At 37.9% G+C, this 57,671-nt stretch carries 54 protein-coding genes and 1 other RNA gene (1 of these 55 only partly in view); 6 read left to right on the forward strand and 49 right to left on the reverse strand.

The features are described from left to right. Window positions 1–1,169, forward strand: partial view of a 3-phosphoshikimate 1-carboxyvinyltransferase gene (aroA, locus tag T375_RS02950; protein ID WP_044934606.1) — the 3' portion only. The gene continues 106 nt to the left of window position 1, outside the view; 1,169 of the gene's 1,275 nt are visible here — the last part of the coding sequence; its start codon lies beyond the left edge, outside the window; it ends in the stop codon at window positions 1,167–1,169. An 18-nt stretch (window positions 1,170–1,187) separates the two neighbouring features. Here the strand turns inward: aroA and T375_RS02955 are convergent, their stop codons facing one another. The 16 genes from T375_RS02955 to T375_RS03030 all read right to left on the reverse strand — a co-directional run bounded on the left by T375_RS02955 (window position 1,188) and on the right by T375_RS03030 (window position 18,068). Next, window positions 1,188–3,269 (reverse strand): hypothetical protein, encoded by a 2,082-nt coding sequence (locus T375_RS02955; protein ID WP_155952405.1) that lies wholly within the window; start codon window positions 3,267–3,269, stop codon window positions 1,188–1,190. A gap of 124 nt (window positions 3,270–3,393) precedes the next feature. Next, window positions 3,394–4,173, reverse strand: coding sequence for a ZIP family metal transporter (locus tag T375_RS02960; protein WP_044934611.1), 780 nt, complete (start codon window positions 4,171–4,173; stop codon window positions 3,394–3,396). 92 nt (window positions 4,174–4,265) lie between these two features. After that, window positions 4,266–5,924 (reverse strand): methyl-accepting chemotaxis protein, encoded by a 1,659-nt coding sequence (locus tag T375_RS02965; RefSeq protein ID WP_044934614.1) that lies wholly within the window; start codon window positions 5,922–5,924, stop codon window positions 4,266–4,268. Between the two features lie 189 nt (window positions 5,925–6,113). After that, window positions 6,114–6,623 (reverse strand): SEC-C metal-binding domain-containing protein, encoded by a 510-nt coding sequence (locus T375_RS02970; protein ID WP_044934617.1) that lies wholly within the window; start codon window positions 6,621–6,623, stop codon window positions 6,114–6,116. 109 nt (window positions 6,624–6,732) lie between these two features. Beyond that, on the reverse strand, window positions 6,733–7,806 hold the full coding sequence (locus T375_RS02975) for a C40 family peptidase (RefSeq protein ID WP_044934620.1): 1,074 nt from the start codon (window positions 7,804–7,806) through the stop codon (window positions 6,733–6,735). Between the two features lie 90 nt (window positions 7,807–7,896). Further along, a complete protein-coding gene (locus T375_RS02980) occupies window positions 7,897–8,814 on the reverse strand; it encodes a bifunctional riboflavin kinase/FAD synthetase (protein WP_044934623.1) in 918 nt (305 codons plus the stop codon). Between the two features lie 3 nt (window positions 8,815–8,817). Next, complete coding sequence (gene truB / locus T375_RS02985) at window positions 8,818–9,732, reverse strand: tRNA pseudouridine(55) synthase TruB (protein WP_044934625.1); 915 nt, start codon at window positions 9,730–9,732, stop codon at window positions 8,818–8,820. Further along, window positions 9,733–10,710, reverse strand: a complete 978-nt coding sequence (locus tag T375_RS02990; protein WP_044934628.1) for a DHH family phosphoesterase — start codon at window positions 10,708–10,710, stop codon at window positions 9,733–9,735. 25 nt (window positions 10,711–10,735) lie between these two features. After that, entirely contained in the window at window positions 10,736–11,122 is a 387-nt protein-coding gene (gene rbfA, locus T375_RS02995; protein ID WP_033154189.1) for a 30S ribosome-binding factor RbfA, read from the reverse strand. Then, a complete protein-coding gene (infB, locus tag T375_RS03000) occupies window positions 11,122–13,749 on the reverse strand; it encodes a translation initiation factor IF-2 (RefSeq protein ID WP_081821941.1) in 2,628 nt (875 codons plus the stop codon). The genes rbfA and infB overlap by 1 nt, the downstream gene beginning before the upstream one ends. Window positions 13,750–13,764: 15 nt before the next feature. Then, window positions 13,765–14,070 (reverse strand): L7Ae/L30e/S12e/Gadd45 family ribosomal protein, encoded by a 306-nt coding sequence (locus tag T375_RS03005; RefSeq protein WP_102048062.1) that lies wholly within the window; start codon window positions 14,068–14,070, stop codon window positions 13,765–13,767. Further along, complete coding sequence (rnpM, locus tag T375_RS03010) at window positions 14,060–14,326, reverse strand: RNase P modulator RnpM (RefSeq protein ID WP_044934631.1); 267 nt, start codon at window positions 14,324–14,326, stop codon at window positions 14,060–14,062. The genes T375_RS03005 and rnpM overlap by 11 nt, the downstream gene beginning before the upstream one ends. After that, window positions 14,326–15,507 carry a transcription termination factor NusA gene (nusA, locus tag T375_RS03015; protein WP_044934634.1) on the reverse strand — a complete coding sequence of 394 codons (1,182 nt, stop codon included), beginning with the start codon at window positions 15,505–15,507 and terminating at the stop codon, window positions 14,326–14,328. Before nusA ends, rnpM begins: the two co-directional genes overlap by 1 nt. A gap of 18 nt (window positions 15,508–15,525) precedes the next feature. Beyond that, complete coding sequence (gene rimP / locus T375_RS03020) at window positions 15,526–15,996, reverse strand: ribosome maturation factor RimP (RefSeq protein ID WP_033154192.1); 471 nt, start codon at window positions 15,994–15,996, stop codon at window positions 15,526–15,528. A 155-nt stretch (window positions 15,997–16,151) separates the two neighbouring features. Then, a complete protein-coding gene (locus T375_RS03025; protein WP_044934637.1) occupies window positions 16,152–17,330 on the reverse strand; it encodes a phosphoribosylaminoimidazolecarboxamide formyltransferase in 1,179 nt (392 codons plus the stop codon). Between the two features lie 24 nt (window positions 17,331–17,354). Beyond that, the gene (locus T375_RS03030) at window positions 17,355–18,068 is read right to left on the reverse strand and encodes an IMP cyclohydrolase (protein ID WP_044934640.1); all 714 of its coding nucleotides are present in this window, start codon (window positions 18,066–18,068) and stop codon (window positions 17,355–17,357) included. A 149-nt stretch (window positions 18,069–18,217) separates the two neighbouring features. On the opposite strand from T375_RS03030, the gene T375_RS13095 reads away from it, so the two are divergent. Beyond that, complete coding sequence (locus tag T375_RS13095; protein WP_049960263.1) at window positions 18,218–19,711, forward strand: GGDEF domain-containing protein; 1,494 nt, start codon at window positions 18,218–18,220, stop codon at window positions 19,709–19,711. A gap of 44 nt (window positions 19,712–19,755) precedes the next feature. Here the strand turns inward: T375_RS13095 and T375_RS03040 are convergent, their stop codons facing one another. The 10 genes from T375_RS03040 to T375_RS03085 form a co-directional block, all read right to left on the reverse strand. After that, a complete protein-coding gene (locus tag T375_RS03040; protein ID WP_044934643.1) occupies window positions 19,756–20,532 on the reverse strand; it encodes a hypothetical protein in 777 nt (258 codons plus the stop codon). A 129-nt stretch (window positions 20,533–20,661) separates the two neighbouring features. Further along, window positions 20,662–21,420: an imidazole glycerol phosphate synthase subunit HisF gene (hisF, locus tag T375_RS03045; RefSeq protein WP_044934646.1), complete on the reverse strand. Its 759-nt coding sequence runs from the start codon at window positions 21,418–21,420 to the stop codon at window positions 20,662–20,664. 37 nt (window positions 21,421–21,457) lie between these two features. Then, on the reverse strand, window positions 21,458–22,063 hold the full coding sequence (gene hisH, locus T375_RS03050) for an imidazole glycerol phosphate synthase subunit HisH (protein WP_044934650.1): 606 nt from the start codon (window positions 22,061–22,063) through the stop codon (window positions 21,458–21,460). After that, window positions 22,060–23,979 (reverse strand): hypothetical protein, encoded by a 1,920-nt coding sequence (locus tag T375_RS03055; protein ID WP_044934653.1) that lies wholly within the window; start codon window positions 23,977–23,979, stop codon window positions 22,060–22,062. The genes hisH and T375_RS03055 overlap by 4 nt, the downstream gene beginning before the upstream one ends. 64 nt (window positions 23,980–24,043) lie before the next feature. After that, complete coding sequence (locus T375_RS03060) at window positions 24,044–24,967, reverse strand: chemotaxis protein (protein WP_044934656.1); 924 nt, start codon at window positions 24,965–24,967, stop codon at window positions 24,044–24,046. Window positions 24,968–25,001: 34 nt separating this feature from the next. Continuing rightward, entirely contained in the window at window positions 25,002–25,760 is a 759-nt protein-coding gene (locus tag T375_RS03065) for a hypothetical protein (protein ID WP_044934659.1), read from the reverse strand. Between the two features lie 84 nt (window positions 25,761–25,844). Continuing rightward, the gene (locus T375_RS03070; protein ID WP_155952407.1) at window positions 25,845–27,356 is read right to left on the reverse strand and encodes a sensor histidine kinase; all 1,512 of its coding nucleotides are present in this window, start codon (window positions 27,354–27,356) and stop codon (window positions 25,845–25,847) included. Further along, on the reverse strand, window positions 27,334–28,023 hold the full coding sequence (locus tag T375_RS03075; RefSeq protein ID WP_033154202.1) for a response regulator transcription factor: 690 nt from the start codon (window positions 28,021–28,023) through the stop codon (window positions 27,334–27,336). The genes T375_RS03070 and T375_RS03075 overlap by 23 nt, the downstream gene beginning before the upstream one ends. 28 nt (window positions 28,024–28,051) lie before the next feature. Further along, window positions 28,052–28,666, reverse strand: coding sequence for a hypothetical protein (locus tag T375_RS03080; RefSeq protein WP_044934665.1), 615 nt, complete (start codon window positions 28,664–28,666; stop codon window positions 28,052–28,054). A 67-nt stretch (window positions 28,667–28,733) separates the two neighbouring features. Next, window positions 28,734–29,969: an MFS transporter gene (locus tag T375_RS03085; RefSeq protein WP_044934668.1), complete on the reverse strand. Its 1,236-nt coding sequence runs from the start codon at window positions 29,967–29,969 to the stop codon at window positions 28,734–28,736. 106 nt (window positions 29,970–30,075) lie between these two features. Here T375_RS03085 and T375_RS03090 point away from each other — a divergent pair, with 106 nt between their 5' ends. Next, window positions 30,076–31,158, forward strand: coding sequence for an endonuclease/exonuclease/phosphatase family protein (locus T375_RS03090; protein WP_044934671.1), 1,083 nt, complete (start codon window positions 30,076–30,078; stop codon window positions 31,156–31,158). Window positions 31,159–31,160: 2 nt separating this feature from the next. On the opposite strand, the gene T375_RS03095 is transcribed toward T375_RS03090, so the two are convergent. The 4 genes from T375_RS03095 to T375_RS03110 are packed head-to-tail and all read right to left on the reverse strand — an operon-like array spanning window position 31,161 to window position 37,998. After that, window positions 31,161–32,372: an AAA family ATPase gene (locus T375_RS03095; RefSeq protein ID WP_044934674.1), complete on the reverse strand. Its 1,212-nt coding sequence runs from the start codon at window positions 32,370–32,372 to the stop codon at window positions 31,161–31,163. Window positions 32,373–32,396: 24 nt separating this feature from the next. Then, on the reverse strand, window positions 32,397–33,227 hold the full coding sequence (locus T375_RS03100; RefSeq protein ID WP_049960265.1) for a hypothetical protein: 831 nt from the start codon (window positions 33,225–33,227) through the stop codon (window positions 32,397–32,399). A gap of 7 nt (window positions 33,228–33,234) precedes the next feature. Further along, window positions 33,235–34,470 carry a DUF5716 family protein gene (locus tag T375_RS03105; protein WP_033154207.1) on the reverse strand — a complete coding sequence of 412 codons (1,236 nt, stop codon included), beginning with the start codon at window positions 34,468–34,470 and terminating at the stop codon, window positions 33,235–33,237. Between the two features lie 18 nt (window positions 34,471–34,488). Beyond that, window positions 34,489–37,998: a DUF5717 family protein gene (locus tag T375_RS03110; RefSeq protein ID WP_044934677.1), complete on the reverse strand. Its 3,510-nt coding sequence runs from the start codon at window positions 37,996–37,998 to the stop codon at window positions 34,489–34,491. 163 nt (window positions 37,999–38,161) lie between these two features. On the opposite strand from T375_RS03110, the gene T375_RS03115 reads away from it, so the two are divergent. Then, a complete protein-coding gene (locus tag T375_RS03115; protein ID WP_044934680.1) occupies window positions 38,162–39,250 on the forward strand; it encodes a pyridoxal phosphate-dependent aminotransferase in 1,089 nt (362 codons plus the stop codon). On the opposite strand, the gene T375_RS03120 is transcribed toward T375_RS03115, so the two are convergent. Both T375_RS03120 and T375_RS03125 read right to left on the reverse strand, forming a co-directional pair. After that, window positions 39,239–40,243: a glycoside hydrolase family 25 protein gene (locus T375_RS03120; protein ID WP_049960266.1), complete on the reverse strand. Its 1,005-nt coding sequence runs from the start codon at window positions 40,241–40,243 to the stop codon at window positions 39,239–39,241. The two genes, T375_RS03115 and T375_RS03120, sit on opposite strands and share 12 nt — an antisense overlap. Window positions 40,244–40,245: 2 nt before the next feature. Next, window positions 40,246–40,767, reverse strand: coding sequence for a GNAT family N-acetyltransferase (locus T375_RS03125; RefSeq protein WP_044934683.1), 522 nt, complete (start codon window positions 40,765–40,767; stop codon window positions 40,246–40,248). 130 nt (window positions 40,768–40,897) lie between these two features. Here T375_RS03125 and T375_RS03130 point away from each other — a divergent pair, with 130 nt between their 5' ends. Beyond that, a complete protein-coding gene (locus T375_RS03130; RefSeq protein WP_044934685.1) occupies window positions 40,898–41,545 on the forward strand; it encodes an HAD family hydrolase in 648 nt (215 codons plus the stop codon). Between the two features lie 11 nt (window positions 41,546–41,556). Here T375_RS03130 and T375_RS03135 read toward each other — a convergent pair whose 3' ends face one another. The 6 genes from T375_RS03135 to secG all read right to left on the reverse strand — a co-directional run bounded on the left by T375_RS03135 (window position 41,557) and on the right by secG (window position 46,740). After that, window positions 41,557–42,687: a D-alanyl-D-alanine carboxypeptidase family protein gene (locus T375_RS03135; RefSeq protein ID WP_049960267.1), complete on the reverse strand. Its 1,131-nt coding sequence runs from the start codon at window positions 42,685–42,687 to the stop codon at window positions 41,557–41,559. A gap of 123 nt (window positions 42,688–42,810) precedes the next feature. Continuing rightward, window positions 42,811–43,152, reverse strand: a transfer-messenger RNA (tmRNA) gene (gene ssrA, locus T375_RS13405). A 10-nt stretch (window positions 43,153–43,162) separates the two neighbouring features. Then, complete coding sequence (locus tag T375_RS03140) at window positions 43,163–43,705, reverse strand: Maf family protein (protein ID WP_044934687.1); 543 nt, start codon at window positions 43,703–43,705, stop codon at window positions 43,163–43,165. Further along, entirely contained in the window at window positions 43,705–44,172 is a 468-nt protein-coding gene (smpB, locus tag T375_RS03145; protein WP_044934689.1) for an SsrA-binding protein SmpB, read from the reverse strand. Before smpB ends, T375_RS03140 begins: the two co-directional genes overlap by 1 nt. Window positions 44,173–44,187: 15 nt before the next feature. After that, window positions 44,188–46,443 (reverse strand): ribonuclease R, encoded by a 2,256-nt coding sequence (gene rnr, locus T375_RS03150; RefSeq protein WP_044934691.1) that lies wholly within the window; start codon window positions 46,441–46,443, stop codon window positions 44,188–44,190. Between the two features lie 54 nt (window positions 46,444–46,497). Next, window positions 46,498–46,740: a preprotein translocase subunit SecG gene (gene secG / locus T375_RS03155; protein ID WP_033154215.1), complete on the reverse strand. Its 243-nt coding sequence runs from the start codon at window positions 46,738–46,740 to the stop codon at window positions 46,498–46,500. Between the two features lie 167 nt (window positions 46,741–46,907). On the opposite strand from secG, the gene T375_RS03160 reads away from it, so the two are divergent. Further along, window positions 46,908–47,762 (forward strand): putative ABC transporter permease, encoded by an 855-nt coding sequence (locus tag T375_RS03160; protein WP_049960268.1) that lies wholly within the window; start codon window positions 46,908–46,910, stop codon window positions 47,760–47,762. A gap of 46 nt (window positions 47,763–47,808) precedes the next feature. Here T375_RS03160 and yajC read toward each other — a convergent pair whose 3' ends face one another. From yajC to mtaB, 11 genes are all read right to left on the reverse strand, one after another. Then, a complete protein-coding gene (yajC, locus tag T375_RS03165) occupies window positions 47,809–48,159 on the reverse strand; it encodes a preprotein translocase subunit YajC (protein ID WP_044934693.1) in 351 nt (116 codons plus the stop codon). A gap of 109 nt (window positions 48,160–48,268) precedes the next feature. Continuing rightward, window positions 48,269–49,405 (reverse strand): tRNA guanosine(34) transglycosylase Tgt, encoded by a 1,137-nt coding sequence (tgt, locus tag T375_RS03170; protein ID WP_044934695.1) that lies wholly within the window; start codon window positions 49,403–49,405, stop codon window positions 48,269–48,271. Beyond that, window positions 49,402–50,496, reverse strand: a complete 1,095-nt coding sequence (gene aroC / locus T375_RS03175) for a chorismate synthase (protein WP_044934697.1) — start codon at window positions 50,494–50,496, stop codon at window positions 49,402–49,404. Before aroC ends, tgt begins: the two co-directional genes overlap by 4 nt. A 60-nt stretch (window positions 50,497–50,556) precedes the next feature. Then, window positions 50,557–51,612, reverse strand: coding sequence for a lactonase family protein (locus T375_RS03180; protein WP_044934699.1), 1,056 nt, complete (start codon window positions 51,610–51,612; stop codon window positions 50,557–50,559). Between the two features lie 21 nt (window positions 51,613–51,633). Then, entirely contained in the window at window positions 51,634–52,860 is a 1,227-nt protein-coding gene (locus tag T375_RS03185) for a peptidase U32 family protein (RefSeq protein WP_044934700.1), read from the reverse strand. After that, the gene (locus T375_RS03190) at window positions 52,857–53,504 is read right to left on the reverse strand and encodes an O-methyltransferase (protein ID WP_044934702.1); all 648 of its coding nucleotides are present in this window, start codon (window positions 53,502–53,504) and stop codon (window positions 52,857–52,859) included. The genes T375_RS03185 and T375_RS03190 overlap by 4 nt, the downstream gene beginning before the upstream one ends. Before the next feature lies 1 nt (window position 53,505). Further along, window positions 53,506–55,182, reverse strand: a complete 1,677-nt coding sequence (locus T375_RS03195; protein WP_044934705.1) for a ribonuclease J — start codon at window positions 55,180–55,182, stop codon at window positions 53,506–53,508. A 25-nt stretch (window positions 55,183–55,207) separates the two neighbouring features. Next, a complete protein-coding gene (locus T375_RS03200; RefSeq protein WP_044934707.1) occupies window positions 55,208–55,471 on the reverse strand; it encodes a DUF1292 domain-containing protein in 264 nt (87 codons plus the stop codon). An 8-nt stretch (window positions 55,472–55,479) separates the two neighbouring features. Beyond that, window positions 55,480–55,911 carry a Holliday junction resolvase RuvX gene (gene ruvX, locus T375_RS03205; RefSeq protein ID WP_044934709.1) on the reverse strand — a complete coding sequence of 144 codons (432 nt, stop codon included), beginning with the start codon at window positions 55,909–55,911 and terminating at the stop codon, window positions 55,480–55,482. Beyond that, window positions 55,911–56,177, reverse strand: a complete 267-nt coding sequence (locus tag T375_RS03210; RefSeq protein WP_044934710.1) for an IreB family regulatory phosphoprotein — start codon at window positions 56,175–56,177, stop codon at window positions 55,911–55,913. The genes ruvX and T375_RS03210 overlap by 1 nt, the downstream gene beginning before the upstream one ends. A 68-nt stretch (window positions 56,178–56,245) precedes the next feature. Further along, complete coding sequence (gene mtaB / locus T375_RS03215) at window positions 56,246–57,568, reverse strand: tRNA (N(6)-L-threonylcarbamoyladenosine(37)-C(2))-methylthiotransferase MtaB (RefSeq protein ID WP_044934713.1); 1,323 nt, start codon at window positions 57,566–57,568, stop codon at window positions 56,246–56,248. Window positions 57,569–57,671 lie beyond the last annotated feature (103 nt).

Here is a 57,671-nt window from a genome sequence, read left to right on the forward strand (position 1 = left end):
CTGAGCTTACAGGATTCTTGGATGGCGCAGACTGCCGTAGCACAATCAGTTGCTTTAAGGCTATGGGCATTGATATCACTCAAGAACATGATCATGTAGTTATTCATGGAAAGGGTCTAGAAGGACTATCTGCACCTTCAAAAATGCTTGATGTAGGAAACAGCGGAACTACCACCAGATTGATTTCAGGAATTCTTGCAGGACAAAAATTTATTAGTTCTTTAAATGGTGATGAATCTATACAGAAGCGGCCTATGGGACGCATCATAACCCCGCTTACAAGTATGGGTGCTCATATCAAATCAATCAAAGATAATGGTTGTGCTCCTCTAGAAATAGGAGGCGCTCCTCTTCATGCAATCCACTATGACTCACCTGTTGCCAGCGCCCAGGTAAAATCCTGCGTGCTTTTGGCTGGATTGTATGCAGACGGTGTTACTTCAGTAACTGAGCCAGTTATCTCTCGAAATCACACAGAATTGATGCTAAAAGGATTCGGTGCCGATATCAAATCAGAAGGATTGACAGCATCAATAGTTGGCAGACCAAGACTAATTGGCCAAAAGATTACTGTTCCTGGGGATATCTCTTCCGCAGCTTATTTCATTGTTGCAGGTTTAATTTGCCCTAACGCAGATTTACTTATCAAAAACGTAAATACGAATCCAACTCGAGCAGGCATTATTCAGGTTGCAAAGAATATGGGCGGAAACATTGAATTATTAAATGAGCGCATAGTTTCAGGAGAACCAGTTGCTGATATTCATGTAAGTTCAAGTGATTTACATGGTTGCGAAGTATCCGGTGAAATCATACCTACTCTTATTGATGAACTTCCTGTTATTGCTGTTATGGCGGCATGTGCAAAGGGTACCACTGTTATAAAGGATGCAGCTGAGCTTAAAGTAAAAGAAAGTGACCGTATTGCTACAGTCACCGAAAATCTTAAAAATATGGGTGCTGATATTACGCCTACTGATGACGGTATGATTATTATGGGTGGAGAATCCTTACATGGCACTACCATAAAAACATACAAAGATCATCGTATCGCCATGTCCTTTGCAATAGCAGGCTTAGTTGCTAATGGTGAGACTTCATTTGATGATGAAGGATGCTGTGTAATCTCATATCCAGATTTCTTTGAAACATTAAAAGCACTATCGTAAATGCGATAGTGCTTATTTTTAATCAACATTTCTTTTCATCCATAGCTCTAGAATATTGCCATCTAAGTCCATGTAATTTGTCAGTTCACTTCCGTCCGTTTTTTTAATAATGACTTCTGTTTTATCACTATTTATGCCAACATAACTATAATCATATGTTTCAGTACTGCCTTTTAAATGAATTAAATCGAATTGATTCTCAGTCCTTATTCCAATAAAAGTATAAGGATCTGCAGTTCTTATAATATCTTCGTAATCATAGTCAGTAACTACATTACCATCCAAATCAATAATGCTATATTTATCATCTTTTTCCAATACGATAAATTCAATTATATTATTTTCATCGGCACATGCATAACAATCATAGTGAGAATCTAAGGTAAGTATAGGCGTGCTATCCCTATAGAAGCAAATTAAACTACTATCAGAATCATCCTCTTTATTTATTTTATAAAATACTTTTAAATCTCCAGTGCCTTCTGCCTTTCTATAGAAATATAAATCATCAAAGAACTTTCCATCATACGTCATTAAAGAATCACTCTCATAATTATTTTTATAACTGAAACTTACAATCTCTTCGTCATCAAAAAAACAAACTTCATTGATATTGCCACCAACTAAAGATTGACCCTTACTATCAATTAAATCAAGCCCAGTACTGTTATAATTAATAACCAACGATATTTTAAAGTTTTGTTCACCTGATACATAACTAAAAACTGGCAAAGTGACAACATCGTCATCATCAGATATAAATCCAAACTTATCATTTAAATAAGAATGATAACAAGCTACACCATTAGCGAAATATGTATAATCACCTGATAAAAGAAATCCACCTATCTCGTTTGTGAATGGCATAAATATAAAATGATGTCTATTCTTATCATTACTGTTAGATTTGTCCAATAATAAATATAACAGATACTGTCGCTCTGAAGTCTTAGCATTAACGATATATGGAACCTTTTTTATCTTTTCTCCAGAAGTATTTACGAAATGATCATTATAATCGTATGCTATCCCCTCAGAATCAAAGGCTAAAGGCTCATCATATATAGCCCCTGTATCTACTCCTGTTTTAAGATTAATAAGACCATATTTTTCTTTATAAAAGCAAGACCAGCTTGGCATTCTATTACAAACATTATATTGAACAATCTCTACATCATCATCAAAAGGATAGTCATAATAATTTCTGAACCAAACCTCACTTACAGTCTTTTTTTCTGTAAGCACATTTCCATTATCATCTAAAATATCCATATCCCCTTCAATATAAGTGAATCTCATAAATACAAATAACAGTGCTACCAAAAGGCATACACAGTAGCTTATTCTCTTATCTATATGAATATGAAGATTTGGGAACTTAATATACTTTTTAGGCTTAGTTTTAGATTCTTCATGTATTTCAGCATCAATTTTGTCCAGTTCGTCAAAATGAAGAAGCTCTATAGTTGGTATATTTTTTCTGTCAAATACTGGGCCTTGGTAATTAAAACATTTATTAAACAGATAAAACGAAATATATATTTCAAATACAATTTTAGTAATAAAAAGAATGCATATGACAGCCACTAATAGTGTTTTCTTTATTGGAAATTCTGAAATAAAAGCTACAACTATAAGTCCATTTATAACAATCCATTTTCTATTATATTTCTGAATCTTATCGGATAATCTTGTGTCGATCCTATCATATGCATAACCTGTAGCATCCTTAATCAACAATCCGAATATGCGATATTCTAAAGCGAATTTTAAAATTATAAGAATACCTATGTAAAGTACGCCAATATGGTTCATTCCAGGTGAAAAGAAACTAATAAATAGTTCAATTATATCAAGATAAAGAATAACACGAAGCCACTTTGTCTCATTCAAAAAAGCTTTAGATTCTTTAAATGTGTTGTACAAAGCAATATCTATCAATATTTTTGCAATATATAGCAAATAATCAAATTGCGAAAATAATGGAAATGAATAAAAACCTAATAAATGAATTAAAAGATTGATAAGACTAAAACCCGCAAAAACATATAGCCCCGTACTGATTCTAGAGAATTTAATTTTGTCCATAACTTTTTTCATAACATCCTTCATATACTATTCTACCCATAAATAAGGCTGACAATAATTGTCAGCTTTATTCTTTATAGTAGTATATTACTATTTATTAAATTCGCAGTCAATACTATTTTAAAATTACAAATCATCAACCTAGAGCAACATCAAGAACCATCATCAGAACAAAACCGATAGAAAAAGCAATAGTTCCCAGGTTCGAATGTTTTCCTTCAGACATTTCAGGAATCAACTCTTCTACAACTACATACATCATTGCTCCAGCAGCAAATGAAAGAAAATATGGCATTAACGGAACAACTAATCCTGCCGCTATAATTGTAATAAATGCAGCTATAGGTTCCACTATACCTGACAAAACACCCCATAAAAATGTTTTATGCTTAGGCATACCTTCAGATAAAAGAGGCATCGATACAATTGCTCCTTCAGGAAAGTTCTGTATCGCTATACCTATAGCAAGCGCCAAAGCTCCAGTTGCAGTAATTCCAACTTGGCCTGATTTAACTCCTGCAAAAACAACACCAACAGCCATGCCTTCTGGAATATTATGAAGAGTTACTGCTAATATTAATTTTGTGGTCCTTTGCAATCTACTACGAGGACCTTCGTCCTGCTTATCCATATGCATATGAGGTGTAACGCAATCCAGAAAAAGCAAAAAGCCTGTACCAATAAGAAAACCTATAGCAGCAGGTAAAAAAGATAGCTTGCCTAGATACTCACTACTCTCAAGCGCTGGGGAAAGTAAACTCCAAAATGAAGCAGCAACCATTACTCCAGCTGCAAAGCCTGTAAGAATCTTTTGTAATCTATCAGAAATCTCATCTTTTAGTATAAATACCATTCCAGCACCAAGGCTTGTTCCAACGAACGGTATTAAAATTCCAAGTATTATATTTATATTCATATTAGCACCAAAAGCCCCTCCCTATTCAAACTATAAATAGATTAACATAAGGGAGGGGAATCTTATCAAAAAAATAATGTTGTTGAGAAATTTTATTGGAAGAATGCCATTTCTTCCTCAAGAGTATGTGCAACCTTATTTAAGCTGGCAGCTTTAGTAGTAAGAGCCTCCATTGTATCTGCTAATTCTGTCATAGAAGCTCTTGTTTCTTCTGAGCTTGCTGCATTCTCTTCTGAAATCGAAGAAAGTGAAGAAATAGTATCTGAAATCAGATTACTTGCTTCTTCTGTTTTGTGTACGCTAGATACGATGTCTTTAGTTAAAGTAATAGACTTATTAATATCTTCTATCAAGCTATCAACCTGTTCAATAGTTCTATGAATAGTATGACGTTGAGTAGTCATAGTCTCCTGAACCTGTCCAGCCTCTTCCATTGTCTTATTAGAATCAGATGAAAGTCCCTTCATAGCCTCTTGGATATTTTGAGCTGCCTCCGCAGATTGATCAGCTAATTGTCTTATTTCATCAGCAACGACGGCAAAGCCTTTACCAGCCTCACCTGCACGAGCAGCCTCGATACTTGCATTTAATGAAAGCAAGTTTGTCTGGGCTGCGATTGCATCAATAATAGATACTGCTTCACTAATTGTTGTTACAGCTGTGTTAGTGTTACCGATGAGTTCTACAATGCCATCAATTGCAGTAATACTTTCCCTGGTAGTCATTCTAAGCTCTGTAAGCTTATCCTGGCTGGCCTTTGAATTCTCCTGCATTGAATCAGCAAGGCTTTGCATCTCCACTGCATTGGCTGTAATCATCTCTACGGCATCATTAATACTATTTACAGATTCCACTGCGTCCTGCAGCGATTGAGCCTGGTTTTCAGCACCTGTTGCAACCTGACCAACAGCTATACTAACGCTTTCTGTAGTATCTGTAATAGTCTTTACTGTATTAGATAAATAGCTAGCAGATTCATCCACTTCATCAGAAGATATTCTTGCGTTTCCGATAACAGATCTAATTCTAGCGGCCATGTCAAATAAAGCAGATGACATTTCGCCTAATTCATCATTTCTATTTTTAACCTTATCGCTAAGAACAATCTCCAAATCACCAGTTGCCATCTGACGAACAGCCTTAACATTTTCATCAATAGCTTCTATGATTTTTACAGTATATATAATTGCAAGTACGGTAAATAAAATAACAATTGCAAGTGCTAAGGTAACAGTCCATGCAACTCGCTTGCTAATATAATGGGTAATTTCTATCTTTTTCAAGCCAACGAATGCCATACCATATACATTACCTGACTCATCTACTAATGGCTGATATGCAACATAGTATGGTTCGTTATCAATCATTACATTCTGAGCTTGATAACTTTGCTTGCCATTTAAAACTGTAGCAATAACAGCGTCCCCTGCCTTCGTGCCAACAACCCCAGGAATACTTGAACGTACTCTAGTGTCTCCAAGGAAGAACGTGTAATCATATCCTGTTTCAGCAGACATCTCTTCTTCTAATGTAGATGACTCATCTACTTCAACGCCATCATAAGTGTAGTCAAGGACCTGTGCATATGAAGTACAAGTAGCCATTACACCCGTTTCGACCTCGTATTCCATACCACGTCTTAAGTTGGCACACCCAACAATAGTAGCAGCTGTACCAACACAGGCTAGTGATACTACAACCAAGCCAATTAGCATAATCCTCAACGACGCCCTTTTGCTTTTCTTATCCATATTCGACCTCCGTTTTTTCTCCCTTCTGGTCGATTGAACAGTATTACTTTCCTTAGCGAGTAAACCGACTATTTGGATTATATCTAAAATGTGAGTATATTCTGTGTATATTCTGTTAATTCTGACAAATGTGCGACATTTTGAAAATAAAAAAGCACATCCAATTACGGATGTGCTAAATGTCATGAATTATTTCTTGTTCATGCAGCAGTGCTTATATTTCTTTCCTGAACCGCATGGACATGGATCATTACGTCCAACCTTTTTCTCTGAACGGATGATTGTGTGCATGTTCTTAGCTTCCTTTGTAAGAGCCTTTCTCTTGTCCTCATCAAAGATCTGCTCCCACTGTGGAAGGCCATAAAGCCAATCAGCCTTTGCATCAATCATGTTCTTGAAAAGCTTTTCCTTATCGAACTTAAGAGAAACTACTGTATCCTCATCCATTGTATCGATAGGGTTTGGTGTAACGAGGGATTCATTGATGCCATCTAAGAAACCAACCATAGGCATAACATCAATTTTATATTTCTCAGCAAGCTCCTTCACAGTACCCTTTACTTCTGTATCAGGATCGTCAAGTAACTGCTCGTAAATGCCTTTCTCTAAAAGAAAATAATTCTGCCAAAATCTCTGTAAATCAGCCTGAGACTGATTCTGATTGTAGGCAACCTTCTGCCAATTTTCTAGTAAACTCATATTATATTCCTCTCCAATTTGTAATCTAATCCGTGGCTAGCCACGCCTAAAATTATACCATACACAATAATAAAAGGCTAGATACTATGCTGTATCTAGCCTATGAATACTAATCATAAATTACACGAACACATTTGATAGGTGTACGGTATGTATAGTTGGAAATCTTGATTCCATCACGCTTGTTAGAAGCATGAACAATCTGTCCACCACCAATATAAATGGCAACATGATTAATGTAGCTTCCCTTGCCGTAGAAAATTAAATCTCCTGGCTTTAACTCAGATGTAGAAATGGTTGTTCCTTCATTAGCCTGAGCCCTAGATGAGTGTGATAGATAAACACCATACTGAGCCATGATTTGCATTGTAAATCCAGAACAATCAACACCATTTGTAAGGGATGTACCACCCCAAACATATGGGTTTCCGACAAACTGAAGGGCATAATCACAGATAGCTGTACGAACGTCAGAAACGCCCTCACCATATCTAGCTTCTGTAAGTGTCATAGCAGTCTTAAGAGAAAGATCTACATCAACATATTCTGCTGATACATAACCTTCATCACCATCAACGTCTACTTTAATCCAGTCATCATCCTGAGTGTTATCAAGGATGGCTACTTCTTCACCATCAGCAAGCTGATAGATAATCTCACAATCAGTGTTAGGCTCCACACGGACACGAAGACCACCAGTATTTGATGTAGCAACGTATTCTGCAAGCTCTGCAGCCTTTTCCCAGGCCTCATCGCCAGTCAATAGATACTCAGATAAAACATATCCTTCTACCTCGCCTGACTTGATATAGCTCCAATCGCCCTCAGTGCTAACAATTTCGCAGGCAGCATTTGCTGGAAACTTACCAACAAGCTTTCCTTCTGTATCTGCTGACTCACGAATGTTTAAGTTTCCTTCTGAAACATTACAAATACCGATATTAGTGTATCCGTAAATATCACCGAGTGATTTTGCTGTAGCAACAGCATCTGAATCTGTAACTGAAAGTGACTCTAAAGAAGCTAAATCAACAGCTCCTGCGGTCATAACACCAGCAATAGCTGTGCTAGAAGCATCTGTGTCAGAAGCAACATCTATATTATTTTTAGAATCAATACAATAATCAAAAATTAGTGCCGCGGCACAAACTAATGAGAAAGCTGAAATAATACGCTTTTTCATAGTACCTCCAAAGTAAAACTTTTAACGCAACATGCAAATTATAGCAACCAAAACGATAAATGTCAATATTTCGTAACATTTTTGCAATAATTATCTGTTGAAGTATGCCTTTGCTGTAGCTTTATCCTTATTCATTTGATTTTTAAGCTCTTCTACTGAGCCAAATTTCTGCTCTGGTCTGATGAATGTATGGAAAGCAACTCTCACATATTTACCATATAAATCTCCGTTATAATCAAGAATATGTGTTTCGATTCCTACTATTTTTTCATCTTGAACAGAAGGTTTTGTTCCAACATTGGTAACCCCGTGATATATTCTTCCATCGAAATCAATGGAAGTTGCATAAACACCGAATTTAGGCACCAGCTTTATCTTTTCAGGCATGATATTGATTGTAGGAATGCCGATTTTAGTGCCTAAATGAGCACCATGAACAACCTCTCCCCAGACGAAATAGTCATACCCAAGCATATCATTAACTATATCAATATGTCCTTCCTTAAGCTCCTCTCGGATATATGTACTACTGATATCTCGATTATTCTTTTGAATTTTGTCATAAACTTTCAGCTCAAAATCAAAATCCTTAGAAAGCTTTTTAAGAAGCTCAACATTACCAGCACCTTTGTAACCAAAAGTGAAATCTGCGCCAACAACCATATATTTCATATTGAGATTGTCGACTAATAACTTTATAAAGCATTCTGGAGCAGTTTCCATAAGCTTTGAATCAAATGGGCATTCAACCAAATAATCCAGGCCATTATTTTCTAGCATGAATACTCTCTCTTTATTAGTAATAAGAGAAGGCGTTTTATCATCTGAAACTATGGCTCTAGGAGTATTTGTAAAAGTCACAAGACATGAACTAAGCCCATCCTTCGATTTGCTGATAATATCAGAAGTCAAAAGATGATGCCCCTTATGAATACCATCAAACTTGCCTACGGTTATTGCCGTAGGAGTTGTAATTTTAGCGTCAAATAATGAATGTAAATATTCCATAGTTTATTCTGTTCCTTCAAGAAAGAACTTCTCCAGTGTAAAAATAGAATCCTTGTAGTTATATACTCCCAAAAACCTATTATCAGGCAAGTAAATCCTATATTTATTATCCTCTTCAAAAGAGCTTACAGCTTCCGCAAATACGTGAGTATCCGGAATTGGTGCGCCATTTATTGCATGCTTAATAGCATCCTCAGTGGGAACAACAAATACTGTACCCATTCCCTCAAAGGCATGATCTATAGGCATCATAATGCCGTCTATATTGCCTGCCTTTACAATTCGCTCGATTTCATCCAAAGTGTGGGCATCACTAATGTCAAACATGCTCACCTTTGTACGAACAAGAGACTTCATGGCGCAGCCACAGCCTAATAGTTCACCTACATCATGACATATGGATCTGATATAGGTCCCCTTACCACAATGAACTCGTATTGTAACTAATGGCAATTTCATAGAAATAACATCTATGCTGAAAACCTTTACTGGACGAGGCTTTCGTTCTACTTCCTTGCCAGCTCTAGCAAGCTCATAAAGCTTTTTGCCATTAACCTTTAATGCAGAATACATAGGAGGAACCTGCATGATATCACCAATAAAGGAATCCAATGCATTTTTAACCTGTTCCTCTGTCACATCTACAGATTTGCGATTTAGAATACGACCGCTCATATCGTAGGTATCAGTCTCAATACCAAGCTGCATTACGCACTCGTAGACCTTATCTTTATCTGTAAGCATATCGCAAAGCTTCGTAGCTTTGCCAACACAAACCGGAAGCACACCTGTCGCATCTGGATCAAGAGTACCTGTATGCCCGATTTTTTTTATTTTTAATATACCACGAAGCCTGGCAACCACATCAAATGAAGTATACCCGGCTTCTTTATAGACATTGATTATGCCACTATTCATTTAATATAATCCTAACTCTTTAAGCTGTTTTTCAACCATAGAAACGATATTATCGATAACATCCCATGGTTTGTCGGTATCTACTGAAAAACCAGCAGCTTTCTTGTGGCCACCGCCTCCGTAAACACCTGTTATAACTGTTAAATCTACATCTCCAGTTGCTCTAGTGCTGCCCTTGAAATCTCCATCAGCAAGCTCATATAAAAATACAGCAACCTCAACGCCTGTTGTATCACGAAGCTGTTGAACAATGCCCTCTAAATGCTTACTTTCAGCACCAAATTCTGCCATATCCTCCGCTGTAATAACAGCAGCAATTACCTTGCCATCAAGATATGTTTTACATCCCAGTAAAGCTTTGCCAAGCATACGATTTTGTACCATAGTCTTAGCAAAATATGTGTCAGTGCAAATCTTAGGATAATCGATGCCCTTAGTCATAAGGAAACCCGCAGCGGCCATAGTAGCCTCTGTAGTACAAGAATATTGAAAAACACCTGTATCATGGATAATTCCTAAATAAAGGCATTCTGCAATGTCCTTTGTAATTTTCTCCTTGCCAATTTGGTTGTAGACTAATTCGCATGTAGAACTGTCATCTGGAATAATGTAGCTAAATTCCGAAAATCCATTATTGCTGAAATGATGATCGATACATACTGTATGCTTTGCATTCTCAAAGAAATTAAAAGCATCTCCAAGTCGTGAGCCCTCTGAACAATCAAGAGCTATATATAAATCGAAAACAGTGTCCTCTGAAACAGTATGTATATCCTGAATCTTATCAGCGTTCTTCAAAAATTTGAAAGTATTTGGGATGGGATCAAGATAAACATGAGCTTCCACATTTGGATAGTAAGTAACAATATAGTTGTACATAGCAAGGCATGAACCTACGCAATCTCCGTCAGGTCTGATGTGTCCACTAATACCTACTGTTTTTGCATTTGTCAAAAGCTCATGTAAATTATCTATCATATTCCCGTCTCCAATTTAATGTATTTTAGTTTTCTTCGCCGTTCTGCTCTCTTTCATGAAGAGGAGCATTGACTTCATCAATAAGCTTGCTCATCTTTGCAGCATATGCAATAGACTGATCACTAACAAAAGTAATCTCTGGAGTGTTTCTAAGATTTACTCTGTGAGCAAGCTCTCTGCGGATGAATCCAGCAGAGCTCTTAAGACCCTCGAGAGTCTTTCTAGCTGCTTCATCATCCCCAAGAACTGAAATATAAGCCTTGCATGTCTTAAGGTCAGGAGCAACCTCAACAGATACAACAGATGTAACTGGTGAAATGCGAGGATCCTTTACCTCAAGACGAATAATATTGCTAAGCTCACGCATAACTTCTTCGTTTATACGTGTATTTTTAACTGAATTTTTTCTCATTATCTAGGTACCTCTACCATGATGTAAGCCTCGATAATATCCATCTCCTGAACATCGTTGAAGTCTTCAATTACGAGACCACACTCAAAGTTTGACTTAACTTCCTTAACGTCATCCTTAAATCTCTTAAGAGAACCAAGCTTACCTTCGTGAATAAGCTCACCCTCACGAGTTACGCGGACCATACAGTCTCTCTGGAAGTAACCATCTGTAACATATGAACCAGCAATGTTACCAACGCCAGAAGCCTTGAAGATCTGACGAACTTCAGCATGACCGATAACCTTCTCCTCGTAAATAGGATCAAGCATACCCTTCATAGCAGACTCTACATCGTTGATAGCATCGTAAATAACCTTGTAAAGACGAAGATCTACGCCTTCTCTATCAGCTGTAGCCTTTGCCTGAGGGTCGATACGTACGTTAAATCCAATGATGATTGCATTTGAAGCAGATGCAAGAACTACATCGGATTCGTTGATTGTACCAACACCACCGTGGATTGTCTTAACAACAACCTCTTCGTTTGAAAGCTTCTCAAGTGACTGCTTAACAGCCTCAACAGAACCCTGAACGTCAGCCTTAACAATGATATCAAGTTCCTTAAGATTTCCTGACTCAATCTCACTAAAGAGTGCATCAAGAGACATCTTTGACTTAGTCTGCTCAACAAGCTTGTTCTTGTGCTCTGCAACGAATGTATCTGCAAATGCATGAGCTTCCTTTTCAGAATCAAATGCCATTAATACCTCGCCTGCATTTGGAACCTCAGAAAGACCAAGAATCTCTACAGGAACAGATGGACCTGCGCTCTTTACACGAGCACCAGTGTCATCAAGCATTGCACGAACCTTACCATGACAGCTACCGCAGGCAACAGGATCACCAACGTGAAGTGTACCCTTCTGAACAAGTACAGTTGCAACTGCACCACGTCCCTTATCAAGCTGTGCCTCGATAACAAGACCACGAGCCTTACGATTTGGGTTTGCCTTAAGCTCAAGTACTTCTGCTGTAAGAAGAATCATTTCAAGAAGGTTGTCGATACCTTCCTTTGTATGAGCTGAAACTGGACAGAATACTGTGCTTCCACCCCAATCCTCTGGGATAAGCTGATACTCTGAAAGTTCCTGCTTAACTCTATCAATATTTGCATTAGGCTTATCAATCTTGTTGATTGCAACAATGATTTCGATTCCAGCAGCCTTTGCATGGTTAATAGCCTCTACTGTCTGTGGCATAACACCATCATCAGCAGCAACTACAAGGATAGCGATATCTGTTGAGTTTGCACCACGCATACGCATAGCAGTAAATGCCTCGTGTCCTGGTGTATCAAGGAATGTGATATCCTGTCCATTAATAGATACTGTATAAGCACCGATGTGCTGTGTGATACCACCAGCCTCACGGTCTGTAACCTTTGTATCACGAATTGCATCAAGAAGTGATGTTTTACCGTGATCTACGTGACCCATTACACAAACAACAGGTGGACGTGATGGGAAGTTTGATGTATCTTCTTCCTCTTCCTTAAGAAGCTCAGCGATAACATCTACCTTTTCCTCTTCCTCACAGATACAGTTGAATTCAAGAGCGATTTCCTCTGCCTTTTCGAAGTCAACTTCCTGGTTAACTGTAACCATTGTACCCTTCATGAAAAGAGTCTTAACAACTGCAGATGCCTGAACCTTCATCTTGTCAGCAAGATCCTTGATAGTAATTCTTTCAGGAATTGTGATTGTAAGAACTTCGTCCATGTTACGCTCTGGAGCCTTAGGAGCATTGTTCTTTTTCTTCTTTCCACCATTCTTTTCAAGATTGATGAAACGTTCCTGCTTCTTACCGCCTAAGTTGTTCTCTCTATCGTTGTTCTTCTTTTTCTTATCATCGCGACGACCGCCCTTTGAATTTGAAGAAGGTGCCATATCAGGAGCAGATGCCTGCTGAGATGGACGATTGTTTCTTCCTGCTGATGGTCTGTCGTTGTTGCGATCATTGTTACGATCGTTGTTTCTATCGTTTCTGTTTCCAGGTCTGTTATTATCGCGTCTATCATTGCGATTGTCGTTACGATTATCGTTTCTGTCTCTTCTATCGTTACGCTCTGGACGCTCTGAACGCTCTGGGCGCTCATTTCTATCCTGCTTCTTTGCTGGACGTGTGTTTTCCTGTCCATCAGCTGGCTTCTTCTTTGATACAAACTCTGTATCAGTAGACTGTGCAGATGCACGCTGAGATGGACGAACTCCATCAGCAAATGAACGTGGTCTGATTGGTCCTCTAGGCTGCTGAGCCTGCTTCTCGCGATTGTTATCACGATTATCATTTCTCTCGCCTCTAGAAGAATTGTCAGAGCTACGACGTCTTCTGTCATCGCTACCGCGAGTAACAACGAAAACATTCTTTTTCTTCTTTACAGGATTTCCGTCTTTATCTACAGGACGTGGCTTCTTAGCCTTTGGAGCTTCAGACTTTGAGAAATTCTTGCGAATTTTATCAGCCATATCGTCCTCCACACCACTCATTGCTTTTGCTTCTATTCCATTAGAGCCAAGGAAAGCAATAATATCTTTGCTTTCTTTTCCAAGCTCTTTGGCTAATTCATGTACTTTAATTTTTGCCATCTAATATCCTCCTCATCAAGCTTTATCTATCTTATCAAGGATGCTTAAGGATAGATTTTCATCGCACACTACGATTGATGCCCGATATTCTTTTCCAATTGCATGACCTAAAGATTCTTTAGTTCCGTATTCTATGTATTTAACATCATAGAACTCACACGAATTTGAAAATGATTTCTTAGTGTTATCTGAAGCATCACCAGCAACTATACAAAGAAAACCACTGCCTTCTTTAATGGCTTGCTCGCAAGCGAATTCACCACTAACAAGAGCGCCAGCTTTCATTGCTATGCTAATCATATTAAGTGCTTTATCTGTCATTTTCTAACTCCGTATATAAAATATTAAATACCTCTTCATTGACTGCCTGTCTAAGAGATCTGTTTAAAGATTTTTTCTTTAAAGCATTATCTAGGCAGGATTTGTTTTTGCAGATATATGCTCCACGACCTTGCGCCTTATAGCTTGTATCAAGCTGGACGCCCTGTGCCGATTTAACCAATCGAAATAACTGATTCTTTGGAAGCATCTGTCCGCATGAAACACATTTTCTAAGAGGTAGTTCTTTGACTTCCATTACTCTTCCTCAGACTCTGCAGCGTCAGACTCTGCTTCAGCATCCTCAGCGTACTCGTCCTCGTCATAGTACTCATCCTCATCATAGTACTCGTCATCATCATCGTAATCTTCTTCGTAATCAAGGAAATCACCAGCTTCTTTAGCCTGTGTTTCGCTCTTGATATCAATCTTGAAGCCTGTAAGACGAGCAGCAAGACGTGCGTTCTGTCCTTCCTTACCAATAGCAAGTGAAAGCTGATAATCAGGAACAACTACGCGTGCGCTCTTTTCATCAGCGTCAGCAACAACTGCAACAACCTTTGCTGGTGAGAGTGCATTTTCAATAAGGTATGCAGGGTTCTCATCCCACTCTACGATATCGATTTTCTCGCCACGAAGCTCATTAACGATTGCGTTTACACGTGCACCGTTCTGACCTACGCATGCTCCAACTGGATCTACATCCTCGTCGTTTGACCAAACAGCAATCTTTGTACGGCTACCAGCCTCACGAGAGATTGACTTGATTTCTACGATACCATCGCGAACCTCTGAAACTTCCTCTTCGAAAAGCTTCTTAACAAGCTCTGGGTGTGTACGAGATACAAGAATACGTGGTCCCTTGTTTGATGTCTTAACTTCTACGATATAAACCTTGATACGGTCCTGTGGCTTGTAGAACTCGCCCTTAACCTGCTCAGACTCTGCAAGGAATCCCTCAAGCTTACCAAGGTTAACATGGATATTGCTTCCTGAGAAACGAGTAACAACACCTGTAACAACCTTGTGCTGAAGCTCATAGTACTCCTCGTAAAGAACCTTACGTTCTTCCTCGCGGATTTTCTGTGTGATTGTGTTCTTAGCTGCTGTAGCTGCGATACGGCCAAAATCCTTTGACTTAACCTCGATGTGAAGAACATCACCAATCTGATGCTTACCATTGATGTTCTGAGCATCAGCAAGTGAAATCTCCTCAACAGGATCCATAACCTCATCAACTACTGTCTTTGCAAGAAATACATGATATGCGCCAGTCTCTCTGTCGATTTCAACTGTAGCATTATCTGCCTTTCCATAATTGTTCTTACATGCAATAAGAAGTGAATTCTCGATTGTCTCGATTAACACGTCCATGCTGATATTTTTCTCTTTTGCGAGATCTGTAAGAGCATCCCAAAAATCATTTGTATTAGCTGCCATTATTTCCTCCTATTTCTACTAGAAATCTATTGATAATTTGATTTGTGCAACGTCTGATCTATTAAACACCTCTGTGCCATCTTCAAATTCGATTGTAAAAGTATCCTTATCGAAGGCCTTAAGTGTTCCAGTAAATTCCTTAGCACCATTAACCGGCTTGTATGTCTTAATATCAACATCAAGTCCAATAGCTTTTTCAAAATGCTTATCTTTCTTTAAAACTCTGCCAAGACCTGGTGAACTAACTTCGAAGATATATCCTTCGTCTCCACCAATCTGTGGCTCTGCGTCAAGTAAATCGTTCATGCGACGGCTTACATCTACGCAATCATCAATTGTGATACCACCTTCCTTGTCGATGTAGGCTCTAAGATAATAATCTGTGCCCTCTTTAACGTATTCAACGTCATAGAGCTCAAAGCCCATCTCATCAAGAATAGGAGTTATCAATTCTTCCGTACGTTTTTCGTAATCGGTGTGTTTTGACATAAATGTCCTCCTTATTCAGTTGTGCATGTTAAAAGTGAACAAACATAGTAAAAGAGAGAGCAAAAACGCTCTCTCTTTCAGTCGCTCTCTTCAATAACAATAATTATTATATCAGAATTATTTGATTTTTCAAGCTTTTTAGGGAAAAACCCATATTAATGATGGAATAGACGAAGTCCAGTAAATGACATAACCATTCCGTACTTGTTACATGTCTCGATAACATTGTCATCACGAACAGAGCCGCCTGGCTGAGCTACGTACTTAACGCCTGACTTGTGTGCACGCTCAATGTTGTCGCCAAATGGGAAGAATGCATCACTACCAAGTGCTACATCAGACATCTTATCAAGCCATGCACGCTTTTCAGCTCTTGTAAACTCGCTTGGTCTTGTCTTGAAAGTCTTCTCCCATACATCATCTCCGATTACATCCTCGAATTCATCTCCAATGTAAAGGTCGATTGCATTATCTCTATCAGCTCTCTTGATTCCATCAACAAAATCAAGGTTAAGAACCTTTGGAGACTGACGAAGCCACCAGTTATCAGCCTTCTGTCCTGCAAGACGAGTACAGTGAATACGTGACTGCTGGCCAGCACCAATGCCGATTGCCTGACCATCCTTTACGTAGCAAACAGAATTAGACTGTGTGTACTTAAGAGTAATCATTGCAATGGCAAGATCAATCTTAGCCTGCTCTGTAAGTTCCTTATTGTCTGTAACAATATTTGCAAAGAAGTTGTCGTCGATAACAAGCTCATTTCTTCCCTGCTCAAATGTAATACCAAATACTTCCTTACGCTCAAGCTGCTTTGGAACATAGTTTGGATCAATTTTGATTACTGCATAGTTGCCGTTTTTCTTAGCTTTAAGAATCTCGAGAGCTTCTGGCTCGAAACCAGGTGCAATGACACCATCAGAAACCTCTCGCTTAATAAGCTTTGCTGTAGCAACATCGCAAACATCAGAAAGTGAAATAAAATCTCCAAATGAAGACATTCTGTCTGCACCTCTTGCTCTAGCATAAGCATTTGCAAGTGGAGTAAATTCCATATCTAAATCGTCACACCAGTAAATTTTGCGCTCTACATCTGAAAGAGGAAGACCCACAGCAGCGCCTGCTGGTGAAACATGCTTGAATGATGTAGCAGCTGCAAGACCAGTAGCCTTCTTAAGCTCGGAAACTAACTGCCAACCATTAAAGGCATCTAAAAAATTAATATAACCAGGCTTACCAGAAAGAACCTCAATTGGAAGATCCCCATCTTCCATATAAATACGTGAAGGCTTCTGATTAGGGTTACAACCATACTTTAATTCCAATTCTTTCATTACAAAATCCTCCAAAATACAAAATTATTTATTCTTGTTTACGATACGAGTTTCTACGGCACCACTAGCGATATCGATGTAGCGTACAAAAAGTGAAACCTTGTTATCTTCATTAAGGTTCTCCCAAATAAGTGATGTAAACTCATCGATGTTTCCCTTTATTTCAATTGGTGTTGGCTCTCCCTCATATGAAGGAAGTGGATTGCCATCATTCATATATGTGTGAATAAATCGGCCTGAACCAGCCTTAGGATTAGAATAATCAAAAGTATATCTGTTACATGAATCGCTATCGCCCATGTTTGATTTAAGAATTGACATTAAATAATTGAATTCACCATTTTCAATGTGAATAAGACCTGAAATACGAGGTGTGAAATTAGGGCCGTCTGGCTCAAACTCACGAAGGCGAAGTGCTTGTTCAAATGTTTTGCCTTTCTTCATCTCATCGTAAATAGTGTCTGTCTGATCTCCGTTTGTAACAATGGTATCATTTCCGAGCACTCGCACTGGTGCATAGATAATAAGTGAAGGGTCTGTAAGCTTTGAAGGATCGAAAGCCTGTGTGCGGATGCCCTCACCGTCCTCTACGAATACTCTGTTTCTGGAATTTTCAGAACGCCCCATAATAAAATAAGCAGAGACAGCCTTGGTTCCGTCTTCTGAACGGCCAATGACAATGCCTCTGCCTGGATACGTGGTTTCTGATAATTCTCTTGCTAAAGATTTTACTACCATGGGTTCCTCCTTTAATACAATTTCCGCAAAAATTATAACCGAACAACAGCCCAAAGTCCACCATATTTTATTTGTAAATTCTATTTTTATTCACAACTTTTTCAAACAAATAGATTAAGCTTTATATACATGATTATGAGGAGTATGTAATGAAGAATATAACAAGTTATGAAGACTTTTCTCAAAAGAATTATAGGAAAATAAACGACTATATAAATAGATGTCTATGGATTGGAATATCTATAGGCCCTCTTATGGCCATCCCTATTGCACTGGGCATAATTCATAGCATAGATTATTTTGATTGTTTGTATTTATCTGGAATTATTCTACTGATTTCTGCGATACATCGATTTGCCATGTACAAATTTCCAGATTCTAAAAATACAGCAATTTTTGCATTGGTTTCACTAGATATTTTTTTATTTTTCTTGAATTATTCTCATTTCGCAATAAAGCTTACCTGGTTTTTGGTACCTTTATTAAGCATATTATATGTAAATAAGACAATATATCTGTTTTCATCACTATTTAATTATATGATGATGATCCTTGCAGCATATGAAACCGCCCCTTTCTATGCAGCTAGAAAGGTTGGAGACATAAGTCCAAAAGTGGAATTCAGAGGCATCATGACTGGATACACCATGGAAGCAATACTTCTATTTATAGTCGGATACGTAATACTCGAAGTATCTATCAACTATATAAAGCAGCTGATGGAGAAATTCCTGGAAATACGTGATCACGAAAAAGATATGCACGAGCAAATGAAAACCCTACGTTCAATGGCCGAAATTTATAATAACGTTAATCTGATTAACTTTATTAATTCCACGGAAATGTCTCTACGTGATGAAAACAAAATTGAACATAAAATAGAAATGCCAAATCAAAATCACACCAGAATGACTCAGAATATAAAAAAATTTGTAGTACCTGAGCAATTAGACGATTTTTGGAAGTTCACAGATATCACTACAGTAAGAGCCAGACTAACTCACAAAAAGATTCTATCTAACGATTTCATCAATGCTACATACGGTTGGTTCAGAGCTCAATATATTGCCGTTGATGAGACGGCAGATGGAATTCCAAATATCGTTATATTCACTACACGAAATATCGATGAAGAGAAACGCCGTGAGGAGCATCTGATAAACATTTCCTTAACTGATGAGCTTACAAGGCTGTTCAACAGACGTTGCTATGACGATGACGTAGAAGTATATAAGAAAGAAGGCCTGCCTGAAGACTTTGTTATCTTCTCAGTAGATGTTAATGGCCTAAAGAAAGCAAATGACACAATCGGACATGCAGCTGGTGACGAATTAATAAAGGGCGCCGCAGATTGCTTGCAATCAACTATAGGCTCCTTTGGTAAGACCTACAGAACCGGTGGCGATGAATTCTTGGCAATACTACACACTAACAATCCTGGGCAGATAGTAAGCGATATAAAAGCGAAAGCGGCCCAATGGAGAGGTTTATTAGTAGATAAGCTTTCACTTTCAGTAGGATATGCAGCTTATGTAGATTCACTAGATGCATCTATAGAGGATTTGGAGCATAAAGCAGACAAGCATATGTACGAAGACAAAAATAGATATTACAAAGAAAATGGCATTGACCGACGTAAATAAAGGCATAAAAAAGCTGGCCCTTAAGGACCAGCTTTAATTTTATGTTATGTAGTTGTATTAAATTTGCTAATCATATCATCTGCAGATAATGAATAATCTCCGCTGTTAGTATATGACTTACGGCCTGTAATGCTTGCAAGTTCATTGCTTGCATAGGAATTAGCCATTGAAGACTTGGTGGCTACCTGATAAGCATAGCTACCAGTTCCATTAAACAGATCCTTTACATAAGTCATATTTGCTTTATTCTTCAGGAAATCTTCATCAACATTAAGATGATTCTTATTATCTATGGTAATGCCAGCCTTTCCAAGTGTCTGTGCTGTCTTAGCTGAAGTTGTTACCATAGCCGCAACCTGTGAAAGAATTCCAGTACTCTCTGACTTCTGGCCACTATCTACAAGCTCATTATATGCATCTGCAAAACCTTTAATAGCGCTATAAATCTTATCTTTATCGTAGTCCTTTGTAACATTGCCTTCTTCATCAGTAGATTCAACTTCGTTCCAGATTGAATTCTTGCCTTTAGCTAAAAGCTTATCTGTAGCTTTGCTCAAATCTGATGAATCATTTCTAATCTCACTCAAATTAGAGTCTGCAATCTTTGACTTTTTAGATGTGTCAGACTTTAGGTTTCCATCATTATCATACTTTGAATAATATGACTTAACCAGCTTTCCATATGAACCTGACTTAATCTGAGATAAGCTTGTAAGAGAACCCTCAAGTCCTCCAAACATTGAATTCACGCTAGATGAGCTATTGCCACCAAACAATGAATATATAGAATTGTTTCCAAATGAATTAATAGTTAAAGACATAAACATCACTCCTTTGAAAATAAAACATGAACATCCTTGTTCTACTGTTTTGTCTCTTACTTACATTTATACTTACTAACATAATAACAGGGACATGTGAAACTTTTGTTAAAACATATCCCATCTTTTTTATAATCTTACAGAAACCCCCTGTTCCCTAAGATATTTCTTTAAATCAACGATTTCCAGTTCCTTATAATGGAATAAAGATGCCGCGAGAGCCGCGTCAGCACCACCAATTGTAAGAGCATCCTTGAAGTGCTCCATATTGCCAGCGCCACCTGATGCAATAACAGGAATATTTACAGCATCAGAAACAGCCTTAGTAAGTTCCAAATCAAATCCTGCTTTTGTACCATCACAATCCATAGAAGTAAGAAGAATCTCGCCCGCTCCAAGCTTTTCGCACTTAATAGCCCATTCTACTGCATCTATGCCGCAATCTAATCTACCGCCGTGCTTATAAATGTTAAAGCCTCCATCAACGCGCTTCTTTGCATCAATAGCAACAACGACACATTGGCTGCCAAATTTATCAGCAGCATCTGAAATAAGACGAGGATTATCAATTGCAGCAGAATTGACAGAGATTTTATCTGCTCCCTCACGTAAAAGAGCTTTGAAATCATCTACTGTACGGATGCCTCCGCCAACAGTAAAAGGTATAAAAACCTGTTCTGCAACTCGACGAACCATATCTACGACGGTGTTTCTACCATCTGAAGATGCGGTGATATCAAGAAATACTACTTCATCCGCTCCTGCTTTGTCGTAAGCTGCAGCTATTTCAACAGGGTCCCCAGCATCTCTTAAATCAACGAAATTAACACCCTTAACTACTCTTCCATCTTTGACATCCAAACATGGGATAATACGCTTTGTAAACATAACAATTCTCCTATAGAACAAACAACTAGCAACAGGATTAAATCTCTGCAAAATTCTTCAAAATCTGAAGTCCTACAGATGATGACTTTTCTGGATGGAACTGACAAGCAAATATATTGTCTTTCTCAACAGAAGCATGAATATGACAACCATATTCAGTTGTAGCTTTAACGATAGCTTCATCCTTTGCTTTCAAATAATACGAATGAACAAAGTAAACAAATGAACCCTCATCTATACCATTAAACAAACGTCCCTGGTTTGGATAATCCAAAGAATTCCAGCCAATGTGTGGAACCTTTAAGCCTGGTGCATCTGGAATTCTAATAACTTCTCCATCCAATATATGAAGACCTTCAACACCAGGGGACTCCTCACTTGATTCAAATAAAAGCTGTAAGCCCAGGCAAATACCAAGAAATGGTTTGCCGCTAGCAACATATTCTTTTATAGCTTTATCAAGTTCGTATTTTTTAAGATGGTTCATAGCATCAGCAAAAGAGCCGACCCCTGGTAATACAACATGGTCGGCTTTTTTAATTACACTAAAATCCCTGGTAAGGACAGTTTCCTTACCAAGGATTTTAAATGCTTTTTCTACACTTTTAATATTTCCTGCATCGTAATCTAGTATTGCAATCATAAATCTGGTAAACCTAAGCCTCTCAGCACCTTTCTAAGTTCTATTGTATAGTAATGACGGTTTGGCTGATTATATATAGCTAAGGCTTCCTCCTCTGATAATCCAAAAGTCTCAGAGAGTTCAGCAATCATAGTGCTTCCATATGCATCATATTGATCTGCTATACCATATTCTGCAGCATCATCCTTATATTTTTCGTATCTTCCAACACCAATAATCAAGGAATCTAATGCGTAATTGTACTGCTCATACTGAATGAATGCTTCGTATTGCTGCTGACAAAGCTGCAAATCAGCAAGAGTTCTTGCTTGATTTCTGAGTAAGGCAACATCCTCATCAGATAAATCAAAACCATTAAGCTTTTCATATGCTGCTATATAATCGCCCGCTTCGAACAATTCATTAGCCTGTGCCATATGACGCTTAAGACCTGTAAAGGTCATCCCAACCATTACTACACCAATTATTGATATAGATAATACCAAAAATGTGGCAATAATGGAAATAGGAATTTTAGGAGAATTATCAGGTTCCTTTGGTTTCTTTTCTTTTTTAGGCTTTGGTTCCTTCGGTTTCTTCTCCTTAGCCTTTTCTTTCTTGGCAGCTTCCTTCTCTTTTTTGGCCGCTTCTTTTGCAGCTTTCTTTTCTTCTTTAAGTCGTTTTTTCTTTTCCTTTGGATCTTCCTCAGGCTCTGGAACTATTGGATTTCCATCTTCATCATAGGTAATCTCAACAGTGGTATTCTTTGCAGCTTCCTCTGCAAGCTCATCCTCATCAGGAGGTCCAAAAAGTATAAGTAAAAGCTTTTGGATAATAGGATTAGGTTCTTTCTCTCCCTTTTCTCCTTTTTCCTTTTTAGCTTTTTTCTTCTTTTTCTTTTTACCTTTTCCTTTGCCTTCTTCTTCCTCTTCTTCCGGCTCAGATTCCTCGGCAGATTCATCGATGTCTGCAGCTTCCCCAGCACCTTCTTCATCACCACTTAAAAGTGATTGAATATCAAGAAGGTCCTCATCGTCTCCTTCAAGAAGGTTTTCGAGATCCAAATCTCCATCACCTGACAAATCAGGCTCTTCTCCATCACCGTACTGAGCTTCATCTAAAGCATCCATCTCATCAGGAAGGAATTCTTTGAGGGAATCATCGAGAGGTTCTTCCTCTCCTGAATCCTCGATAATATCATCTAATGACAAACCAAAATCATCTGAATCATCAGAATCTGCAGGCCTTTCCTCATCTAAAGGAGCATCCTCAGGCTCTTCAATAAAGTTGGATAAATCTATTTCTCCATCATCTGGTATCTCTATAGGTGAATCATCTGCAGCTAAATCAATCTGAGGTTCATCATCTTCAAGAATATCCTTTAAGCTAAGCTCATCAGAATCATCCTCAGCTTCTTCTGTATCAGGCTCTAACGACTCAAATTCTTCTGAAGCCTTTTCTTCCTGAGAATCCATTTCAGATTCGCTTTCGTCTTGGGCAACTGGTTCTGGTTCATCCAGTTCATCCTGTGCCTTAGTGACAACACTTTTAATATTATTAAGAAGAGAATTTACAACACCTTCAGAATCAGGCAATTCACCTGTTTCCTGGAAAATGCGCTCTTCCTCGTCGATTTCCTGTTCAAAATTACTAATAAATAAATCTACATCATCAGTATCCAATTCTTCTTCAAATTGGCGCAAAAAATCCTCCTCGGAAAGAACCTTTCTGAGGTATGGATGGGAAGTCTTAGTCTGTGCCTGAGAAGAATCGATTCCTGTTGCAGTAAGAAAATCCTCATCAGGAGCAACAGCCTTGCGGCTCTCAACAACCTGCTGTTGCTTCTTCATAGCATTCTCCTGGACCTGCATAGCATCAGTCTTAGCCTTATTTATTGAATTCAGTAGTCCATCTAAGTAGTCCTCTGACTGAGACATCTACATGTCCTCCCTTAAATTTAATTAAGGGGCATGCAAAGCACACCCCTCAGTTTTAAAAATTTTAATTGCCTTTACGAGCGACTTCATATTTAGCAACAAGCTCATCAACAACTGAAATAAGCTTACCAATTTCAGGCTTTGTAAGCTGAGCATCAGCACCAAGGCTTTCGCCCTTACGTCTAATCTCGTCGTTAATAAGTGATGAGAAAATAATAAGTGGAATGTTCTTCATGGTGTCATTTTCTTTAACGAGCTTGCAAAGTCTGTGACCATCCATAAGAGGCATCTCGATATCAGTGATAATAAGATGTACGTCGTTAAGAACTGTACCTCTCTTGTGGAACTCAACAAGCTTATCCCAACCTTCCTGACCGTTCATATTAACGATAAGGTTAGTGTAACCAGCCTTCTTCAAGCACTCAACAATAAGCTTTGAAAGAAGTGGTGAATCCTCACAAAGTAAAATAGGTGATTTACTACGATCTTTTGTCTCGTAATCATCCATTTCTGAAACCTTAAGACCAGTCTCAGGATTGATATCTGTAACAATCTTCTCGAAGTCAAGAATAACTACGAGTCTGTCTTCTAACTTAATAACACCTGTTGAAACACCAGATTCATCAGAACTGATAGTTGCATCAGGCTTGATGATGTCTTCCCAAGAAACACGATGAATTCCGAGAACCTCATCAACGTGGAAAGCTGTATTCAAACTGTTGAAGTTTGTAATGATGAATAAGCCATCTGTATCAGCTTCATCTGTAATATTTAAGCACTTGCGAAGAGAAATGACAGAAATCATAATATCTCTTGGCATGAAGATACCTTCTATAGAAGGATGCGCATTAGGTAGAGGTGTTACTGGTTGATATAACAAAATCTCCCTAATCTTGGCAACGTTAATTCCATAGAAATTCTTGCCAACCTTAAATTCAAGTACTTCGAGCTCGTTAGTGCCCGACTCTAATAAAATATTAGTATCCATGCAAATCTCCTCTCATTTAAATCAATTATATGATTTATATGGTTGTCCCTCTTGTTGTGCCATCACTTGTAATGAATAATTCAAGTGAGGATATATTTTCTACTGACGAATCGCTGAATAGAAAGACCAAAATAAATGATTTTGATTCTCCAGCTGCCAGTATGCCATCATAGTTTGCTAAATCATTTGATAAAGGTGTGTACTGGGTACTTGCTTTTGCTCCACCATTCAATGATAAATTGTATGTTCTTCCTGTATAATTTGAAAAATTAACAGATGAATCTGATGTATTTTTCGCTTCAATAGAAAGTACTACGTATTTTTTGCCAGAAACCTGTTGTAGAACAAAATTGTTTGTTTTGTAATCAGAAGTTACATCAAACTCAGAGCAAGTAAATTCTACACCCGGTATCTCAATTGCATCAGTCATAGAATATCCTGCATCCTCAGAACCTTCCTCGGTAGTGCCTTCTTCAGTCTCATCTGTAACTATAGGTTCGCCAGTTTCTGGATCATATTCGACTTCTGTATTTTCCTCGTCAATTACCTCTTCTGTTTCCTCTGATTCAGCTTCATCAGGCTCATATTCATCATCCAGCTCGCCAGCCTTTACGCGGGCATTGGCAATTCCTGTTGTCTGATTTTTATTGAATTTTGAAACAGTTTTTGAGGCATAAGCTGTGATTACCGCCTCTTCTTTCTCTGTCATAGTATACAAAGGTTCACCACAAGCGGTGAAAAGTAGAGAAAAACACATAACCGAAATCAAAAGGAAAAATCTTTTAATTTTCATGCTATCTCCTAGAAGAATAAACTAATCATTAATGGTATGTTAGCATTAATATGTGTATTGTTCAACACAAAAAATCAGAAAATTCTATGAATTTTGTTTGATTTTTGTGTCTTTTGTCAAAGTTAACTCAAACCAAAATTCAACTCCATTTGGCAAGTTTTCAACACCAAATTTTTCATGCATCAAATCCATTGTAGCTTTAACAACTGACAAGCCGATACCACTGCCGCCATATTCACGGCTTCTAGCCTTATCAGCTTTGTAAAACTTCTCCCAAATGTGCTTGATGTCCTTCTTGGCAATGTTATTTCCGGAATTGAATACACTAATTCGAACTTTGCCCTTTTTAACAAAATCATATCTTACATTAATGATGTTTTCATTTAATACATAGTGAATTGCGTTACTAATAAAGTTAGTAATAACCTGCTCCACTAAGAATTCGTCTGCATGAACCACGCAAGGTTCTTTGTTGATAAATGAATAGGTAATATTCTGTGCTTCGAAATTGATTTTATTGCTATCAACAACACTATCAATCATTTCTGTCACGTCAAAATCAACCATATCCATATTCATCTGACCAGCTTCAAGCTGATTAAGAATGAGCATTTCTCTAACCAAACGGTTCATCTTGTTTGCTTCATCAATGATGATATCAAGATAAATCTGACGGCTGTTCTCATCCTCCATAATGCCCTCCTGCAGACCCTCGGCATAGCCTTGGATAAGGGCAATTGGTGTTTTCAGCTCGTGTGAAACATTTGATACGAATTCTTTTCGCATGTTTTCATTTTCTTCACGAACTTCAAGATCGTGTTTCAGGCTTTCATTAGCAGTACGAAGCTGGCTAATTGCACGTTTTAATGTAGTAGACATTTCATTAACATGCTCACCCAAATCATCCATCTCATTATATATAACCTGAGGCGTGTACTTTGCTTCAAAATCGAAGTTTGAAATACGCTTCGTTATATCAATTATGTTAAATAATGGCTGAGTAAACTTTGCAATCGCAAAATGACTAAATACTGTAGTCATAAGAATCGCAATCAGAACCATATATAGGAAAAACTTGTTTGTGATTGAACTGGTATGCTCCATTGCAGATAAAGTAGCTCTAATAAAAACGATACTACCATCAGGGAGCAATCCTAATAGAACAAGATAATCATCCTCTGAACCTGGAAAAGCCTGCTTAAAAATCTCGTAATTATCATTCTTGTTAATGACATCTACAGATTCATCGTTTGAAAACATTGAATAATTGAGTTGATTCAATAAAATCTCAGAATTAGTATTAGACGAAATTAAAGGCTCTCCGCTAGCGCCTGTAACAACGCAATTTACAGAAAACCTATCAAATAAGGCTGCTATTTCTGCTTCATAATCTTGTCCGTATAAAACACCCTCATTGCACTTATTAGACATGATATCGTAGAGTTCTACCATATCATGTCTCTTTGTTAAAACATAATAATCGCCTAAAAAGCAGGATGATAGAATACTAACAATAACAAGTGAACCAAGTATGATTGTAACTATCAATCCTACAATTTGGCGATTAATTTTATTAGACCTTTGCGTCGACTTCAAATTTATACCCCATGCCCCAAATAGTCTTGATGTAGTTTCCCTTATCGTCTAACTTACTACGAAGCTTTTTAACGTGAGTATCGATTGTTCTAGCATCTCCAAAGTAATCATAGTCCCAAACATGATTGAGAATCTTTTCTCTTGAAAGAGCGATTCCTTCATTATTGATGAAGTAATAAAGCAACTCGAATTCCTTAACAGAAAGCTCTACAGGAGTACCATCGTTAGTTGCTACATGAGCATCAACATCTAGCTGAATGCCACCAGCTTCAACAACCTTCTTGCCGATTGAATCATCTGTGCTTCTTCTAAGAACTGCATTAACTCTGGCCATAAGAATCTTTGGAGAAAATGGCTTGTTAATGTACTCATCAGCACCAAGCTCAAAACCATTAAGAACATCATTTTCCTCGCCCTTAGCTGTAAGCATAAGAACAGGTATAGAAGAAGTCTCTCTGATTTCTTTCAAAACGGCAAACCCATCAACTTTTGGCATCATAACATCCAAAATGATAAGTGATATCTCGCTGTCCATATAGAACATGTCGAGAGCCTGTTCCCCATTTTCGGCCTCTATGACCTCGTAATCCTCTCTTACCAAATAATCCTTGATAAGTTTTCTCATTCGGCTTTCATCATCAGCCACAAGAATTTTGTTTTTAGACATAACACCAACCCCAATCCTTGAAATAATATTATTGTTGTTCCTGTTCCTTCTCCCTGATAGCTTCTTCTCTTTCGGTAAGATCCTGCTCCCAAGAAGAATACTTGTCGATTAGCTTTTCTTCGTAATCGAGTATGGTCGGGCTGTTTATTGTGGTACTCACATAAAACATTCCCAAAACGCAAAGCAACAATGCAATGCATAAAATTAATAGGACTTTGTTGATAGCTTTTAGTCTTTTGATTTCTGAAGAATCACTTGTGACTTTAGCCACAACTTTTTTATCGGCTTTTTCCTTCTTAGCTTTAGATACTTTTTCATCAGAAGATGAATTTGTATCTTCTGTTTTTTCTTCTGGTGTCACGTCTTTAGGGGGTTCTTCTAAAGAATAAACAGGAGGAATATCCTCTGGCGTAAAAACCTCTGAATCTAAAAGATTCTGCCTAAGCTGAGCTAGAAAACTCATACCGATTTCAGTGGAAAACATTCGCTGATTCAAAAGCTTTTTATATACAGTGAGCACAGCATTCTCATCGCTGTCTTTGATCTGCCCCAAGATATACTCAACTGCCTTAAGCTCTTTGGCGGCTTTTTTTGCTTTATTCTCATCATCGAAGATGTATCCACCAATATTATACTTAGCCATATCAATCCTTTAAAATAATTGTATATAATTATTTTAGCAATTTGTACCAAAAAAATCTATCTTTTATTTAATTATTTTCGCAGATTTTTGCTAATCCAAATATAGCTATTACCACTCCTGCAAAAGTGACCAATGTGCCAAACCATAAAGCAGGTGTTACACCAATAATTCTAATTAATACACCGCCAAGTAAGCTTGAAAGTAAATTACTAAATGTCATAGCTATAGTTACAAAAGCCTGTCCTTTAACAGCATCCTGCTTATTCATGATTTCATCTACAAAATGAACAGATGCTGGTATGAAAATCGCAAAAGCCAAAGCCTGGAATAACATACTGAAATATAAAAATCCAACAGATGTTGCCAAGGTTGTAACAAGAATTTTAACAAAATAAAATACCGCAGAAACACCAAGAAGCTTTTTGGTGCCAAATTTATCCTTAAGCTGATTAAAGAAAATCATAGCAGGAAGCTCTACGATTGCCTGTAGTGCTAGTAGCCCTCCGTTGCTGGCCTCGTTTCCTCCAACATTGACGGTGATTTGATATAAGAAATTGTTTATCAAAACATGTCCAAAATAAAAGCAAACAACACCAATTAAAAAAACGAAAAACATCTCATATTTACTAATAAACTTCTTTACTGATTCTAAACTGAAACTATCCGATTTTGATTCTTCGGAAAACGGATCATAATCTTCATTAATTTCAATTCCCGAATTCTTTAATTCTCTATATATAAGAATGATTACAACAACAAAGGCTGCAGAAACAATAAATCCAAGAATAGTTACTGCTCTTTCAGATGTAAGAGTCATGAAATTTCCAACAAGCAAACTCATTATAAAAAAGAAGAAAGACCCGCTTGCTCTGGCAACTCCAAAGTTCATTTTCACATTGTATTTTTCAATATGGAAATTAAGCGCATTTAAAAATGGCTGTATTACTGTGGCAACCATAGCTCCAATAAAGAATGTGAAGCTAGTTCCAAAGCCCTTAGAATTTGTTCCTATAGCAAAGAATAAATCCAATGTAACAACAGCACCAAGCAAAGCTAAAACATCTACCACATCAAAGCTAGCAGCTTTATCTGTCAGATATGAAACAACCTGTTGTAACACTGTAGCTACTAAAAAAGCGATAGCAAATAAAGCACCTATTCCAACTGTGGAATAACCTCTGTTAGATAAATAAGCTGAGCCCATGCTGATTGTACAGCATACCATCATCCAGTATAGACCCTGAGCTATTATGTAATATAAATTCAGTCTGTACTCTCTTGACTCTTTAATTTGAAAAATCATGTCTAACTCCTTAAAATTATTTTAATATATTATGAATTTTAGAATTCTAACAAGCTTTTATGATATATTATTAATGAATTTTTAAACATCTGAAAGGAAAGAATATATGGCAAAAAAAGTTTTAAAAACCATTCTTATTATTCTACTAATCATCGTTCTTTTACTTGTCGGATATGTAGTTTATGTATTCGCTTCGTATTATCGTTTAGACGATAATCTAGAACTCGAAATCGAAGGTTCAACATCTACAGATACTCTTTCAATCGGAGAAACCTATCGAATATCATCTGCAAATCTTGGATTTGGTGCATACTCTGCAGACTATTCATTCTTCATGGATGGCGGCACAGAGTCATGGGCATACTCAAAAGAAGCTGTGTACGATAACATCAATGGCTCAGTAAATAGCGTTATGTCTTTGGGCCCAGATTTAATGCTTTTCCAAGAAGTTGATATCGATTCTACAAGAAGTTATCACGTAGATCAGAAAGAACTTATCATTTCAGATTTAGCTGATGCTGATATAAGTGATGTAAACTACACTTTCGCGCAAAATTATGATAGTCCATTCTTGATGTATCCTTTTACTCAGCCTCACGGTAAGTCAAAAGCTGGACTTTTAACAGTTTCACCAGCCACAATAACAAGCTCTATCCGTCGCTCTCTTCCAATCGAAGAAGGCTTATCAAAGTTCATCGACCTGGATAGATGCTATTGCAAAAACTATATTAATCTTGATAATGGCAAACAGCTTGTTTTATACAATGTTCATTTGTCTGCATACACTACAGATCCATCAACTGCTGAAAACCAGGTTGTCATGCTCAACGAAGATATGACCGCTGAGGTTGAGGCTGGCAATTACGTTATTGCCGGTGGCGATATGAACAAAGATATGCTTGGTGATTCATCTGCATACTTTGGAACAACTAGCGAAGCTAATTGGGCCCAGCCATTCCCAGAAGATTTATTATCTGATGACTTTAGTGTAGTAGGACCACTTGATGAAGCAAATCCTGTTCCATCATGTAGAAACGCCGACACACCATACACCAAGGATTCCTTCGTATTAACAATCGATGGTTTCATTGTTTCTTCAAATGTTAAGGTTGAATACTCAAATGTATTAGATACAGGCTTTGCATATTCAGACCACAATCCAGTTTATATGGACTTCATTTTAGAATAATATTAAGCATTCTTTCTGGCACTGCTTGAGCTTGTGCCACAGAGCTTATCAACTGATTTGATGATTTCCTGAATCTCAGGTAGATAGTGCTCATGGTTAATCATGAGCCTATCTATTTCATCTCTTTCTTCTTGAACAATTCTTCGATGGTCATCTAATCTATCCCTAATCTTCTTTCTTCGCATAACAAGTCTATGTCTGCATTCTGACATATCCTGTCTATCAACAAGGGCATTTACCTGATTCAACCAAATCTTATCATCAGCAAGTCCAATCTCACCTAAAATTCTCTCCAATTTAGAATTGTAAAACTCAAGGTCCTCATTGTTTTGAATATATCTTTGCTGGTCTCTAAGCTTATCTTGATACTGTTCCCAAACGTATTGAAGCTCGGCTGAAGTTTTGACAAAATATCTATCTTTCGAATACTCAACTGAATTGGTCACATTAACGTATTTCATCCTTTCTACGTTGAGCATGCTAATAGCCTGATTTAAATGAACAATGGCAACTTTGTTTTCTCTGGCAATTGTATTCTGACGAACAAAAACAATAAATCCGCTAACAGCGCAGATAAATAAAACTATAAACACCCAGATAGAAATATCTGCCTGAGCTGCATTGTACATAGCAAGCAATAAAATAAGCAGCGTCATAAAGGATGCAAGAATGGCAACGGCCATCTTTCTAAAGAGTTTAATCTGCCCCTGAAGCTCTTCTCTTTCGATTTCCCATCGACTTTTTTCACCTTCAAGATAGGCAAGATTTCGCTTAAGCTTTGCCTGATATATTTCGTCTGATGCAAATCGATTAATGATTTCAGGCATATCAGCCTCATCATCAGAAATCACTTCGTATTGTTCATCTGTAATGTTTCTCTGGATTGATCTTGCATTAACAAGATTGTTTTCCAATTCGCATATACGTGACGCAGTATTACGAAGCTCCTTTGCTTTTTCCTTTGGCAGATTCTCTATAGCCTTTATATCATTAAGATAACGAGTAACAATTCGATACTCCATTTTTTGGCGTTCCATAGCCTTAGTGGATGCAATAATCTGCTCGCAGGAATCCAAAATATAATGTTCAAGCTTCTTTGGATCTTCTTCCCAACTATCGATTCCTTCGATTTGGGAATAAACTCTGTTAAAAGCATCATCAATTTTAGCTGCTCTAAGTTCTTTTTTCTTTTTTCTACTTGAAAAAAATCCCATACATTTCTCCCTTTAGGATATTAATTAAATCCTGCAGATTTTTATATATTCTTCTTTCCAATTATTGATAACATTTTGGATTGTTTCCTTTGATACCTGGGACGATTCACCATAAAGCAAATCATTTATAGCGCTATCAAAACCAACAATATCTTCTTTTATTGTGGACCTGGAAACAATCTGCAAAACTTCCTCTACATCGCTTCTAGGGACTTGATATTTAGCAACATACTCCTCAAATCCAAGCTTATCCTTGCCACAGCGAGCTGCGTATAAAAGACAATAAAGAGTCTGCTTCTTTTGATTACGTTTGTAGCCTTCATCAAAGCATTTGCTGGCCTCATCAAAAAAGAAAAGCTTTGCAAAAGCACATCCTAAATTGTGATAAACATCTCCTTCTACTGTACGAGGCATTGTCTTTGCAACATCCTCAGCAAGTAGAGTCTCGTATTCATAGATGGCATCTACAAGCTTGTTGCCAAGCATTAGTCTATCAGCTCTAAGCTTACGTCTTTCGGCCTCCGATTTGTTTTCAAAGGTTGAAATAATAGAAAGTGCATCCTTAATCTCTTTGTTGGAAGCGTATCCATTGGCGCTTAAAATATGGCCTACAAAAATATGCAAAGGCGAATTGTTTTGCACCATTGACTGAAGCTCGCTAGCAAGCTTAGGAAATTTAAGCTCTCTGCCAATCCAATTACAAAGCTCCGTGTTCATCAGCTTAGTAGAAAGCAAATAAACATTATTTAGCATGTAATAGCTAAGCTCCTCAAGAGAATATACATTCAAAGACACTTCTTCTATGTAATAAGGTGTAGCTGCTATTGAATTTTTGCAATAAATCAATGTACTCATAAACTACCTACTTAATTGAAATAGTGTGTTCCCAGCTTTTGCCAGAGGATGGAGAAATTTCTCCGAATCCTAAATCCGTAATTACGATAGATACAGCCACATCAGAAATAGGACTTGCTTCTATTCGAAGACGAGTGGTTCTGTTTTCTCGTTTTGGCATATCTGTTAATTCAAGAACCTCTGTGTGAGCTTCCCTTGATTCTGGCCTTTGGATGTAGAATTCAAGCTCTGGCTCACCATCCAGAATTACTTCACACTCTCCCTTTGCATCGTACCAGCTTTGTCCGGCATCGATAAGGGTGAAAAATTTCATAACATTATTTTCTAAAATCTTTATTGAAAGATTAAGCTTTAAATCGTTGTCGCCAATGTAAATGAAAGGCCAGTCGCGTTTGCCATCCTTGGTGTAGCCTGCATAACATGCGCCCTTTGAATAAAGGTTCTTTCCCATGAACACCTTACGGCCCTTGCAAAGTCTAGCAAGGCTGACCTTCATCCACTCGCCATCAAAGCCGTCCCCAACAAGATAAACTGATGAAAACAAAGTACTTCCAAAAGTGTCAGCTATTATCTCATCAAACTTTTCATCTCGATTGTCGGTAATCTCTCCATGATTAACTACATCAAGTGTAATCATCTGAGGACGAGTGCTTTGATTACGATTCAACACACACGAAATCATGTTTGAACCGCTGTAATCAAAAAGGGCTACGCTATATAAAAACAACTCTGGCCTCTGTGATAATGCATAAAAATAAAAGCATTCGTTGCGGTCGATAAGCATAAGCCTATTGGAATCTATGGATAGTCTGGAGATGATATAATTCATCAATTCCATGACCTCAAGATTTACCTGATCTACGCAAACAACAAGCTTTTCTATATCCCCCATGGCAGCCATAGGACCTGGAATAGCAAAAAGCTTATTAAAATATATAACCATAAGCTCTCTAGCTTGAAAGCTTTCTCCATCAACAAAAACTTCCTCATTCTTGAGAGCCAAAGTATATAAATCGTCTACAAGCATAGCCTCCTTTGTGCGGCTTTTGCTAATAGCTTCATCGCCAAAAAACCATTGTCCCATACCGTATCGCTTAGCAAGTACTGTAGGGATGGAATAATTTTCCTCACCAAGAATCGTGCTGACTGTAGCCGGCTCATCCATATTTGATTTATAAATACTAAGAACTGTGCTTCTGGCACTAATATCTATGCCAAGATAAGCCCCCTCAGAATTTCCCATATAAATCCTCTTTCACCATTAAATAATAGTAAATAAATCTCTTGTAACAGCATCCAAGCCCTGATAAGTCTTAAGGTCAGCAGCAAGCTCTCCTGCTTCCTCGTATAGGTTGTGGCGGCTGATACTATTCATTAGAGCGAATCGGCCATTCTTAACATCAGGCTCATCACTCATAACTATTGTGTCGCTCTTTAAAGGATCTTCTGAAAGCTCATCACAATAGATTTCGTATCTAAGCTCGTCACCATAAAACAGGATAAACTGCTTTACGTACAATCCGTCGTACATTTCAATCATGTCCTCCTCAAGAGGCTCCTGACCGTTGATAGAGTATGTGATAACGACAGATTTTCTTTTATCAGTAGCAATTTCTATGAAATGCTTGTCATACAAGTGATATTTAATTTTTAGTTTCTCATTGCAATTAACAAAGAATCCAAAGTACTGGTTACGCAAAATGGCATCTGCCAAAAGCATATCCAACATGCTCATATCATCTTCATCCAGGTCTTTCTGTAGACAAAGATACTTAAGAAGAGCTATTCGCATACTTTCGTTAACCGTAAGGCCCTTTTTATATCTATTGTAAATATGTGAGAAAATCTCTCCTGGTACTTCCTTGTGCTCAGACAAATAACTATGTGCTTCGTATGTAAGGAAAGCCTCGACAATCATTTTGTTGTTCTTTCTAGCAACATATGAATCAAAGACTTCCATTATGCCATCGCAAAGGAAATCCCTATACAGAACCTGTGTAAGAATTCTTTCAGAGAATTCCACAACATCTTCACCGCGTTCATAAGCGTTGTTGTAAATCAGCATCATGACGTCTGTTGGGCCAACATAGAATTTGATGAGATACCTAATCATATCTCCATGTACAAATCCCTTTTGTACCAAATGAGCAGTCATCAGGATAAGAAAATCATCTGTTTTTTCAGAATCCTGATTTATCATAAACTGACACAGCTTTGTAGCAACCTCTGGCCTTAGCTGAGAACCGTTTGTATGCTGAAGCATGTAGTAGGCTTCCTCGTATTTGCTGCGGCTGACAAACACCTCAAGAACATCGGCAATCACCTCTGCTCTAAGAGATTTCAAATCTGCCTCATGCATAAAATGACGCTCTATCAAAGCATCCTCTTCGTTTTTACGAAGTACCTTGATAATCTTTGGATACATGCTACGCAAATAATCCAAAGAAATCTGCTTAGAATCCAGTAACATTTTGATGCTTTCTGAATCTTCCAGATTATTTAAATCCATAAGAACGAAAGCCATGCTCTGTGGCGCCAATTCCTTAAGGGTATTGAAATATGCAGTAGCATCTATAACGTCTTCCTTAAAGTATGCTTCATCATCTACAAACAGATAACCATCATTATCCTCAAGGAAGAAAACACCTTCGCTGCCTATGTAGTTAACATAAGCTTTATGATCTGAAACATTAGCAATCACAGGTGTTTTGAACTCATCTTGATATAAGAAAATTCTACGTATATCCGGATTGATAACGGCCAGCTTCTTTTTGAATGCCAGTTCCGAAACAAGCTTTGCAACCTCTTTATCAAAAATTCCAAGCTCCATGAGACGCTGATAACATACAGCAAGATTGTCATCTAAACGACCAAGCTTTAGCTGCTCAAGTGCAAAGGTTTCTATAGCTGATTCATAATGATCATAGGTATCACTATCTTCTGCCCTGTGTAAAATAATATTGGCATAAAGAAGTGCTTTCTTTTCATAAGAAAGATCGTTGTTGTATTTAAAGAACATAGTAAGAAGCTGTGGGAACCTATCTACAGAATAGGTAGGCATAGCTTCCATGTATGCCTCAAAAATGCCTGATACATGAAGGTTTGCTTCGATAGCCATTTTAAACCACTTGAAGAATTTTTCTTCGATGTAGTTTGCCTTTAAAAGATAGGTAACAATGGCAAGCAAAAACTGTAAATCAGGATAGATTTCATAGCAGGCTTCAATAATAGGAAGCGCTTTAGGATTGTAGGTCCTCTCAGATTCAATAACATGAATCATCTGAATAGCAATATCTTTTGAAATTGCATTTTTCTTTCTAGCCCAATTAAGAACTTTGATTGTAAGTTCGTCGAAGGATGATATTAAATATGGATCCTGGACAAAAATATAGTAAGCCTCAATGTAAAGAAGAGGCGAATCAAATCCTCTTGATACCCAGTCTGAAATGTCCCTGAGCTTCGCAGTAGGATTCTTTATGTATTCCTTTCTCAGGAACATCAAAAACCAGAAAAGCCTAACATCATCAGGATGCTCAAGATAAATAGACTCTATGTTGCCAGTAAGCCTATCTACGTATGATTCTTCCCTTTCGATAAGGGTGCAAATATACAGAAGAAAAGCCCACTGTGTGCTGCTTTTATCTTCGATAGTTCGCTTCAAATCCTGAATAATCCAAAGAGCTTCTTGCTTTTGATTGTTTGTAACATAAACCAACGCTCTCATCAAAAGAGTAAAATTGTCTTCTTCGTCCTCTTCTGAAATGGAATCTAATACAGAAAGTGTTTCCTGACACCACTGGCCTGTAGTGATTTTACGAAGTCTAAAGTCTTCGTAGAGACGACATGCCTTAAGAATCTGCATATCCTTCTTATGCTTTTCAGAATCTAAAGTAGCATCCTCTTTTAAAGATGATGCGATAATAGTGATTTCCTTATGAATGCCTCTGTAATCAAAAGAAATCTTGGCATAGTTGAGACCTTCATGCATTCTATCTTTGTGAATGTAATAATTCATATTGAAGATAGAGCCGAGGAAAAAGTCAGATGTAATATGTTCTTTTTCAACTGACACAAAATCAGCATCGCATGAAACTTTTACATCGATGTAGCCCCATGTAGAACGAACAATTTCTATTTCACCACGAATGTTTTCATTAACCTCGTAGTATTTGTCACATCTTTCCTGCACATCAAAGGACATTTTGGGCTTTAGTCCTGTAGAAACAAGGAATTCGTCTACATTAACAGCAGCAATCGGAGCTGCTTTGAAGCCACGATATAATAATCTGGTGCGTTTATCTAAATCAGAAATGAACTCAGCGAATCGTTCTGAATAGAACACAGAAACAGCTTCGCTGAAATGATTTTGAGCAAGCTCTGCAAAAGCCTTTAAATCATGAATTTCCCCAACAGAAGTGATTAAAGGTCGAGTAGCGTATGTAATGGTAAAAGGAATGTGCTTTTCAATTCCTACCGCTACAATAATGAACTCACCTGAAAGAGCCTCTCCTGATTTGTAATTGAAATCGTCCACTTTATATTCGATACGAACGTTTTCCTTGTCAAACCAAGGGTCGCTAACCTGCACGTATGGATTTGTACAATAGACTACGCCCCTGATTTTAACGTTGTTAAGACTCTTAAAGAAGAAACTGCCAGTAAATGTATCGCCCACATAGCATGTCTCTTCTATCTGTTCTCTTTCAAATTCTATATTTGGTTTTAAGTCATCGAATTTATCCTCTGATATTCGATAGATTCTTTTTCTCAAAACATTCTTCCTCTACATTCCAAGGATTAGGTATACACCCACTAATCCTAGCATATTCTTTTCAAATTATAGCACAACATGTTGTGTTTTCAAACGAAATAGAAACAAAAAGATGGATATTTGTTAAACGTGGTGCTACTATATAAAAAACGAGGTGATAGGCATGATTAAACACAAAGACCACTTCCATGGAAGTGATTTAGAAAAAATTGAACAAATCTACGGAATTAAAAAAGAAAACATCATTAGCTTCTCTGCTAATGTTAATCCACTTGGGATTTCTCCTAAATTAAGAGAAGGAATCAAGGAGCAAATCGATTGCATTACAACATACCCTGACAGAGATTACGTACAGCTTCGTCAGTGCATTGCAAACTACTGCTCTACAGAGGTTGAAAACATAATTGTAGGAAATGGTTCAACAGAGCTGATTTCCCTTTTCATCCAGATTCAGCAGCCTAAAAAGGCTCTTATTTTGGGACCAACATACTCAGAATACGAACGCGAAATCGCTTTATGCGGAGGAAAGACTATCTACTATCCTCTTCGTGAAGAAAATGATTTCGTACTTGATCCAGCTCATTTTATAAGCAAGTTATCAGAAGATATCGATATGCTTATTATTTGCAATCCAAACAACCCTACCGGTACTGCAATCAACGTCCATGACATGCGTCTTATTCTTGATGCCTGTAAGGAAAGCGATATTTTTGTAATGGTAGATGAAACATACGTGGAATTTGCAGAAAATGTAAAAGAAATATCTGCAGTCAGCCTTACCAGAACCTATACAAACATCGCAATACTGAGAGGAACTTCCAAGTTCTTTGCAGCCCCTGGTCTTCGATTAGGCTATGCTATTTGTTCTAATTCTGATTTAATGCAGATTATGAACCAGCGTAAAGATCCATGGTCAATTAATTCAATCGCTGTAATAGCCGGCACTCTAATGTTTACTGATGAGGATTACATTCAAGAAACAAGAGATTTAATAAAATCAGAAAGAGACCGCTTATTCAAGCTTTTTGATGAAAGTAGCCGTTTCAAGCCATATAAGCCACAGGGCAATTTCATGCTTTTAAAAATATTAGAAGACGGCATTACAAGTGGGGATTTATTTGACAGATGTATTCGTCAAGGTCTCATGATCAGAGATTGTTCCACATTCCCTTATCTTGGTGAAAAATACATTAGAATTTGCTTTATGAATCCAGAAGATAATACAAAATTGGCTAGCCTTTTATTGGGCTAGCCAAATATCTAAATCGACATTTCCATTTATTCCACTTACACTACCAGTTTCAGAGTACTGCCATATGTCAAACTCATATGGCCAGTAAAACTCTTTGTTATAACCAGCAAACCATTTCTTGTAATCAGTAAGCTGAGTAAAATCTAGAAGCATCGCTCCCATTTCAGTATTATGATAAATCATTGAATCATATCCTGCATTCTGGACAGCCTCTAAAAATGTAATAGTAAGTGCTGTTCTATCTTCTACTGTAAGGCTATTTGTTCTAGCCTCGCTATCGCTTACCTTTTCTACGTCAAATACAATTGGAAGCTGAAGTGTATATCCATCTAAAAGATTAAGAACAGTGGATGCTTCCTCTAAAACTTCCGCCTGGGAAATAGCCTGTGAAAATACATAAACTCCAACATCAAGACCTGCTGCCTGGGCGCCTTCGATGTTTTCGATACATTTTTCATCTACGACGATTTTGCCTGTGCCATATCCTCTGTAGACAGCTCTTACAAATACAAACTCAACACCATCGGCAGCAACTGCCTCCCAATCGATATCACCCTGATGAGAAGAAACATCTATTCCTTTTCTAGAAACAACCTGGCCGTCCACTACATAAGAATAAATGCCATTTTCATCCTCTTGAAGATTATTGATATCAAAAGAATTCTTAGGAAGCGAATCATTAACTGGAACAAAATTGTATTTGGAATTTGCTGCAACAACAATATATTCAGGATATAGCGACTTCAAAACCGAAATAATTGTGTTCCCCTCTTCTAATGATTCTTTGATAGAATCAAGAACACTTTTCTGGCCCTCAGCCTTTGCCTCATCAACAAGCTCCTCAACCTGAGCACTGGAATAAGTCTCACCTTCTTGAACCTGTATTCTGCTATGTGTATCAGCAACTATGTAAATAATGCCGACTGCAATCAAAGTAAAAAATATTGATAATGTAGATACCAATATATATCTAAGCGCTCTTTTCATAACCATTATTAGTGAGGCATGTCGTTCAAATCACCGATTTGCTTTCTATACCACACTATCCCTTTCCATTCTCCGAATTTGTAACCAATATCTGTAAAATGACCTACCTCTTCAAATCCCAAAGCCTGGTGGAACTTGATGCTAGGCTCATTGTCATCTGTAATAACTCCGTACATGAATTTATATCCCATATCAGAAAGACGCTTCTGAAGCTCACCATATAAGGCCTTTCCTATTCCAGATTGCTTAGGAACATCAGGTGCTAAATATATAGTAGTCTCCACTGAATATTTGTAGGCATCATGATGACGAACCCTGCCGCCATAAGCCATACCAATCACCTTGCCTTCAGAATCGCAAGCAACGATGTAAGGATAATCCTTTTTTGTTTCGATAATAGACTGTTCGTAGTCTTCAACCGAGCCATTTACCTCTGTGAAAGTAACAAAAGTATTTGCAACATAGTATCCGTAGATGTCGCAAATGGCAGCGGCATCGGCAATTTCAGCCTCTCTAATATAAAATTCCATCATGTCCTCCTAAATTAGCCGGTAAAAAAATCATAACAAAGGCATACTAATAATTCAATATTTTTCCTTTACAAATACCTATAATAGCTATATAACAATTAGAAGAAAATAGAAAGAAAAGGTTAATACTATGAAATACGACACAATACTATTTGACTTAGATGGTACACTTTTGTACACACTTGAGGATTTAACTGATTCCATTAATCATACACTTACAGAATATGGATTGCCAACTCATCCAATTGAAAACGTCAGACGATTCGTTGGAAACGGACTTAGAATGCTTGTTGTAAGAGCATTACCTGATGGCGAAAATTACGATAAATTTGACCAGTTTTTCGCTGACTTTGTAGATTACTACAACAATCACAATCGCATCAAAACAAAGCCATATGATGGAATCCTTGAAACTACTAAAGAACTATCTGAAATGGGTATCAAAATGGCAATCGTTACCAACAAGGGGCAAACAGCCAGCAACTCATTACTAGATGATTTCTTTAAGCCATATATTAATATTGTCATTGGTGATGATGGAAGTCACAAAAGAAAGCCTGATCCAGAGCCAATCAATCTAGCTCTTGAAGCATTAGATATAAAAGATAAATCGTCAGTTTTATATGTTGGCGATTCTGATGTAGATGCTGCCACTGCAATCAACTCAGGGCTCGATTATATCTTATGTACATATGGATTCCGCGATATGGAAGATTTAAAGGAATTCTCACCTGTCGCATTTATCGATTCAATCAACAAAATCAAAGAATATCTATAAAAAGAAAAGGCCTACTGCGTGTAGGCCTTATATATATCTACGTGATCATAAATGCATCTCCACGAGCTTGAAGACTTTGCTGTACAGCATATGTATTCAGTTCCATCATCAGCTATCATAGAGCTGACAGCACAGTTTCCAGATTCATCTACATATCCTGTCTTAGCACCCTCAATGGTGCCTCCAATATCCTTATCTTCAATTCTACGCAAGAACCAATTTGATATTGTAATTCCCTCAGGATTAACATTTGTACCTGTAGAATTATAAACCTTAGTGGTAAGAACCTCTTTGCATAACTCATTGTCCAATGCCGCCATCATAATAATAGACATATCATATGGTGTACTATAATGATCATCACTGTGGAATCCAACTGGATTAGTAAAATGTGTACCAGTAAGTCCTAATGCCGAAACCTCTTCATTCATCATAGTAACAAAGCTATCTACATCTCCTGCTACATACATAGCCAGCTGAGCCGCAGCATCGCCACCTGAAGGAAGAATCGTTCCATAGAACAAATCCTTAACAGTAACTTCTTCATCCTCAACAAAACCAGAAGTAGAACCACCACCTGCATATGAATAATCAATAGCTTCGTGGGACATAGTAACAGTTTCATTTAGCTGCTCTTCTGTAAGATTGTTTGCTGCCACAAGCACAGTCATAACCTTAGTCATAGATGCTGGAACAATCTTTTCATAGGAGTTTCTAGTACCAACTATTTCCTTTGTGTCATTGTTTATTAAAATAGCATATTCACTGACTACATCTCCGCCAATAGAAACAGTCGAGTCTGTCTCTGATGCCGAGTATACGCCAGAAGAACTACTTGTTTCTTCTGATTCAGTCTCTGTTGTATCCTGGCTAGAATCTGTAGAAGCACCTGTTGTCACCTTAAGGCCAGTAGTTTCCTCCTCTTCAGACTCAGAAGCAGACTCAGAAACACTTTCCTCTGCAGCAACTCGCATAGTATCATCAGTACCTTTTATATGGGAAACAATTAGACCACCGATAATAACGATGGCTAAAGAAATTGCTCCAAGTTCAGAATAAACCTGGATTCTTCGTATAAGTTTTCTTCGTTTACGATAAGCTCTACGCTCCTCGTTTGTCATGTGTCGTGTAGATTTTGCCATAATATTACTCTCCACCCTTTATGATTTAATTCTAACATCCGAAAGGAGCCTCGACAATTTAGAACGTAATTTCTGTTAAATATAACGAAAGTCCCATTTCACAATGTGAAATGAGACTTAGAAAAGTGGACTAGACGGGAGTCGAACCCGTGTCCAAAAGCCAATTCCCGGCCCTTCTACGAGTGTAGTTTGTAATTTTACATTCCCTCCACACAGCTCTTACAAACAAGATATGTGCTTTAGTAGCTTCATGATACGCCCACTATCGCAAAGCTTTGATAGCGTCGTTTCCTACAGAGTCGAAGTCTGGGTCCTAAGGTGTAGGTGCCCTAGGTCAGACTGCCGCAACTAGGCAGCGTATGCTAAATTATCTTCAGCGTTTAATTTTAAGTTTGGCCATTTAACCCATTACCGTGGGACTCGCTTCTTCCGCTGCATGACCCCTGTCGAAACCATTACTAGCCCTTATTAAAGTTTACAGCGACCTATAAACTTTAGCCAAAGGTAAACCAACAACGTTATTGTAATCACCTTTAATCTCCTTAACTAAAACAGCACCTTTGCCCTGAATGCCATAGGCACCAGCCTTATCCATTGGCTCGCCTGTAGCGATGTATTTTTTAATCAATTCAGGACTGTTTTCATACATAACAACTTCAGTACATTCTGCGAATGTATTGATATTTCCTGTCTCGTCAACGATAGCCACTCCAGTATACACCTGATGAGTATTTCCTGACAAGCGCGAAAGCATTAAAAATGCATCTTTTTCATCTTTGGGCTTTCCAAGTATCTTGCCATCGTAGGCAACAACTGTATCTGCAGCCAGAACAACCCTGCCAGGATTCTTGTCAGCGATAGCTTTTGCCTTAAGTAGGCTTAAGTCCATAACGACTTCATCTGGCTTAGTCTTGTCTGTAACTTCTTCTACATTGGCAGCCTGCACTTCAAAATCGATACCGACCTGCTGTAAAAGTTCTTTTCTTCTTGGTGAGTTTGATGCAAGTATAATCTTCATTAGCCTAAATTCCTTATCTTAAAGTCTCTTTCTGCTTCGCGCTTCATATCCTTTTTCTGAATATCAGCACGCTTATCGTATAGCTTTTTACCTTTAGCCAAGGCAACCTTTACCTTTACAAGGCCATTATTAAGATAAACCTCAATAGGAACGATAGTATAACCATTTTCCTTGATTTTGCTAAGCAAGCGATTAATCTCTGACTTGTGAAGCAAAAGCTTACGAGGACGAAGTGGGTCTCTATTGAAAATGTTGCCCTTTTCATATGGATTTACGTGCATCTGATAAATAAACATCTCACCATTATCAATACGCACAAAAGCCTCCTTTATGGAACATTGACCAAGTCGCATAGACTTGACCTCAGTTCCGTGAAGCTCTATTCCTGCCTCGTACTCTTCCTCGAGAAAGTACTCATGATAAGCTTTTTTATTATTTGCAATTAGTTTTCTGCCTTCTTTATTCATAATCTTTAGCTCCAATTAAAAACGCTGAAATTCGGTAAGGATAAAATCGATAGTACGAGCTTGCTCATCTACAGAATCCAGTATTACTGTAACAGGCTGACCTAATTTAAAGGTACGACCAGTTCGCTCGCCAACAAGTGTAAGATTCTCTTCGATAAAATCATAATGATCATCATACAATGTCGATACGTGAACCAGACCTTCAACTGTATTTTCAAGCTCAACGTACATTCCCCATCCTGTGACTGAAGAAATATTTCCAGTAAATTCCTGGCCAATAAAATTCTTCATAAACTGAACCATTTTCAGTTTATCAACTTCTCTCTCACATTCCTCAGCTCTACGCTCAAGCTTGCTTGTTTCAAGAGCTACCTGTGGAAGAAGTGATTCATAATGAGAAACCTTTCTATCGTTCATCCTTCCTCGTAAATGATCCTTTATAATACGATGAATCTGTAAATCAGGATATCTACGAATTGGTGATGTAAAGTGACAATAGTACTGTGCAGCCAAACCAAAATGTCCCTTGCACTCTGTGTCGTATCTTGCCTGTTGCATACTTCTGAGAGTCATCTTTGTAATGACAGCCTCGTCCTCATGACCAGCCAAAGATTCTAGCATCTTTTGGATTTCCTTTGGATGAATGCTGTCCTTATTTCCTTTAAGTGTATAACCACATGCACCTAAGAAACGGCTTAATGACTGGATTTTCTCTGGGTCTGGAGCTCCATGAACACGATATACAAATGGAGATTCCATGAGATTGAAGTGCTCTGCAACAGTTTCATTTGCAGCCAACATAAAATCTTCTATTAGTTTGTGAGCATCATTGCGCTCATATGGTGCCAGACCTACAACCTTTCCTGACTCATCGATTACTATATGAGTCTCTGGGAAATCAAAATCTATAGCTCCTCTCTTCTTACGCTTTGCGCGAAGAATCTGGGATAGCTTATACATTTGGTCAATCATCTCGGTAACATCAGCGTATTCGCTACGTTTAACCTCATCACCAGTCATAATAGCAAATACATCAGTATATGTCATACGATGATTGCTGTTAATTACAGATTCGCAAATATTGTGATCTATAAGCTCGCCCTTTGGATTGAATGTCATGATACAAGAAAGGGCCAATCTATCCTCTCCCTCATTCAAAGAACACATGCCATTTGAAAGGGTATGTGGAAGCATTGGAATAACTCTATCAGCAAGATAAACTGAAGTTCCTCGCTTAAGCGCTTCCACATCAAGTGCTGATGATTCCTGCACGTAATTTGTAACATCAGCAATATGAACTCCAAGAACGAAATTTTCCCCATCCATTTCAAGGGAAACACCATCATCAATATCCTTAGTATCCTCACCGTCAATTGTGATGACTGTCAAATCTCTAATGTCATTTCGTCCAGCTCTATCAGCTTCAGAAACAGGCTTAGCAACATTAGTAGCCTGCTTTAAAACCTTATCTGGGAACTCAGGATCGATACCAAAGCCTCTGACAATAGATAAAATATCTACTCCAGGATCATTCTTATGACCAATGATTTCAGTAATGACACCCTCTGGCTTATGGGAATCATCGCCATAGTCATCAATGTGACAAACTACCTTATGACCAGTAACAGCTCCCATATCCTTGCCAGCAGGGATGAAAATATCTCTATCTAATTTGTTGCTATCAGCAACTACAAAGCCAAATCCATTGCTTTTTTCATAAGTGCCCACAACGTCTGAAAAACCGTGAGCAATAATACGAATAACACGAGCTTCCTGGCGTTTACCAGGAGCACCAAAGGTAAGAACAGCTGCTACTGTATCATCCTGCATAGCAAAAGCCGTGTTATCTCTGCTAACAAAATAGTCTTCGTCGCTTCCCTCAACCTCAATAAAACCATATCCATCTTTATGAGATATAAATCTCCCAATAATATCAGGCTCCAAATTCTCATTCTTTGGACGATTTGCATTCTTTGCGACCTGATTAAGAGACTGCTTCTTAGCAGCTACTTCTGCTTTTGAAGGTTTCTTTGATTTATGATCTTTTAGCTTTATGAATTTAGGTCTGTTTTCAGCAATCTGATATTTGCCACGCTTTGTAATTTCTACCTGTCCCTCGTCAACAAGCTCTTGCAGGACCTGCGCAAACTCACTTCTTTTATCCTTCTCAACATCAAGAAGAATTTCAAGCTCCTTCTTTTTCATTGGAACATAAGCCTGACTTTTAAATACATCCATCATAAAATGCTTTTGTTTATCGAACTCTCTCATAAACCTCCTAAACAACAAATGCCACCCTTAAAGGGTGGCAAAATAAAATCTTTCTTAAAAGCTACCAATATTCAATACTGCTGAAAGCACGAAGAATAAGATAACGCAAACTGTTGTAAGCTTAACTAATAAGCCTTCACGCGAACGTCCCTTATTACGGCTCCAGTATGAATCAAACTGCTGACCTGATAATGAACCAAGGCCATTCTGCTTTCCTTCCTGGAAAAGAATGATAACTGTAAGTGCCACACAAATAGCAATTAATAAAAATATAAGAACTATCTTTAATGTTTGCATAATGCCTCCCGAATAGCTAATATTTAAAAACTAAAATTGCGACCTTTCGCAACATTTGAAGTATATCATAGGGTATATTTGATTTCAAGCAAATTCAGCAAATCTGTGTCCTTTTATTTTGTCCCCAAAACAACTATACTATTACTTAACGCAAAGGAGAATAAGTTATGTTAAGTAGGTATTTTGTATTATTTATTATTTATAGTTTTATCGGGTGGATTTACGAGACGTGTTATTGCACTATACACGAAAAAGCTTGGGAAAATCGAGGCTTTTTATATGGTCCTTGTATCCCACTTTACGGCGTGGGTGCTACGCTAGCCCAGATTATTTTTGTAGATTTACCTTTCATACATAGTAAGAGTCCTTCATATTTAACAATATTCTTAGGATGCGCCGTCGGCTCTTTCTTTCTAGAATATGGTACATCATATATCTTAGAAAAAAGATTTCACGCAAGATGGTGGGATTACAGTGATTTACCACTAAATATAAACGGACGAGTTTGCCTTATATTTACTTGTTGTTTCGGAATCGCAGGAATAATTGTAACCCAATTTATAGTGCCACCAATCGTAAGCCTTATTGTCATCATCCCTCAGATAGTCATAGAATTACTAGCACTAATATTTATGTTTCTATTTGGAATGGACATGGCATTAACAGTTTCTGCTCTCACAACATTTGCTAAGGAATTCGAACGTATTAATGATCAAATCAATAGCCAAATGGCAGAAAAAGTGGAAGCACTTACAACAAATCTGGCCGATGCAAAACTTGCTAGAATAGAAAAAGCAAACGAGCGTAAAGAAGCTGCTTTTGTAAAACGTGAAATGACTGCCGAAAAACTCGAAGAAATAAAAGAACAATTGTCCAGCGAGGCGGTTAAGCAATGGATTATGAATGCTACCGAAACTCAGCGTGGCCAGTTCAGACACATTGCCAAATTCACTCACCCAGTGGCATCCACAAAATCATTATTAAACAAAGGTTCCGAATACTTACGGCATAGAAAAAAATAACAAAAATAAAGCCACCCATATGGGTGGCTCTTTTAGTCTAAATAAATTATTTAGTCTTTTCTTTTTTATCTTCTTCCTTAGAAGCCTTAACAGCATCCTCAGGCTTTTCAATCTGAGCGATAGATGCCTTCTGCATTGGAATACGGCAGTTCTTGTTGCTTCCGAACTCTACGATAACAGTTGTGTCATCAGGAATTGCAATAACAACACCATAAAAACCGCTTGTAGTAAGAACTGTATCACCTACAGCAAGTGTAGACATCATAGCTGTCTTTTCCTTCTGCTCCTTCTGCTGTGGACGAATCATGAAAAAGTACATGAATACAAAAAGAACTACTACCCAAATAATTAAGCTGATTGAGCTATTAGCTGCAGTTAATAAAACTGAACTGTTCATTAAATTATTCCTCCTAATCGTTGGCCCATTGGCCAGTCACTGAAATTTATTTTACATAAAGAATACTATATTCGCAAGAAAATTATACCATTTAATATATTTTTAAGATTTACTGTTCTCCTGCTTCCATTGAAGCAAGCTTATTTTTCTTATAAGTAGCAAATTCACCTGCATATAAAGCGTTTCTAATTTCTTCCATCATTGTGTTGTAGAAGTATAGATTGTGAAGAACACAAAGTCTCATTCCAAGCATTTCCTTTGCCTTAAGCAAATGACGAATGTAAGCTCTTGAGTAAGTCTTACATGCTGGACAACCACAGCCTTCCTCGATAGGTCTCATATCCTTTTCAAACTTCTGATTGAAAAGATTAAGCTTACCATGGTTTGTATATACATGACCATGACGACCATTACGGCTAGGATATACGCAATCAAAGAAATCTACACCTCTGTCAACTGCTTCCAGAATATTAGCTGGTGTACCAACGCCCATTAAGTATGTAGGCTTATTCTGAGGGAGATATGGTACTACGTGATCAAGAACATCGTACATCTGCTCGTGGCTCTCACCAACAGCAAGACCACCTACTGCATATCCTGGTAAATCAAGCTCTGAAATAGCCTTGGCATGCTCGATTCTGATGTCGTTATAAATTGCTCCCTGATTGATACCAAAGAGCAACTGCTCTTTATTAATTGTATCCGGCAATGAATTAAGACGAGCCATCTCTTCCTTGCAACGATGAAGCCATCTTGTAGTACGAGCCACAGAATCTTCTACGTATTTACGTTCTGCAAGTGCTGGTGGGCACTCATCAAAAGCCATAGCAATTGTAGAACCAAGGTTTGACTGAATCTGCATTGATTCTTCTGGACCCATAAAGATTTTACGACCATCAATGTGGGAATTGAAGGTTACACCTTCTTCTTTGATTTTACGAATACCAGCAAGTGAGAACACTTGGAACCCGCCTGAATCTGTAAGGATTGGTCTATCCCATGCCATAAACTTATGAAGACCACCAAGTTCCTTAATAAGCTTATCTCCTGTACGAACATGCAAATGATAGGTGTTTGAAAGCTCCACCTGGCATTTGATATCTCTTAAATCGTCTGTAGATACCGCGCCCTTGATTGCAGCAACTGTACCAACATTCATGAATACAGGTGTTTCGATAACACCGTGAACAGTATGGAATCGACCTCTTTTAGCTCGACCTTCTGTTTTTAACAATTCGTATTTCAATTCTTATAAAACTCCTTAATATAATCTACTCTATCTGTCATATGTGAAAGCAACGCATCACAAATTGTAATAGCACACATAGCCTCTACCACAACTACAGCACGAGGAACAATCACAGGATCATGTCTACCGTGGATTTCAATATCTACATCCTCATGTTTTTCATTAACAGTAGCCTGTACTTGCGCAATAGATGGAGTTGGCTTAATAGCACATCTAACAATAATATCATCTCCATCAGAGATGCCGCCCAGGATACCACCACTGTGATTAGTAAGCTTTGTAACAACTCCATTGTCCATTCTGAAATTGTCATTATTAATACTGCCTAAAGTCTTTGAAGCAGCAAAGCCATCTCCAATTTCAACGCCTTTAACAGAACCAACAGATACAAGAGCCTGAGCTAATTTAGCATCAAGCTTTTCAAAAACTGGATCACCTATGCCTGCTGGTACACCAGTAATAAGACATTCGATTACTCCACCAGCGCTATCCTTGTTAAGCATACAAGCTTCCAGGTATTCTTCTGCCTTTTTAGCAGCCACTGCATCTGGCATACAAAGCGGATTGTTATCTCTTTCAGATAAATCAAAATCATAGATTTTAATGTCGCCAATAGACTTAGTATAGGCGCAAACGGTAATTCCAACCTCATTTAAAAGCTTGGCGCAAATAGCACCAGCTGCTACACGGCCGATAGTTTCTCTTCCTGATGAACGCCCACCACCGCGGTAGTCTCTAAGGCCAAACTTTTCAATGAAGCCGTAATCAGCATGGCCAGGCCTAAAAGTAGTGGCAATATTTCCATAGTCCTTAGAGTGCTGATCCTTGTTTTCAATCATCAAAGATATTGGTGTACCAGTAGTGACACCCTCAAACACACCAGAAAGAATAACAACCTCATCGCCTTCTGCTCTGGCAGTCGTATACTTAGACTGTCCAGGCTTTCTTCTATCAAGATATGGTTGAATATCTTCTTCTGAAAGCTTTAAGCCAGCAGGAAAACCATCTATAACAACGCCAAGGGCTTTGCCATGAGATTCTCCCCAAGTTGTCACTGAAATTCTATTGCCAAATGTAGACCCTGCCATATTCTCCTCCTATGAAAAAAGGGCTGCGCCTTGCAGCCCTTAGATAATACATACGATAATTTATTTTATCTTTACAACAACAATACTATTAGGCTTAGCAATTTTGATAGGTGCATTCTGCATTAAAGAATGACCTGTCTTTTTATCAATAGTAAAGCTTCGAATTTCATTTGTATCATGATTCAATGAAACATAATACTTATCCTTAGGCAAAACAGCAAAGCTCTTTGGATAATCTCCACTGATGAAACTGTGTGAGAAGTATTTGATCTTTCCAGATCTTTCATCACGCTCGTACATGCAAATAGCATTTAAACCATCCACGCTGGCATATACGAACTTGCCATCCTCGCCAAACTTAATGTTTGTTCCTGTACTGATTTCCTCATCAACACCAACAAGAAGTGATACTGTCTGGATATTTTCAAAATCAGGATGACCCTCGATAATATGATAATCGTAAACTAAAATCTCATTAGACATTTCAGTAATTACATATGCATATTTTCCATCTGGAGAAAACTTCATTTTAAGTGGAGCTGAACCCATTGCGCAACGAACAATATCAACAAGATGAAGCTTGCCCATTTCATAGTCTACTTCGTAAATCTTAATCTGATGAAGACCATTTTCTACAGCACAAAGGAATCTCTCATCTGGAGTAAGTTCAACACATGTGCAATGTGGATACAAAGGACGATCTGCTACTGATTTACCAATTCCCTGATGGAAAATACCATCAGCAATACCGCTTATGCTTCCATCCTCGTTGAGTTTCATCATTGTAACACGACCATCATGATAACCTGCTACAAAAAGATATCTGTTCTGTGAGTCAACGCAAAGGTTACAACCTCTCATACCGCCAACCCATTCCTGGTTCATCTTTTCAAGATCACCATTTTCAAGAATCTTGAAGGAAGCAACACCTTCATCTGCAATAGAATAAAGATATTTGTTATCCTTTGAATTAATGATGTCTGATGGATTGTTGATAGGAGCTACGCTCTGTTCAACCATCTTTCCTGTGTCAGGATCAACATCATAAACATAAATACCAACGCTAGTCTCATGTGTATAGGTTCCCACATAAGCCACATATTTGCTCTCTGCCATTATATTCTCCTCGTAACTAACTTATGCTTCTTTTCTTCTTAAAATGTCGAACTCATCAGGAGTAACGCTAAGCTTAATGAAAAGCTTCTGCTTTGGATGTGGACATGACTCCATATCTTCTCCCTCTTCGTTTTTGATTCCAAGAACTTCTACCTCTATATTATCTCCATTTGGCTTCATAATTTCAATAGTTTCGCCAACTGAAAATTTATTACGCTGCTCAATCTCAAAGTATCCCTCTGAATTTAGCTTACCTGTAATACCAAGGTATGTATAACCTATATTATATGTGTTGTTATCATATATCTGTGATTCCTCAGATGGCTTGCCATAGAAGAATCCAGTAGTGAACTGACGATAAGTACATGCAGAAATCTGCTCCTTGTACCAATCAAGGTTTGCAAGATATTTTTCTTCGGATTCCTTGCAGTCATCAATAGCCTTGCGGTATGTACGTGCAACAGTTGCTACATAAAGAGCTGTCTTCATACGTCCTTCGATTTTAAAGCTATCGATACCAGAATCTAAAAGATCAGGAACATGCTCAATCATGCACAAATCTTTTGAATTAAAAATGTATGTACCACGCTCGTTTTCGTATACTGGGAGATACTCTCCTGGACGCTGCTCCTCAACTACTGCATACTTCCAACGACATGGATGTGTGCACTCGCCGTGATTAGCATCTCTACCTGTAAAGTAGTTTGAAAGAAGACATCTACCAGAATATGAAATGCACATAGCACCGTGAATAAATGTCTCGATTTCTAAGTCATCCGGAATATTTGCTCTGATTTCTTTGATTTCTTTAAGAGAGAGCTCTCTAGCTGAAACAACACGCTTTGCACCAAGTTCATACCAGAACTTATATGTACCATAATTTGTGTTGTTTGCCTGTGTGCTTATGTGGCGCTCGATATCTGGGCAGATTTCCTTTGCCAACATAAATACTGCAGGATCTGCAATAATAAGAGCATCCGGCTTAATCTCGTTAAGCTCTCTAAAATATTCTTTTACGCCTTCGAGGTCTTCGTTGTGAGCAAGGATATTCGATGTAACATAAACCTTTACACCATGCTCGTGAGCAAACTTGATACCCTCAATCATATCCTCTTTAGAAAAGTTTTTAGCCTTAGCACGAAGTCCATAAACTTCTCCACCAATATAAACTGCATCAGCTCCATATATTACAGCAACCTTAAGTACTTCAAGGCTGCTTGCTGGAACTAGTAATTCTGTTTCTCTCATTTTGTTCCTTTCACACTAATACTAACTCCATCCCCCAATGGCAAAATAGTTGTGTTAAATTCTCCATCATGGGTAAGTTCAAATAAGTAATCGCGCATACGTTTATGAATAGTACGATTACGTCTTGTGATTGCATATCTGGATTCGATTATATCGCCATCCTGAAGGACATTGTCTGTTACAACCACTCCTCCATCTCTGATGAGGCGCTTGATCTGAGGCCAGAAATTAATGTACTGACCTTTGGCTGCATCCATGAAAATAAAATCATATGGTCCTTCCAATGTAGGAAGAATCTCCATGGCATCACCTTCTAAAAGAGTTATTTGCCCATCCTTACCTGCTCTAACAAAATTGTTGTTTGCAATAGGAATGCGAGGCTCATAGTTTTCTATTGTGGTGATGACTGCATCCTCACCAGCCGTCTCTGCCATGAGGCAAGCTGAAAAGCCAACAGCCGCACCAACCTCAAGAATCTTCTTAGGCTGGTGAAGCTTTATAAGTGTCTGTAAAAGATTTATTGTCTCTGTGCGAATAATGGGCACATAAGTATCCAAAGCCTCTTTCCTGATTTCTGAAAGTACCGGGCTTAGCTCAGGATAAAGACTATTTAAGTATGTGGTATATCTTTCGTCTACAATCATTTTAAACTTCCATGATAATTGGAATAATCATAGGACGTCTCTGAGTCTCATGCCATACGAAATCAGAAAGATTGTCCCTGATATCTGCCTTAATCTTATTCCAATCTGTAATATTCTTCTCCTCAAGAACTTCCATAGTTTCTGTAAGGACTGCTCGAGCGCTTTCCATAAGGTCTTCTGAATCTCTAACATATACGAAACCACGGGATACAATATCAGGACCAGCTAATACTGTACCTGAAGCACTGTCAAGGGTAAGAACTACGATAATAATTCCATCCTCAGCAAGCTTTTGTCTATCTCTAAGAACGATGTTTCCAACATCACCAACACCGATACCATCAACCATGATAGCACCAGTGTGAACATGACCTGAAACCTTGGCATAATTGTCACCAAGCTCTAATACATCGCCTGAACGAATAATCTTGATATGGTCATGATCCCATCCTAAAGACTCTGCAATACGTGCCTGAGCTGTAAGGTGCTTGTATTCACCATGAACAGGAATAGCAAACTGTGGACGTACAAGAGAATAAATAAGCTTAATCTCCTCAGCACAAGCATGCCCTGAAACGTGTACATCCTGCATAACAATTTCTGCACCACGCATTGTCAAATCGTTAATTACATTTGAAACGGCCTTCTCATTTCCTGGAATTGGGTGAGAAGAAAATACAATCATATCTCCTGGCTTAATCTGAACCTTTTTATGAGTTCCATTGGCCATACGAGAAAGCGCCGCCATAGACTCGCCCTGAGAGCCTGTAGTAACAAGGACTACCTTTTCATCTGGGTAAGACTTAAGTGACTCAATATCGATAAGTGTATTGTCTGGAATCTGTAGGTATCCAAGCTTTGAAGCTGTCTCAATAGTGTTAACCATTGAGCGACCTTCTACACATACCTTACGTCCGTATTTATCTGCAGAGTTGATAATCTGCTGAACACGGTCAACATTTGATGCAAATGTAGCAATAATAATTCTAGATGAATCATTATCAGCAAAGATGGAATCGATAGTCTTTCCTACTGTCTTTTCAGACGCAGTAAAACCAGGGCGCTCAGCATTTGTAGAATCGCACATAAGCGCAAGTACACCCTTTTTACCGATTTCACCAAGGCGCTGTAAATCGATTGGATCACCATAAACAGGTGTGTAATCAACCTTAAAATCGCCTGTATGGACAACAATACCAGCTGGTGAATAAATCGCAAGTGCAGCCGCATCCTGAATACTATGATTTGTACGAATGAACTCTACTCTAAATTCACCTGCGTTGATATGTGTACCATATTTAACTACCTTACGCTTAACCTTAGTAAGCATTTTGTGCTCCTCAAGCTTGTGTTCAATCAAGCCGTTTGTGAGCTTTGTCGAATAAATAGGACAAACATTAAGATCCTTAAATACATAAGGAATAGCACCTATATGATCCTCGTGACCATGGGTGATAAAAAAGCCTTTAAGCTTGTCCTGGTTTTCCTTCAGATATGTTATATCTGGAATAACCAGATCTACGCCCAACATATCATCCTCAGGAAATGAAAGTCCGCAATCCACAACAATAATACTGTCTCCATACTCGAAAGCAGTAATATTCATGCCGATCTGCTCAAGACCTCCAAGTGGAATAATCTTTAGCCTTTCAGCCTTCTGTTCAGTTTTCTTCTTCAAAAATAAACCTCCTAATTGTAATCAATTAATAATCAATGTCAGCATCGTCGCCAACTAATTCTTCAAATAATTTTGCTACTGCATCAAACTCAACATCGTCCTCAACAACATCGTAAATAACTTCACCGTTGTCTTCTGATACCTCTTTGAGAATAAATGCATCAGCGTCTTCATTTTCATCCTGGCTGTCGCATACAAGAAGATATTTTACACCTGATAACTGTGTCTCTTCGATAACATATACTGGTAAATCTTCTCCGTCAGCTCCTGATAAAATAATCTGTTCCATAAAACTCCTTATTTATCTCGATGATTGTCGAGATAGTCCTGTAATATAATTGCAGCTGCAATTTGATCAATAAATTTCTTTCTGTCTTTTTTATCAACACCAGATTCTTCAAGAATCTCGTCTGCATACATGGTAGTGAGTCTCTCATCAATGAGGACTATAGGTATATCAACACGCTTTTCTAAAAGTTCCTTGAACTTAATAGTGTCTTCACATCGAAAGCCTTCGGTATCATCCATATTTAAAGGATAACCAAGTACGATTGTAGACACTTGATATTCATCGCATAATTCTTTGATACGAACTAAAGTATGACGTAGTTTACTAGCTCTATCACGAGTAATAGTTTCTAATTCCTGTGCAGTCAAAAGTAAGGGGTCACTAATCGCGACCCCTACTGTTTTGGTTCCATAATCTAGACCAAGAATTCTGCCACTCATTACTTGCTCCAACTCTCGTTGATGATGTATTCCTTGAGTAGCTCCTCTACAAGCTCATCACGCTCTACCTTCATAATAAGGCTTCGTGCATTGTTATGACTTGTGATATATGTAGGATCACCTGACATGATATATCCTACAATCTGGTTAACAGGATTGTAGCCTTTTTCCGATAATGCTCCATAAACCTGTTCTAAAACTTCTTTTACCCCAACAGGATTTTCTTTTTGAACTTTAAAATATTGTGTGTTACTTAAATCTGCCATATCTACCTCGTATTAATAAAAATATCCCACACTAAAAATCTATTACAATAATATTAATATACAAATGGCTAAATTTCAACAATCAAGTACTCATTATCTTTTGTGATGGAAACAGCTTTTGCCTTTAAAATTACATTTGATAATGATTCTCCGTTTGACTTAATAGCACATTTTATATATTCCTTTGAAAATCCTACGAAATAATTTTCACCATCAATCTGCGCTTCTTCTTCAAAAAGAATATCAAGCTCCTGACCAATGTGGTTTTGTCTGTAAGCTTTTGTCTGGATATTTCCCGCTTCGATGAGCTTAGCGCTTCTCTCTTTTTTGACTGCATTTATAATCTGATTTGGCATATTAGCAGCCTTTGTGCCAGCACGCTTTGAATACGCAAATACATGAAGCTCTGCAAATGCGATTTCATCAACATATGCAACAGTCTCATTAAACTCTTCTTCTGTTTCACCAGGAAAACCTACGATTATGTCAGTAGTGATTGCTGGATTTGAAAAATACTTTCTAAGGATGTTAACTCCTTTAGTATACTCCTCAATTGTGTATTTTCTGTTCATTCTTTTAAGAACTGTATCGCAACCTGACTGAAGAGAAAGATGAAAATGAGGACACATCTTTTCAAGGGCAGAAACTCTCTTTGCAAAATCTTCTGTCACTATCTGTGGCTCAAGTGAACCCATACGAATACGTTCAATTCCATCTATTTTATGAACAGCTTCAAGCAAATCAGCTAAGTCGTAATCCTTACCATTACCATAAGATGAAAGATGTATTCCTGTAACGACAACCTCTTTGTATCCAGCTTGAGCAAGGCCAGTAACTTCCTTGATTACGTCATCGATATCTCTACTTCTAATACGGCCTCTTGCAAAAGGAATGATGCAATAACTGCAGAATTGATTACAGCCGTCCTGCACCTTTACAAAAGCTCGTGTATGCTCAGAGTCCTTTTCGATAATCATATTTTCATATGCAACGTTGCCATCATTAATATCAACGCACTCAAGAATTGGACCTTCCAATGAATCACGTTTCTCGAAGAATTCATGAACCTTTGCTACCAATTCATTCTTTTTATTGTTGCCAAGAATAATATCCGCACCAAGCTCATCTGCAATATCTTTTCCAAAATTCTGTACATAACAGCCGGCAGCCACAACGCATGCATCTGGATTTAACTTTTTACATTTATGAATCATCTGACGAGATTTTCTGTCAGCAATATTCGTTACGGAACATGTATTTATTACGTAAACATCAGCGCTCTCATCAAATCCAACGATTGTAAAACCGTCCTTTTTGAGGAGTTCTTCCATCGCTTCAGTTTCATATGCATTAACCTTGCAACCAAGGTTATGTAAAGCAGCTTTTTTCATTAGATTAAAAACCTTTCTATTTTTGTTAAAAGTGCAATACTTTATTGACTTTTAGGTACCATTGTTTTAGTATAAATTTATATTTTAAAACTATTAGAGGAGG

The sequence above is a fragment of the Pseudobutyrivibrio sp. LB2011 genome, from assembly GCF_000701765.1.
GTDB classification, from domain to species: domain Bacteria; phylum Bacillota; class Clostridia; order Lachnospirales; family Lachnospiraceae; genus Pseudobutyrivibrio; species Pseudobutyrivibrio ruminis.

Excerpts from the sequence above, each read along its gene's own strand:
- T375_RS02955 (WP_155952405.1), bottom strand. The coding sequence starts at position 3,269 with ATGAAAAAAGTTATGGACAAAATTAAATTCTCTAGAATCAGTACGGGG.
- T375_RS02960 (WP_044934611.1), bottom strand. The coding sequence starts at position 4,173 with ATGAATATAAATATAATACTTGGAATTTTAATACCGTTCGTTGGAACA.
- T375_RS02965 (WP_044934614.1), bottom strand. The coding sequence starts at position 5,924 with ATGGATAAGAAAAGCAAAAGGGCGTCGTTGAGGATTATGCTAATTGGC.
- T375_RS02970 (WP_044934617.1), bottom strand. The coding sequence starts at position 6,623 with ATGAGTTTACTAGAAAATTGGCAGAAGGTTGCCTACAATCAGAATCAG.
- T375_RS02975 (WP_044934620.1), bottom strand. The coding sequence starts at position 7,806 with ATGAAAAAGCGTATTATTTCAGCTTTCTCATTAGTTTGTGCCGCGGCA.
- T375_RS02980 (WP_044934623.1), bottom strand. The coding sequence starts at position 8,814 with ATGGAATATTTACATTCATTATTTGACGCTAAAATTACAACTCCTACG.
- truB (WP_044934625.1), bottom strand. The coding sequence starts at position 9,732 with ATGAATAGTGGCATAATCAATGTCTATAAAGAAGCCGGGTATACTTCA.
- T375_RS02990 (WP_044934628.1), bottom strand. The coding sequence starts at position 10,710 with ATGATAGATAATTTACATGAGCTTTTGACAAATGCAAAAACAGTAGGT.
- rbfA (WP_033154189.1), bottom strand. The coding sequence starts at position 11,122 with ATGAGAAAAAATTCAGTTAAAAATACACGTATAAACGAAGAAGTTATG.
- infB (WP_081821941.1), bottom strand. The coding sequence starts at position 13,749 with ATGGCAAAAATTAAAGTACATGAATTAGCCAAAGAGCTTGGAAAAGAA.
- T375_RS03005 (WP_102048062.1), bottom strand. The coding sequence starts at position 14,070 with ATGACAGATAAAGCACTTAATATGATTAGCATAGCAATGAAAGCTGGC.
- rnpM (WP_044934631.1), bottom strand. The coding sequence starts at position 14,326 with ATGGAAGTCAAAGAACTACCTCTTAGAAAATGTGTTTCATGCGGACAG.
- nusA (WP_044934634.1), bottom strand. The coding sequence starts at position 15,507 with ATGGCAGCTAATACAAATGATTTTTGGGATGCTCTTACAGATCTCGCA.
- rimP (WP_033154192.1), bottom strand. The coding sequence starts at position 15,996 with ATGTCAAAACACACCGATTACGAAAAACGTACGGAAGAATTGATAACT.
- T375_RS03025 (WP_044934637.1), bottom strand. The coding sequence starts at position 17,330 with ATGAAAGAATTGGAATTAAAGTATGGTTGTAACCCTAATCAGAAGCCT.
- T375_RS03030 (WP_044934640.1), bottom strand. The coding sequence starts at position 18,068 with ATGGTAGTAAAATCTTTAGCAAGAGAATTATCAGAAACCACGTATCCA.
- T375_RS13095 (WP_049960263.1), top strand. The coding sequence starts at position 18,218 with ATGAAGAATATAACAAGTTATGAAGACTTTTCTCAAAAGAATTATAGG.
- T375_RS03040 (WP_044934643.1), bottom strand. The coding sequence starts at position 20,532 with ATGTCTTTAACTATTAATTCATTTGGAAACAATTCTATATATTCATTG.
- hisF (WP_044934646.1), bottom strand. The coding sequence starts at position 21,420 with ATGTTTACAAAGCGTATTATCCCATGTTTGGATGTCAAAGATGGAAGA.
- hisH (WP_044934650.1), bottom strand. The coding sequence starts at position 22,063 with ATGATTGCAATACTAGATTACGATGCAGGAAATATTAAAAGTGTAGAA.
- T375_RS03055 (WP_044934653.1), bottom strand. The coding sequence starts at position 23,979 with ATGTCTCAGTCAGAGGACTACTTAGATGGACTACTGAATTCAATAAAT.
- T375_RS03060 (WP_044934656.1), bottom strand. The coding sequence starts at position 24,967 with ATGGATACTAATATTTTATTAGAGTCGGGCACTAACGAGCTCGAAGTA.
- T375_RS03065 (WP_044934659.1), bottom strand. The coding sequence starts at position 25,760 with ATGAAAATTAAAAGATTTTTCCTTTTGATTTCGGTTATGTGTTTTTCT.
- T375_RS03075 (WP_033154202.1), bottom strand. The coding sequence starts at position 28,023 with ATGTCTAAAAACAAAATTCTTGTGGCTGATGATGAAAGCCGAATGAGA.
- T375_RS03080 (WP_044934665.1), bottom strand. The coding sequence starts at position 28,666 with ATGGCTAAGTATAATATTGGTGGATACATCTTCGATGATGAGAATAAA.
- T375_RS03085 (WP_044934668.1), bottom strand. The coding sequence starts at position 29,969 with ATGATTTTTCAAATTAAAGAGTCAAGAGAGTACAGACTGAATTTATAT.
- T375_RS03090 (WP_044934671.1), top strand. The coding sequence starts at position 30,076 with ATGGCAAAAAAAGTTTTAAAAACCATTCTTATTATTCTACTAATCATC.
- T375_RS03095 (WP_044934674.1), bottom strand. The coding sequence starts at position 32,372 with ATGGGATTTTTTTCAAGTAGAAAAAAGAAAAAAGAACTTAGAGCAGCT.
- T375_RS03100 (WP_049960265.1), bottom strand. The coding sequence starts at position 33,227 with ATGAGTACATTGATTTATTGCAAAAATTCAATAGCAGCTACACCTTAT.
- T375_RS03105 (WP_033154207.1), bottom strand. The coding sequence starts at position 34,470 with ATGGGAAATTCTGAGGGGGCTTATCTTGGCATAGATATTAGTGCCAGA.
- T375_RS03115 (WP_044934680.1), top strand. The coding sequence starts at position 38,162 with ATGATTAAACACAAAGACCACTTCCATGGAAGTGATTTAGAAAAAATT.
- T375_RS03120 (WP_049960266.1), bottom strand. The coding sequence starts at position 40,243 with ATGGTTATGAAAAGAGCGCTTAGATATATATTGGTATCTACATTATCA.
- T375_RS03125 (WP_044934683.1), bottom strand. The coding sequence starts at position 40,767 with ATGGAATTTTATATTAGAGAGGCTGAAATTGCCGATGCCGCTGCCATT.
- T375_RS03130 (WP_044934685.1), top strand. The coding sequence starts at position 40,898 with ATGAAATACGACACAATACTATTTGACTTAGATGGTACACTTTTGTAC.
- T375_RS03135 (WP_049960267.1), bottom strand. The coding sequence starts at position 42,687 with ATGGCAAAATCTACACGACACATGACAAACGAGGAGCGTAGAGCTTAT.
- T375_RS03140 (WP_044934687.1), bottom strand. The coding sequence starts at position 43,705 with ATGAAGATTATACTTGCATCAAACTCACCAAGAAGAAAAGAACTTTTA.
- smpB (WP_044934689.1), bottom strand. The coding sequence starts at position 44,172 with ATGAATAAAGAAGGCAGAAAACTAATTGCAAATAATAAAAAAGCTTAT.
- rnr (WP_044934691.1), bottom strand. The coding sequence starts at position 46,443 with ATGAGAGAGTTCGATAAACAAAAGCATTTTATGATGGATGTATTTAAA.
- secG (WP_033154215.1), bottom strand. The coding sequence starts at position 46,740 with ATGCAAACATTAAAGATAGTTCTTATATTTTTATTAATTGCTATTTGT.
- T375_RS03160 (WP_049960268.1), top strand. The coding sequence starts at position 46,908 with ATGTTAAGTAGGTATTTTGTATTATTTATTATTTATAGTTTTATCGGG.
- yajC (WP_044934693.1), bottom strand. The coding sequence starts at position 48,159 with ATGAACAGTTCAGTTTTATTAACTGCAGCTAATAGCTCAATCAGCTTA.
- aroC (WP_044934697.1), bottom strand. The coding sequence starts at position 50,496 with ATGGCAGGGTCTACATTTGGCAATAGAATTTCAGTGACAACTTGGGGA.
- T375_RS03180 (WP_044934699.1), bottom strand. The coding sequence starts at position 51,612 with ATGGCAGAGAGCAAATATGTGGCTTATGTGGGAACCTATACACATGAG.
- T375_RS03185 (WP_044934700.1), bottom strand. The coding sequence starts at position 52,860 with ATGAGAGAAACAGAATTACTAGTTCCAGCAAGCAGCCTTGAAGTACTT.
- T375_RS03190 (WP_044934702.1), bottom strand. The coding sequence starts at position 53,504 with ATGATTGTAGACGAAAGATATACCACATACTTAAATAGTCTTTATCCT.
- T375_RS03200 (WP_044934707.1), bottom strand. The coding sequence starts at position 55,471 with ATGGAACAGATTATTTTATCAGGAGCTGACGGAGAAGATTTACCAGTA.
- ruvX (WP_044934709.1), bottom strand. The coding sequence starts at position 55,911 with ATGAGTGGCAGAATTCTTGGTCTAGATTATGGAACCAAAACAGTAGGG.
- T375_RS03210 (WP_044934710.1), bottom strand. The coding sequence starts at position 56,177 with ATGGCAGATTTAAGTAACACACAATATTTTAAAGTTCAAAAAGAAAAT.
- mtaB (WP_044934713.1), bottom strand. The coding sequence starts at position 57,568 with ATGAAAAAAGCTGCTTTACATAACCTTGGTTGCAAGGTTAATGCATAT.